The 57170-nt window shown below is 65.9% G+C and carries 46 protein-coding genes and 4 pseudogenes; 32 read left to right on the plus strand and 18 right to left on the minus strand.

Annotated features, from left to right (window positions below; translation table 11 throughout):
• Window positions 1–137 precede the first annotated feature (137 nt).
• The 10 genes from ASG43_RS07885 (at window position 138) to ASG43_RS07930 (ending at window position 9755) form a co-directional block, all read left to right on the plus strand.
• Window positions 138–2597 (plus strand): hypothetical protein, encoded by a 2460-nt coding sequence (locus ASG43_RS07885; protein ID WP_056502800.1) that lies wholly within the window; start codon window positions 138–140, stop codon window positions 2595–2597.
• Complete coding sequence (locus ASG43_RS07890; RefSeq protein WP_056502803.1) at window positions 2597–4138, plus strand: hypothetical protein; 1542 nt, start codon at window positions 2597–2599, stop codon at window positions 4136–4138. Before ASG43_RS07885 ends, ASG43_RS07890 begins: the two co-directional genes overlap by 1 nt.
• The gene (locus ASG43_RS07895) at window positions 4135–5010 is read left to right on the plus strand and encodes a hypothetical protein (RefSeq protein WP_056502806.1); all 876 of its coding nucleotides are present in this window, start codon (window positions 4135–4137) and stop codon (window positions 5008–5010) included. The genes ASG43_RS07890 and ASG43_RS07895 overlap by 4 nt, the downstream gene beginning before the upstream one ends.
• On the plus strand, window positions 5010–6458 hold the full coding sequence (locus tag ASG43_RS07900; protein ID WP_056502809.1) for a discoidin domain-containing protein: 1449 nt from the start codon (window positions 5010–5012) through the stop codon (window positions 6456–6458). Before ASG43_RS07895 ends, ASG43_RS07900 begins: the two co-directional genes overlap by 1 nt.
• Window positions 6458–6862 carry a DUF4376 domain-containing protein gene (locus ASG43_RS07905; RefSeq protein WP_056502813.1) on the plus strand — a complete coding sequence of 135 codons (405 nt, stop codon included), beginning with the start codon at window positions 6458–6460 and terminating at the stop codon, window positions 6860–6862. The genes ASG43_RS07900 and ASG43_RS07905 overlap by 1 nt, the downstream gene beginning before the upstream one ends.
• Window positions 6863–6870: 8 nt before the next feature.
• Window positions 6871–7374 (plus strand): hypothetical protein, encoded by a 504-nt coding sequence (locus ASG43_RS07910; protein ID WP_244488023.1) that lies wholly within the window; start codon window positions 6871–6873, stop codon window positions 7372–7374.
• The gene (locus ASG43_RS07915) at window positions 7371–7721 is read left to right on the plus strand and encodes a DUF1353 domain-containing protein (RefSeq protein ID WP_056502820.1); all 351 of its coding nucleotides are present in this window, start codon (window positions 7371–7373) and stop codon (window positions 7719–7721) included. The genes ASG43_RS07910 and ASG43_RS07915 overlap by 4 nt, the downstream gene beginning before the upstream one ends.
• Before the next feature lie 135 nt (window positions 7722–7856).
• The gene (locus ASG43_RS22095; protein WP_244488024.1) at window positions 7857–9002 is read left to right on the plus strand and encodes an N-acetylmuramidase family protein; all 1146 of its coding nucleotides are present in this window, start codon (window positions 7857–7859) and stop codon (window positions 9000–9002) included.
• Window positions 9002–9469 (plus strand): hypothetical protein, encoded by a 468-nt coding sequence (locus ASG43_RS07925; RefSeq protein ID WP_056502823.1) that lies wholly within the window; start codon window positions 9002–9004, stop codon window positions 9467–9469. The genes ASG43_RS22095 and ASG43_RS07925 overlap by 1 nt, the downstream gene beginning before the upstream one ends.
• Window positions 9447–9755: a hypothetical protein gene (locus tag ASG43_RS07930; RefSeq protein WP_156386577.1), complete on the plus strand. Its 309-nt coding sequence runs from the start codon at window positions 9447–9449 to the stop codon at window positions 9753–9755. The genes ASG43_RS07925 and ASG43_RS07930 overlap by 23 nt, the downstream gene beginning before the upstream one ends.
• 660 nt (window positions 9756–10415) lie before the next feature.
• Here the strand turns inward: ASG43_RS07930 and ASG43_RS07940 are convergent.
• Complete coding sequence (locus ASG43_RS07940; RefSeq protein ID WP_056502829.1) at window positions 10416–10763, minus strand: hypothetical protein; 348 nt, start codon at window positions 10761–10763, stop codon at window positions 10416–10418.
• Between the two features lie 118 nt (window positions 10764–10881).
• On the opposite strand from ASG43_RS07940, the gene ASG43_RS07945 reads away from it, so the two are divergent.
• Window positions 10882–11127, plus strand: coding sequence for a hypothetical protein (locus ASG43_RS07945; protein WP_156386578.1), 246 nt, complete (start codon window positions 10882–10884; stop codon window positions 11125–11127).
• Between the two features lie 308 nt (window positions 11128–11435).
• Here the strand turns inward: ASG43_RS07945 and ASG43_RS07950 are convergent, their stop codons facing one another.
• Window positions 11436–13859, minus strand: a complete 2424-nt coding sequence (locus tag ASG43_RS07950) for a hypothetical protein (RefSeq protein WP_156386579.1) — start codon at window positions 13857–13859, stop codon at window positions 11436–11438.
• Window positions 13860–14501: 642 nt separating this feature from the next.
• Window positions 14502–14906, minus strand: coding sequence for a helix-turn-helix domain-containing protein (locus ASG43_RS07955; protein ID WP_082490746.1), 405 nt, complete (start codon window positions 14904–14906; stop codon window positions 14502–14504).
• Window positions 14907–15835: 929 nt separating this feature from the next.
• On the opposite strand from ASG43_RS07955, the gene ASG43_RS07960 reads away from it, so the two are divergent.
• Window positions 15836–16072 (plus strand): DUF6719 family protein, encoded by a 237-nt coding sequence (locus tag ASG43_RS07960; RefSeq protein WP_156386580.1) that lies wholly within the window; start codon window positions 15836–15838, stop codon window positions 16070–16072.
• Window positions 16073–16380: 308 nt separating this feature from the next.
• Here ASG43_RS07960 and ASG43_RS07965 read toward each other — a convergent pair whose 3' ends face one another.
• On the minus strand, window positions 16381–18909 hold the full coding sequence (locus tag ASG43_RS07965; protein ID WP_056502841.1) for a calcium-binding protein: 2529 nt from the start codon (window positions 18907–18909) through the stop codon (window positions 16381–16383).
• A gap of 1199 nt (window positions 18910–20108) precedes the next feature.
• The gene (locus ASG43_RS07970) at window positions 20109–21602 is read right to left on the minus strand and encodes a cytochrome P450 (protein ID WP_156386581.1); all 1494 of its coding nucleotides are present in this window, start codon (window positions 21600–21602) and stop codon (window positions 20109–20111) included.
• Window positions 21603–21709: 107 nt separating this feature from the next.
• On the opposite strand from ASG43_RS07970, the gene ASG43_RS07975 reads away from it, so the two are divergent.
• From ASG43_RS07975 to ASG43_RS08010, 8 genes are all read left to right on the plus strand, one after another.
• The gene (locus ASG43_RS07975) at window positions 21710–22357 is read left to right on the plus strand and encodes a TetR/AcrR family transcriptional regulator (RefSeq protein WP_056502843.1); all 648 of its coding nucleotides are present in this window, start codon (window positions 21710–21712) and stop codon (window positions 22355–22357) included.
• 413 nt (window positions 22358–22770) lie between these two features.
• Entirely contained in the window at window positions 22771–23691 is a 921-nt protein-coding gene (locus tag ASG43_RS07980; protein ID WP_056502910.1) for a D-ribose ABC transporter substrate-binding protein, read from the plus strand.
• 244 nt (window positions 23692–23935) lie between these two features.
• On the plus strand, window positions 23936–24577 hold the full coding sequence (locus ASG43_RS07985) for a DUF2291 domain-containing protein (RefSeq protein ID WP_056502846.1): 642 nt from the start codon (window positions 23936–23938) through the stop codon (window positions 24575–24577).
• Window positions 24574–26148, plus strand: a complete 1575-nt coding sequence (locus ASG43_RS07990) for a sugar ABC transporter ATP-binding protein (RefSeq protein WP_056502848.1) — start codon at window positions 24574–24576, stop codon at window positions 26146–26148. Before ASG43_RS07985 ends, ASG43_RS07990 begins: the two co-directional genes overlap by 4 nt.
• Window positions 26145–27212, plus strand: coding sequence for an ABC transporter permease (locus ASG43_RS07995; RefSeq protein ID WP_056502851.1), 1068 nt, complete (start codon window positions 26145–26147; stop codon window positions 27210–27212). The genes ASG43_RS07990 and ASG43_RS07995 overlap by 4 nt, the downstream gene beginning before the upstream one ends.
• 47 nt (window positions 27213–27259) lie before the next feature.
• The gene (locus ASG43_RS08000) at window positions 27260–28087 is read left to right on the plus strand and encodes a phosphogluconate dehydrogenase C-terminal domain-containing protein (protein ID WP_056502854.1); all 828 of its coding nucleotides are present in this window, start codon (window positions 27260–27262) and stop codon (window positions 28085–28087) included.
• Window positions 28088–28317: 230 nt separating this feature from the next.
• On the plus strand, window positions 28318–29361 hold the full coding sequence (locus ASG43_RS08005) for a Gfo/Idh/MocA family oxidoreductase (protein ID WP_056502855.1): 1044 nt from the start codon (window positions 28318–28320) through the stop codon (window positions 29359–29361).
• A gap of 4 nt (window positions 29362–29365) precedes the next feature.
• A complete protein-coding gene (locus ASG43_RS08010; RefSeq protein WP_056502858.1) occupies window positions 29366–31417 on the plus strand; it encodes a hypothetical protein in 2052 nt (683 codons plus the stop codon).
• 128 nt (window positions 31418–31545) lie between these two features.
• Here ASG43_RS08010 and ASG43_RS08015 read toward each other — a convergent pair whose 3' ends face one another.
• A complete protein-coding gene (locus tag ASG43_RS08015) occupies window positions 31546–32259 on the minus strand; it encodes a transcriptional regulator NanR (protein ID WP_056502861.1) in 714 nt (237 codons plus the stop codon).
• 83 nt (window positions 32260–32342) lie between these two features.
• On the opposite strand from ASG43_RS08015, the gene oiaX reads away from it, so the two are divergent.
• Entirely contained in the window at window positions 32343–33650 is a 1308-nt protein-coding gene (gene oiaX, locus ASG43_RS08020) for a 3-oxo-isoapionate-4-phosphate decarboxylase OiaX (protein ID WP_056502863.1), read from the plus strand.
• Window positions 33651–33664: 14 nt separating this feature from the next.
• On the plus strand, window positions 33665–35002 hold the full coding sequence (locus tag ASG43_RS08025) for a four-carbon acid sugar kinase family protein (RefSeq protein WP_056502866.1): 1338 nt from the start codon (window positions 33665–33667) through the stop codon (window positions 35000–35002).
• Between the two features lie 118 nt (window positions 35003–35120).
• Here the strand turns inward: ASG43_RS08025 and fba are convergent, their stop codons facing one another.
• Window positions 35121–36161, minus strand: a complete 1041-nt coding sequence (gene fba, locus ASG43_RS08030) for a class II fructose-bisphosphate aldolase (protein WP_056502868.1) — start codon at window positions 36159–36161, stop codon at window positions 35121–35123.
• Window positions 36162–36382: 221 nt separating this feature from the next.
• Between fba and ASG43_RS08035 the strand changes: the two genes are divergently transcribed.
• The 4 genes from ASG43_RS08035 to ASG43_RS08050 all read left to right on the plus strand — a co-directional run bounded on the left by ASG43_RS08035 (window position 36383) and on the right by ASG43_RS08050 (window position 38879).
• Window positions 36383–37156: a DeoR/GlpR family DNA-binding transcription regulator gene (locus ASG43_RS08035; RefSeq protein ID WP_056502871.1), complete on the plus strand. Its 774-nt coding sequence runs from the start codon at window positions 36383–36385 to the stop codon at window positions 37154–37156.
• The gene (locus tag ASG43_RS08040) at window positions 37153–37917 is read left to right on the plus strand and encodes a triose-phosphate isomerase (RefSeq protein WP_056502874.1); all 765 of its coding nucleotides are present in this window, start codon (window positions 37153–37155) and stop codon (window positions 37915–37917) included. Before ASG43_RS08035 ends, ASG43_RS08040 begins: the two co-directional genes overlap by 4 nt.
• 66 nt (window positions 37918–37983) lie before the next feature.
• Window positions 37984–38445: an RpiB/LacA/LacB family sugar-phosphate isomerase gene (locus tag ASG43_RS08045; RefSeq protein ID WP_056502877.1), complete on the plus strand. Its 462-nt coding sequence runs from the start codon at window positions 37984–37986 to the stop codon at window positions 38443–38445.
• 191 nt (window positions 38446–38636) lie between these two features.
• On the plus strand, window positions 38637–38879 hold the full coding sequence (locus ASG43_RS08050; RefSeq protein WP_156386582.1) for a hypothetical protein: 243 nt from the start codon (window positions 38637–38639) through the stop codon (window positions 38877–38879).
• A 65-nt stretch (window positions 38880–38944) separates the two neighbouring features.
• On the opposite strand, the gene ASG43_RS08055 is transcribed toward ASG43_RS08050, so the two are convergent.
• From ASG43_RS08055 to ASG43_RS08085, 7 genes are all read right to left on the minus strand, one after another.
• Entirely contained in the window at window positions 38945–39895 is a 951-nt protein-coding gene (locus ASG43_RS08055) for a sugar kinase (RefSeq protein ID WP_056502883.1), read from the minus strand.
• Window positions 39896–39906: 11 nt separating this feature from the next.
• Window positions 39907–40974 carry an ABC transporter ATP-binding protein gene (locus tag ASG43_RS08060; protein ID WP_056502885.1) on the minus strand — a complete coding sequence of 356 codons (1068 nt, stop codon included), beginning with the start codon at window positions 40972–40974 and terminating at the stop codon, window positions 39907–39909.
• Complete coding sequence (locus tag ASG43_RS08065; protein WP_244488025.1) at window positions 40974–42098, minus strand: ABC transporter ATP-binding protein; 1125 nt, start codon at window positions 42096–42098, stop codon at window positions 40974–40976. Before ASG43_RS08065 ends, ASG43_RS08060 begins: the two co-directional genes overlap by 1 nt.
• Window positions 42095–42379, minus strand: a complete 285-nt coding sequence (locus ASG43_RS08070; protein WP_056502888.1) for a hypothetical protein — start codon at window positions 42377–42379, stop codon at window positions 42095–42097. Before ASG43_RS08070 ends, ASG43_RS08065 begins: the two co-directional genes overlap by 4 nt.
• A gap of 4 nt (window positions 42380–42383) precedes the next feature.
• Entirely contained in the window at window positions 42384–43211 is an 828-nt protein-coding gene (locus ASG43_RS08075; protein ID WP_056502890.1) for a carbohydrate ABC transporter permease, read from the minus strand.
• A 4-nt stretch (window positions 43212–43215) separates the two neighbouring features.
• Window positions 43216–44115 (minus strand): sugar ABC transporter permease, encoded by a 900-nt coding sequence (locus ASG43_RS08080; protein WP_244488026.1) that lies wholly within the window; start codon window positions 44113–44115, stop codon window positions 43216–43218.
• 204 nt (window positions 44116–44319) lie between these two features.
• A complete protein-coding gene (locus tag ASG43_RS08085; RefSeq protein ID WP_244488027.1) occupies window positions 44320–45804 on the minus strand; it encodes an extracellular solute-binding protein in 1485 nt (494 codons plus the stop codon).
• Between the two features lie 165 nt (window positions 45805–45969).
• Between ASG43_RS08085 and ASG43_RS22105 the strand changes: the two genes are divergently transcribed.
• Together ASG43_RS22105 and dhaL are read left to right on the plus strand one after the other, a co-directional pair.
• Window positions 45970–48135, plus strand: a complete 2166-nt coding sequence (locus ASG43_RS22105) for a bifunctional sugar-binding transcriptional regulator/dihydroxyacetone kinase subunit DhaK (RefSeq protein ID WP_082490747.1) — start codon at window positions 45970–45972, stop codon at window positions 48133–48135.
• Between the two features lie 23 nt (window positions 48136–48158).
• A complete protein-coding gene (gene dhaL, locus ASG43_RS08095) occupies window positions 48159–48812 on the plus strand; it encodes a dihydroxyacetone kinase subunit DhaL (RefSeq protein ID WP_056502925.1) in 654 nt (217 codons plus the stop codon).
• A 122-nt stretch (window positions 48813–48934) separates the two neighbouring features.
• Here dhaL and ASG43_RS08100 read toward each other — a convergent pair.
• Window positions 48935–49950, minus strand: a pseudogene (locus ASG43_RS08100) (UDP-glucuronic acid decarboxylase family protein).
• Window positions 49951–50803: 853 nt separating this feature from the next.
• Between ASG43_RS08100 and ASG43_RS22645 the strand changes: the two are divergent.
• Window positions 50804–50956, plus strand: coding sequence for a hypothetical protein (locus tag ASG43_RS22645; protein ID WP_156386584.1), 153 nt, complete (start codon window positions 50804–50806; stop codon window positions 50954–50956).
• A gap of 223 nt (window positions 50957–51179) precedes the next feature.
• Window positions 51180–51365, plus strand: a complete 186-nt coding sequence (locus ASG43_RS22650; protein WP_156386585.1) for a hypothetical protein — start codon at window positions 51180–51182, stop codon at window positions 51363–51365.
• 290 nt (window positions 51366–51655) lie between these two features.
• On the opposite strand, the pseudogene ASG43_RS22110 reads toward ASG43_RS22650, so the two are convergent.
• From ASG43_RS22110 to ASG43_RS23505, 3 genes and pseudogenes are all read right to left on the minus strand, one after another.
• A pseudogene (locus ASG43_RS22110) lies at window positions 51656–52217 on the minus strand (transposase); the annotation flags it as partial.
• 4 nt (window positions 52218–52221) lie between these two features.
• On the minus strand, window positions 52222–52473 hold a 252-nt coding region (locus tag ASG43_RS23500; RefSeq protein ID WP_280137200.1), incomplete at its 5' end, for a carbohydrate-binding domain-containing protein.
• 1 nt (window position 52474) lies between these two features.
• Window positions 52475–53302: pseudogene (locus ASG43_RS23505) on the minus strand (carbohydrate-binding domain-containing protein); the annotation flags it as partial.
• A gap of 1971 nt (window positions 53303–55273) precedes the next feature.
• Between ASG43_RS23505 and ASG43_RS08120 the strand changes: the two are divergent.
• Window positions 55274–56500: a glycoside hydrolase family 16 protein gene (locus ASG43_RS08120; RefSeq protein WP_162244692.1), complete on the plus strand. Its 1227-nt coding sequence runs from the start codon at window positions 55274–55276 to the stop codon at window positions 56498–56500.
• A 488-nt stretch (window positions 56501–56988) separates the two neighbouring features.
• Window positions 56989–57170: pseudogene (locus ASG43_RS08125) on the plus strand (1,3-beta-glucanase); the annotation flags it as partial.

A 57170-nucleotide genomic window follows, 5' to 3' on the forward strand; every position in this document is an offset into this window, starting at 1 on the left:
GTCCCCGCACCGATGGCGTGGAGACGAGTTCAAACATGGGTCAATTCTCGATGGAAAAACCGAAGCTGCCTGGGTCAGCTCTCAGTGGAAATCAACACGCAGAGAACCAGAAGGCGCTGGAGGCCAGCAAGGCTTGGGTGGCGAACCTCCCGCAGTTCGCGGATCTTATCGACACCGTGACGCGCAACCAGCGCGGCTCGATCGGGAGCACGATGAAGGATCTGAACGCCAGCATCGACCAGTTCGCGCAGCTGGCGGCCGAGACGAAGAATGCAACGGCCATGTCTCAGGTCGAAGGCGTGCGTAAGCAGATCGCGGACTATGGCGAGCTTCTGAAGTCGCTGTTCCGCGATACAATGGACCCTGTTCTGGCGGACGTCGCAGCGGGGTATGGCCTCGACACGGCCTTCACGAAGGCGCGCGACGGCGTCATCAAGACGGCCGACTCCTATCGCGGGCTGATCGCGGACGTTCGCGAGGCTTTCAGCTACGACACGACGAAGCTCGACACGCTGAAGGCCGATCACGACAAGGCCGTGGCCGAGATTGAGGCAACCAAGAACTCACAGTTGGCGGCAATGGATGCCGCGAACCGCGCCAAGATCAGCAACACCGGACTGAACAAGGCAGGAGACCGTCTCCCGATCATTGGCATCACTCGCGAGATGATGGATCTGCCACCTGCCCGGATCTCGGAAGATCAGGAGGCCGAATACGCCAAACAGATCGCTGAGGCAGGCACCAAGCGCGACGAGGCCGTGGCGGCCTATGAGGCGCAGATCGCCGAGGTGAAGGGCAAGTACGACCTTGCCGTTCACACCGCGATCATGGCCGCCCGTGAGGGCTTGCTGCGTCTCGTGTCCGGCGACGTGCGCGAACAGTCGGCTGTCGAGCAGGCGCTCGCCGAAGCGCGCGGCGCGGCGGCGGGTCTCGACCTGGCGCTGAAAGATCTCGGCATGTCGGCCGAGGAAGCTTCGGCCGCGATCGAGACGGCGATTGGCAAGCGCCGGGATCTGCTCGCTCGGGACTTCACCGAAGGCCTGCAGGACTCGATCGCCGATCTCGACGGCAAGGGCTATCTCGCGGATCTGCGCGAGCTGACCAAGTCCATCGAAACGATGATGGCGGACGCCAACCTTCTGAACGTCGACACCTCGCTTGTGGACACGTTCTTCACGAAGCAGGCGCAGGCGATCGTCGACGGCTCGGAACTGACCGGCGAGGCCTTTGACGAGCTGATCCGGCTGTTCCCGAACCTCACCGGCAAGGTGCATGCCTTCGCCGATGCGGTGGAGGAGGCGGGTCGCTCGGCCGCCGAGGTCGCCGCGCGGATGCAGTCGGCGAACGACCGCTATTTCACCGCGACGACGGACACCTCGACGCTGTCGGGCGCCATGTCGGCCTTCAACCGCCGGCGCATGGTGGAAGTTCAGGCCGAGTCCGCGCTTGGTGGCGGGGCGATGCTCCAGCTGGAAGCGGCGCTCGCGGCCGAGAAGGTGAACCTCATCCAGGGGCTTCTCCGCTCGGCATATGAAACGGAGCGGCAGGAGATCGAAGAAACGATCTCGCGGCTGCAAAGCCTGTCCGACGAGTGGGGAGATCTGCGCAAGAGCCTCCTGCTCGACGATAACCTGTCGCCTCTGTCGCAGAAGGACCAGTTCCTCGAAGCGCAGAAGCAGTTCCGCGAACTGTCCGCCAAGGCGGCGGCAGGCGACGAGGATGCGCAGGCCAAGCTCGCCGGCATCAGCTCCTCCTATCTGGAGGAGGCGAAGGCCTATTATGCCTCGTCCGAGGACTATTACGCGGCCTTCAACGAAGTGCAGGGCGTCCTCGCCAACAGCGAGAGCCTGGCGCAGCAACAGCTGAACGCGGCGAAGTCGCAGCTCGACATTGCCAAGGCGCAGCTGGACGCCATGACCGGCGTCAAGGAGAGCATCGCTTCGCTGCAGGCGGCGCTCGTTGAGGCCATGGCAGCGGCTGCGAAGTTCGTTCCCGCCATGGGCGGCGCACCCGCGGCGGGCACGGCTCCACCGGCGACGACCGGCGGTCTGCCGGGTGGCTCGTATAGCGTCAGCACGCAGTCCTCGGCTTACCTCGCCAACAATCCGGACGTGGCGGCTGCCATTGCGGCGGGCGAGACGTTCGGGTTGCCGGCGGGCACGAGCGCCAACGTCATCGCGGCGGCGCATTACGGCATCCACGGTCAGACGGAAGGCCGCGGCTGGCAGCGGGGCGGGCTTATCCCCGGCTTCGCCAAGGGTGGCATGATTGGCAACGGACAGTGGAACCGCGACTCCGTCGTGGCCCGCTATGCCGGCGGTGGTGAGATCGCGCTTGCTGGCGGCGAGATGGTGGTGTCCGCACCGCGCGTCACACCGCAGACCTATCCGGTGCTCGACCACATCAACCGGACGGGTCGGGTGCCGGCGAACGAGGGCATGCGCCTCGATCGCGTCGAGCAGCTGCTTCGCACGCTCATCGCCACGACCGGCGGCGGGCTCGAACGGGTCGCGGCAACAGGCGAGCAGGGCAACCGCTCGGCCGAGCAGATGGCGCTCGCATCGCGCCGGGCATCATCGAACAAACAGGCGGCTTGATGATCTATCTCTTGGAGATCGACCCGGTGGACCCTTCCACCGGGCAGGTCGTGACGTTGCGCTATGGCTCGGCCGGGTTCACCACTTGGCCGAGCGACACGCCCTCAAACACGTGGTTCGAGGAGCGGATCGTCGATCCCGGCAACTACGAGCGCTTCATGTTCGGGCGCTCGCGGACGCGGGGCGAGAGCGACGTCGGCGGCGGTGACATCCAACTCGCCAATGCCGACGGCGCGCTCGACTTCCTATTGAACCTCGCCTTCGATGGCCGGGCATTCCGCCTCTACGGCCTCGCTGACGAGACGGCGGCATGGGCGAGCCGGGACACCATCCTCGTCGGCACGATGGAGCAGGTGGAGTTCCCGTCGCGACGGGTGTCGATCCGCATCCGCGATCGATTGGCGCTCCTGCGGGACACGATCCAGACGCAGACCTATGCCGGCACGACCATCAGCGGCGTCGCAGGCGGCGTCGAGGGCAACAAGGATCTGAAGGACGTCCGCAAGCCGCTTCTGTTCGGCCGCGCCTTCAGCATTCCGCCGGTTCTCGTGGACCAGTTCAACAGCATCTATCAGGTAGCAGCGAACCCGCTCACCGGCATCTTCAACGTCTCGGCCGCTCGCGACAACGGCGTTCTGCTGACCGCGACGTCCGACTATCCAACCCTGGCCGCGCTGAAGGCCGCCACGCTCACCGGCGGTCAGTATGCGACGTGCCTCGCGCTCGGCCTCCTCCGCGTCCAGACGCGGCCCTCGACGCTGACAGTCGACGCCACCGAGGGCGCGACCCTCGCCGATCGCTCCGCGGCCCGGATCGTCCAGCGGATGATTGCCAGCGCCGGCGGAACGAGCGCGGCCGACTTCAACGCGCTGCACACGGCCAACCCGGCGGAATGCGGCATCTGGACCGGCACGCATGAGACGACGATCCTCTCGGCCGCTGTCGAGGTGCTGGCGTCGATCGGCGGCTATCTGACGGTCGACCGCCTCGGCGTCTACCGCGTCGGCCGTTTGGAGCTTCCGACAGGCCCCGGTGAGGTCGTGCTCGACGAGACGAACATCCTCGGCGGCGAGGCCATCAGCCGTCAGGCGACGAATGACGACGGCGACGGCGTGCCGGCGAGATCGGTGACGGTCCAGTGGGGCAGGGCGTACACGACCTTCTCGGAAGAGGATCTGAAGAACGTCAACGCCACGGACGCCTATCGCGCCTTCGCGGTGCAGGAATGGCGGCTCGCCAAGGTGACGAGCGCGGCGAACGTGACGCTTCATCCGAAGGGGCCGGAACTCGTCTTCGACAGCTGCCTCTGCAACGAGACCGACGCGATGGCCGAGGCGACGCGGCTTCTCGCGATCTACGCCGCGCGCCGCGACGTGTTCACGCTTCAGGTTGCGGCCGACGAGATCCCGACCGTCGATCTCGGGGACGTGGTGACGCTCGCACCGAACCGCTTCGGCATGGCCGCGGGCGTGCCGGCGCGCGTCATCGGCCTGACCCCGACCCTCTCCACCAACATCACCGAGATCGAGGTGTGGCGATGAGCCAGAACTGCATGATCCTCTTTCCGAACCGGGCCGATCCTGCGAAGGGGGCGCTGCCCGGCGCGGTGTTGTCGGGGCCAACATGGGCTCTGCCCCTCTCGAACCTCCAGACGCGCCGGCTGTCGCAGGTCGCGCGCTCGCTAAACACGCAGCCGGCGAACACGTTCTTCAACGTCGCCATGGGCGGCGAACGCCAGATCAAGGCGCTGGCGCTGATCCGGCACAATCTCACCGTCACGGCTTCCTGGCGCATCCGCGCCTGGTACACGGCGGACGGCATTGCGAACCCGGTCTATGACGTCACCGAAGACGTCTATCCGTCGCTCGGTTTCACCGAGGATCTGCCGTGGGAGTCCGAAGCGTGGTGGGACGGTAAGCCGCTCTCCGAAGAGTTGGAAGGCTACACGCAGCTCGGCATCCACATCATCCCTGATTACGTCTCGGCGCCGAACTGGCGGATCGAGATCTTCGACCAGAACAACCCCGCCGGCTTCGTCGAGGCAGGGCGCCTGTTCATGGCGGACGGCTGGCAGCCGAGCCAGAACTACGCTTACGGCGGCTCGCATGGCGTCGAGACGAAGACGTCCGTCGAGGAATCGCTGTCCGGCGCCGAGTTCTTCGACCGTCGCCAGCCCTACCGCGTCGCGCGCATCGGCTTCGAATACCTCGATCAGGACGAAGCGCTGCTGAAGGGACTGGATCTCCAGCGCCGCGCCGGGACGGACGCCGAAGTCCTCTGGATTGCCTCGCCGGGCAACCGCCGCACCCTGACGCAGACGAGCTTCATCGGGCGCTTCCGCCAGCTGTCCGCGTGGGAACAGGTCGTGTTCGAACGGGCCAACATCGCATTCGAGATCAAGGAGCTGCTCTGATGGCACTTTCCCCGGCTGACCAGGCGCTTCTGGACCGGCTCAACGGCTACAACGGCAACGCCTATAACGCGGTGTCGAACCCGCTTGGCTTCGCGCGTGGTGGCAACCAGCAGGGCGTCTTCATCGCGTCGGTGAAGGACATCGCGGCGGCTGGAGCGTTGACGACGGGTGCCGTCATCGCGACGGCCGCCGACGTAGCGCTGACCCATCAGGATGCGAGCAACACCGGCCTCGATCGGATTGCCACGTCACAGAGTGTTACGGCTGCGGCGGGACAGGTGACGCTGGCTGCGGCCGAAGTGACGAAGGCGGCGGGTAAGGTGACGCTCGCCGGGCAGGAAGCCGATCGCGCTTTCACGCAGGCCAATCGTGCAATGGGCTATGCGAACGGCCTGAACTTGCCGAGCGTCGGGCTTGCCGATGCCGGCAAGTTCTACCGTGTGAAGGCGGACGGCTCGGGTATCGAGACATCCACCATCTCGTTTGATCCCGTCTACGCGGCTATCGCAGTTCAGTCCGCCTATACGCTTCTCGTCGAGCGGCAAACGCGGCTCAACGCCCTGAACATCGCAGAGTTGCGCAGTGACCGGCTGAACATGGTCGACGGGATCGTTGACCCCTACGGCGACATCTCGGACATCAATGCCGGCGCATCGAGCAACTATGCCTTCGACAATACGGCAAAGCTGATCGGAGCTGTGACTGCTGCGTTTGCAACCGTCACGCCGTTTTCGCCGCCAGTCCAAAGCGGAAACGTGGCCGCGTACGCCTTCGATGGCAACACCGGCACGAAATGGGCAGCTCAGTCGGGTTCACCGGGACCCTTCTTGGGCATGGACTACGGAGTCGGCAACGCCCGCGAGGTTCGGCAGGTTGTCATGCAGAATGGAAATGAGCCATTCGAAGTGCCGCGAACAGTGGCGGTTCAATACTCCGATGATGACGTTACATACAACACTGCAACGTCTTTTACGCCGACGACAACTACTTATGGCGTTTCCATTGTTTCCATCCCTGCTGTTGGAGCGCACCGATACTGGCGTGTCCTTCAAACTCTTGCAAACGCCAATTCGGGGTACGCGTTCGGGATATCAGAGTTGACGTTCAGAGCCGCGCCGTCGCCAATGACGCTGCGGTCTGCCGCCTTCGCATCGGATGTGAGCAATCCCGCGCTGGCGCGGCTGGCCATTCAGATAGCGCCACCTCTCATTGCCGGCATCGTCGTGCCGAATACGGATCTCGTTTCCTCCGTGAGCCGTGACGGCGGCGCGACGTTCACGCCCGCAACGCTGTCGGCCGTCGAAACTCTCGCTGACGGAACGGTCCTTTACGAAGGCTTTGCCGACATTTCTGGTCAGCCTGCCGGGTCCAGCATGGCCTACCGGCACGTCACGGCGAACGGCAAAGACGTCCGCATCTCGGGCACAATCATGCAATGGAGGGCCTGATGGGCGCGACGCGTTTCAAGCCGGAGATCCCTGTCTCCTTGAACCCTACAGCCGCGGTCAACGCCGAGCGTGACCGCCGCATCCGCTCCGGCTTCACCTTCGTCGGCAAGCCCTACGACTACGACGACGCCTCGCAGAAGCGCATCACTGGCGCGGCCACGCTTGCTGGCTTTGCCGCAGCCGCCGGCGCGCAGCCGAACGACCTGCGCTGGCACGGAGGCACGAGCGACTTCGTCTGGATCGCGCAGGACAACACCCTCGTGCCGATGGACGCGCCGACGTGCTTCGCCTTCGGGCAGGCTGCAGCGGCGTGGGAGAGCGCCAACGTCTTCGCGGCCAAGGCGATCAAGGAAACCTCGCCGATCCCGGCGAACTTCGCGGATGACGCGCTATGGCCGGGCTGACCTCTGAGATGATGCGATCGGTGCAGCCGATCGGGATGATCCGGCACTTTCTCTTTTCGGACATCGGCCCGTCTTGGCTGAAGTTCGACGGGGTGACGGAATACGCTCGCGCCACCTATCCCGAGTTCGTGGCAAGGGCGAAGGGGCTGCCCTGGTTCCTCGCCGGCACGACGGCTTCGACGTTCAAGCTGATCAAGGTGCCGGCGGGCACGGCGACCGTTGCCAGCGGCTTCGATACGGACGCGGGCACGATCATCGGCTCGGACAAGGTGACGCTCGGCATCGGCAATCTGCCGGCGCACGACCACGCCTACACCGATGCGAGCGTGACGATGGCTGCGGGTAAGTCGGGGCTCCTGGCGGGCGTCCTGCCGATCGTAACGGGCTCGACGCCAAGCTCGGCTGACAAGACGACAGGCAAGGCCGGCAAGGCGACGCCAGACCCGGTGCCGATCCAGCCACCGGGCTTCACCGCCAACCTCTTCGTCTTCGCCGGACGGCCCCGCGCATGAGCCTTTACACCGCCAACGTCCAATGGTTCGAGCCGGCGGGCGGCATCAAGTTCCGCACGACGCTGCCAATCCAATGGGAGCGCGGCGAGAAAGGGTCGGGCTGGTGGTTCACCGTGCCCGCCGGGTTCGAGTTCGACGTCTCGATCCCATGGGCGCTGCGGTGGGCGTTCAGGCCGACCGATCCGCGCTTTCTCAAGGCGGCTGCGCTCCACGACGCCATGCTTGCTGCTGGCATCGATCGCCTGCGCGCGGCGGCCGAGTTCAGTTTTGCGCTGAAGGCCGATGGCGTCGGCGCGGCCGAGCGCCTGGTGATGTTCACCGCCGTCGCCGTGTGGCGCTGGTCGTAGCGCCTCAAGCGATGTCGAGCATCCACAAGACGGACCAAGCTATGCCGGATAGCCAGGCGAGCTGAAGGACAAAGGCCACTCCGAAGATCAATCTGACCACGTGGTCGGCGGGATCAGCCTTTGTGACGTCCGGCAGTGGCGCGCTCGACATGTGAAGTTCCTCGGTTCAGCGCGACAACGCCGGCTCGCGAGGAAAGCCCAGACCTATTCACCAACGTGCTTAACAGCCCGGCCGCCAAGCGAGCCGGGCTTTTTCGTGCCTTATCCCCGGAGTTCCCGATGAGCACCATGAACGACTTCCGCGGCGAGGCGCGGCCTCTCGACGACATCGACCTTCCGCGCATCGGCCATCGGATCGGCGTGGGCGAGGACGAGGTCCACGCCGTCATGGACGTGGAGGCCGCCGGCGGCGCGTGGGATGCGCGCGGTCGACCGAAGATGCTCTTCGAACCGCACCGCTTCTGGAAGAACCTCGGGCCTGGTCCGAAGCGAGACGCTGCAGTCTCCGCCGGCCTCGCCTATCCCTCGTGGGGCGAGAAGCCCTATCCGAAGGACAGCTACCCGCGCCTTCAGCAGGCGATGGCGATCGACGAGACGGCAGCGCTGAAGAGCGCTTCGTGGGGCCTTGGGCAGGTGCTCGGCGAGAACCACGTCATGGTCGGGCATGACACCGTGCAGAGCATGGTCCTCGCGCTGCTCGACGACTCCGAGGTCCATCTGGAACAGATGATCGCCTTCATCATGTCGGCGCGCCTCGACGGCAAGCTGCGGGCGCACGACTGGTCTGGCTTCGCCCGCGGCTACAACGGGCCGCAGTACGCGAAGCACGGCTATCACACGCGCCTCGCCGCCGCCTATGTGCGCTGGGCGAAGATCCGCGACACGGCCTGGTCGCCCGATACGATCCTCCTGCCGCCGCCACAGGCAGAGCCTCTGCCGCCAGCCGTCGTGAAGGAGGAGCCGCCGGCCATGGTGCCGAACGCGGGCACGGCCGACGCTCCCGCGCCGCCAGTCGTCGTGAACAAGGATCTCACGCCCGTTGAGGCGACGCACAAGGCGAACCAGGGCGCGCTCGGTGCGTCGCTTGGTTCGGGCGGTGTCGGCGGCGGGATCGTCTACCTCTGGTCTCTGACGTCGTACTTCCCGGCGGAGTGGGCGGCGGACCCTCAGGCGGTGATCGTCCTCACCAGCCTGTCGGGCTCGCTGTTCTCGGCGATCGGCGCGTGGGTGGCCGCATACCGTGCGCGGGACAAGCGGTTCCAAACGGCGGAGCCGGCCTGATGCAAACCCTTGTCGTCCATGTGCGGGACAACTTTGCCCGCGTCTTCGTTGGCCGCATGATCGAATGGGAGCACTCGATCGGACTGTTCCTCTTCGGCCTGTCGCTGATGCTCTACCCGCCGCTCTTCGACACCGCGGCGGGCTTTGCCAGCTTCCGGGCGATGCATCCGTCCGCCGACTTCTGGGGCCTCGTGTGCATGTCCGTCGGGACGGCGCGCTTCCTGGTCCTAACGATCAACGGCACGATCCGGCGCTCACCGCATCTGCGAGCCTTCTTCGCGGCCGTCACGGCCTTCTTCTGGTTCCAGGCCGCCTATGGCGCCGTAGTGGCCGATCGCCTTTCACCGGTCACGCTGCTCTACATGAGCTTCGTCGGCTGGGAGTTCGTGATCTTCCTCATCTGCATGCGTTACGCGAAGCTCGAAGACATAAAGGCCGTGGCTCGTGATCGACCAACTCACGCCTGAGCTCATTGCGAGCGCCATCACTGGACTCATGTTCGCGCTCGCGGGCATGGGCGTCTATTCGAAGACCAAGAACCCGAAGCTCGACGGCGCTTTCAAGGTGGAGAGCACCGAGAGCAGCGTCGCGCCGCAGCTCGAGCGGATCGCGCAGGCGCTGGAAGACCTCGTCGCCGCCAACAAGGACAGTTTCCAGCGCGACATGCGCGAGCGGTTCGAAAAGCTGGAGGAGATCATGGAGCACCAAGCGCTGGAGCGCGAGGCGAGGGGGGAGCCTGGGCGACGGCGTTGAACAGACTGCTACCCAATAGAAAGTGGCGCGAGGCGAGCAGGAAATCGGCCAGCGGGTGAGGGTAGACGTTGGCAGGATAGATGTGTGTGGGAATGATGGATGCTGCCGAATGAGTTTTGGTCTTGATCCCTGGCATAGCATCGGTTAGCCAACAGTCTCACTAAGCCTGAAATATCATGGAAGTTTGGATTTTGACTATTGGTGAGTGGGTAACATACGGCGCGTGCGGACTCTTCTTGTTCGTGATTATTTATATCAACATTCATGCGCGTAAACACAAATCAAACAAGCCAGAATGATGCATGGAAGCGGTTCGCAAGGATGCCGTGGCGCGAGTTTGATCCGAGTTTGACGCGACCTCCTCCCTTCCACATGATCAGCCTCCGGTGCCCTTTAAGGTGCCGGCGGCTTTTGTCGCTTCAGGGCATCAGAAGGAGCGCACTCATCATCCCACCGACTGCGATAGAGACGATCGCGACAACTATCAGCCAGTGACGATCTGACGGGGTCATGCCGCTGGATCTTTCGATGCTCGACGTTGCGGATCGGCCGTCCCAAAGCATCCTTAATCCATAGCTGATGACCGTCATCGGGTCATCCGCGACTTGAGTCGCATCTCCGGCATGAAGCTCGATCTGAAACCAACCGGCCCCCGCCATTTCAGTGGAGAAAGGGCAGGGGTGCCTCGGGATCAAAGCCCTGCAGCGCTGCCTGGATCTTATCCAGCTCGTGCTGCGTCGGCTGACGGCGCATCAGCATTGCATCAGGGTTCGTCGGGTGCGGGGCGCTCATCACCGGCATGACCGTGAACTCGTCGTGCGTTCGATACGGAAATTCGTTGCTGATGATGAAGGTGAGCTTCGGGAACGCCTTCGTCATGTGGGCGCGAAGCCGATCGAGCACCGCGAGCTTCTTGAACACAGGGTCGATCGGCGGGGCAACGAGGTATTCCTCGACGGGCTTGCCATAGTGTTCGACGGCTTCAGCAACGATCCTCATGACGCTCATGTCAGCTTCCTTGTTCCGCTTCTGTTCTCATTCGTAGAGTGAGTCGGAAACTCTGACAACAGGCAAGGCCCGAAAAATATGGGATTGATGTCCTGTCAATTTAGGACACCATCCCTGCATGAAGCGTCCGAAATATCCGTCCCTGTATCGTCCACCGATCGATGACGTGCCTTGTCGCTACATCATTAGCGAGTGGAATTTCGCTCGACAGACGACGGGCGAGATCATGGCGATGGCAGATAATGCGATTGTGGCAGCGGCGGCGTTCCAGGCCGCGAGCGAGCAAAGGCCGAACCGCACAATCGTTCTCTGCCAAGGGTCGAGAATCATCGACTGGCTTCCCGAGCGCCCGCCTGCCTACTGAGAATCACGACGCGCGTTTCCAGCCGAACCCGTGCGACTGAATGGGGATGACCAGGGGCACAAGAGGTTGGTGGTTAGCATTGATGCGCGCCCCTGCAACCAACCTTGAAGGCAAGGCCGCGCCTACGTTCGTACGCGAGCGTCAAAGACCGGTGAAAACTATAATCCGCTCTGAACCTGAGTGCAGCGCGCTGGGGAAGTCACAGTGGCGCATATACGAAAGCGCGAAAAAAACGGCAGAGGATCCGTGAAGATCCCCTGCCGCTCGTAGATGGTGGAACCGCCCCGTAGGGCAGAACCGGTATTAGATTAAGCGAAGTTGTCGGCAGTCAGAGTCGAAACTGTGACACCCGTCAACTGAACGAGCGTGTCGGCATTCACAAAGCCGCCAGCGGCGTCCGCGTTAGCTTCATAGAGGGCGTAAGTCTGGTTCTGGAACGAGAAAGCAGTCCAACCAGTTGCCGCATTGCCGTCAGCAGCCGCATTGGCAGCAGAGAGCAGCGTAGCGTTGGCACCAGACAGACCGTTGATCGCAGTCTGGGTAGCGGCTGCCAGCGCAGTGTAAGTCGCTGCCACACCAGCGATGTCGAGGCGGTCACCCGTCGCGCCAGCAGTGAAGCCGTTGATGACGTCAACGAAGACATTGCCGTTTGCCGTTGCAGCACCAGCGGTACCAACAGTCTGAATAATACCAGAGCTAGAGCCGTCGGCAAGGAACTGCACGACGTCACGGGCAGAGCCGAGCGAAATGGTGTCAACACCGGTTTGAGTAAGCGTCGTGACCGCACCACCGACTGCACCGGCAGTTCCTGTGAACGCCGAGCCTTCGACCACCAAGCTACCGGTCAGTGCCGAGGCATTGACGGTGATGTTGTTGGTGGAGCCTGCGATGTCGAGTGCTGCGTTACCGGTGACCGTAAGCGTCGAGCCGTTGGCGGCAGTGATGACACCCGTCGAGTTAAACGTACCAGCGGTAAGGCCAACTGCACCGCCGGCGTCAGCCAGCGTGCCCGCCGTGAAGTTGCCGAGCGAAGCAAGGTTGATCGCCGTGACGTTCGTTGCAGACGGTACACCGGCAGGCGTGATTGCCAGCGCGCCGACCTCAGCCGTCGAAGCAACGCCATTGACGCCAACTTCACGAACCGTACCAAGCAGAGCAAGGTTCAACGTCGTCGAACCAGCGGTCAGGTTGAACGCAGCATCGCCAGTGTTTGCAGCACCGAATTCGTACGTACGAGCAGAACCGGCACCGTTAATGGTGTCGTTACCAACAGTGTTCAGTTCGATGTTGGTGACGCCAGCGTTGGTGAAGGTTGCGCCGCTGAGCGTTACGCCAGTACCGTCAAAAGCAACACGCTCGATGGATGTCAGCGTGCTGAACGGTGCAGCAGCTGTCGCTGCCGACAGATCGCCAGCGGTGGTCACGCGAACAGTGTCGGTGCCCGTACCGCCGTTGACGACATCACCCAGAACCGCGCCAGCAGTAGCCGTGAGGCCCGCGCCGAAGTTGAAGGTGTCGTTGCCCGAACCGCCGGTTGCAGTAACGTTGCCGCCATCAGCAAACGTAGCGAAAACACCACCGGTGTTCGCGGAGGCATTGAAGGTCGTGGTCGTGTTAGCAAACGTGTTGCCGAGAACAACCGAACCCGTGCCGCTGACGTTGACCGTCGTGACCGTGGTGCTAGCAACCGCGTTGTCGTTGAACGTACGCGCACCGCTGGAGATGCCGTTGGTGCCGGTGACGGCGAGGTTGATGGTTTCAACGCCGTTGGTGCGAATGGTCGTACCGGTGGAGTTGTTGAGCGTAACAGCCTGAACGTCGGCAGTGCCGGCGACAGTCGCGGTGTTGTACGTGACAACCAGGTTGCCGTTGGTGGCATTCGAAGCGCCGACCCCGATCAGGGACGCAACGTTCGTGACGGTGAGGTTCGAAGTGCCGTTTACCAGCGCGACGTTCTGGACGCCCGTGGAGGTAGCAAGGTTCAGCGTGTTAGCAGCTGCACCAAAGCCCTGGTACTCGATGTTCTCAACGCTGGTCAGCGTGGGGATCACGGTCTGAGCAGTGGTGTTGGAAGCAACGATGCGCAGAGTGTCGGTGCCGCCGCCGCCGTTGACGACATCGCCCGACTGGAACGTGTTCGAAGTGGCGGTCTCGGACTGAGCAGCAACGATCGTGTCGTTGTTCGCGGTGCCCGAAACGTTGTCGACGTTGGTCGTCAGCGTCAGGGTCTGGCCAGCGTTCGGCGTGCTAGCACCGTTGCCGCCGTTAACGAACGGGCCGGTGACAGTGGTGCCATTGCTGAGCGTAGCGGTACGGCCTTCGAACTGACCGAACTGAACGAAGTGCTGGTAAGCCGTCGCGAAAGGACGACCAGCGCCCGTCTGAGCGGCGACGTCGGGGTACTGAGCGAGGTAAGCCGCGGCGTTAAAGTCGTCCGCGATGTCGTTGTTGTTGAGATCGATGACGCCGTCTTCGTTCGAGTTCGCGAAGCGGCCTTCAGCGGCGCCCGAACGGAGGAAGTGGTCAAGCGGGTTGACGCCAGCGCGAGCAACGTCCGGGTAACGGCCAAGGTACTCAGCGGTGTTGAAGAACTGGTTCGGGTTGCGGCCTTCGAAGCGACCGTTCGCATTGTAGTGAGCCTGGCCGCTGGCGAAGATGCCACGCGAAACAGCGGCGGCGACGTCAGGATACGTCGACAGGTAGAATGTCTCGTTGAACTGTAGGTTCGACATTGGGATCTCTCCGTGGGCTTCAATCAGGCACGGTGCGCACCGCACCTGCTGGCTTCGCGAATTCTCGGCCGCCATGAGGCAACATCCCGAGCCGACTGGCTTGAGAAGCGGTCACAAAGAGGTCGATTTAAGCTTACTCGGGAACGCGCATGCTACGCTTGTGAATCCTACCCATCCCACGTCGCCGGTCTAACCGGTGATTCCTCCGATGTCGAGAGCACTACAGCACTTACACTACGCCCACAAGAGCCTTTTCAGGAGCCGTCCGTTGGCTGGCTTCCGTAGAGAAGCATTTTTGCCACAACGGCTTCAATGAACTACAAGTCGGCTCTGGCGCTTTGACATCAATGATCAACGGTAGAGAAAAGAGCATCATAGAGGGTCGGCTCATAACTACGAAGAAGGTGTTTTGAGAATTCGCTTCGGTTAATCAGTAATGCGTCTGCCCAATCTGTACAGCGATCAAATGGAACGCGACCTCGTCCTAGCTCGATCTGTGAAATGAATGTCTTATTGTGAAGCTTTAGCGCTGCGGCTAGCTGGCTCTGAGAAAGGCCCGCTTCCATTCGGCGCTCCTTCAGCCATACGCCAAGGACCTTCTTGGCGTCCCGCTTCTCTTCCGCGTCTAATGCAACCTCGACGTTAGACATCGTTCGCCTGTTTGCTTGCTTCCGAGACCGTAGTGGCGAGATCTTTCTCGACAGCTTGTAGAAGAACTGCGACCTGCTGACCCGGCAGGATCCGTAGCTTTCGGATCAACTCGATCTCAGCCGGTGTCATCCAATCGCTGGGCAGTTGATCGGAGCCGTAGAAGTAGGAGATCGGAACCTGGAATGCGTCCGCGATCTGTTTGAGGCGCTCGGCTTTGATGCCCGTTCGTCCCGCTTCAAAAGACGAGATTTGGGTCGGAGTGACGCCGAGTTTGTCTGCAAGCCACCCTTGGCTCACGCCGGCAGCCAACCGTAGTTCCTGTAGGCGGTTCACAAGATGCAGTTCGAACGGCGTCCGAATGAGACGTTTGGCCGGCGTGAATGGATTTGGCGTCACAGCGGATCATATAGCTCGCTACGTTACGGTGTCGCCAAAAAGCACAGCCATGGTCGCAACGCCAGGGACCCTCTGGGTGGGTGGACGGGTGCGTTCTCAGTTTGCCATATCGGGGCGTGTGAAGCGGTGAAACCGATGGCTAACCGGCTTCGGTAGCCATCGGATCTCGTTGGGAAATGGCTCTCCCTCCGGGCCTACCAGCTGCCATGACCGACGAAGGCGGGCGGACGCGATGCCCGATCGGGTTAGCCCGTCCGGCCGGCCGCATCCCGACAGGCGCAGGGCCCCCGACCGACCCGAATGCCCCGCGCGGATCCACTGAGCGTCGCCGCCGCGAAGATCGGCGGGATCGGCTGGGATCGCGGCGGGGAACGTCCATGAGCCCGCATCGACGCCTCCCGGGCTGCCCGCCAGCGGCCGAGGGGCGGCGCGTGCCGGACGGGGATGCGGACCAGGGCCGGCGGCTCTGCTCGACGGAGCCTTGCAAACAGCGCGGACCGGGCGGGGACCGGCTGGCCGGGGGACGTGACGCCCCGCCGCGCTGTCCCAATGCCAGCGGCGGTTCCGCCTCAAGCATCTCATAGCGTTGAACACAAGGTCCCGGCGCGCTTTGCGCCGAGGGGCTCGGCCGCGACGGGCGCATCGCACGCCCATCCCGAAGCTGCGTCGGCGGTCGCCGCTGGTCGAACCGATGGGGCGGCGAAAGGGGGGCGGGATGGCGGCCGCGTCCGACGCGGGCGCGAAGCTCGACGCGGGTCGCGCGGCGCGGAGGGAGAGGCCGGGGCCGCGACGGCGGGGGCGCTGCCGGCCTCCGCAGGATCGGAGGCGGCGCGAACGCCCTTGCGCCTCATCCGTTTGCGTCCCTTGCCACGGACCGAACATCCGGGCGCAGTGGGGCGCGATATCCACGCGACCGGGAGGCGATTGTCATGACAGCGAAACGGCTGATGGGCCTGATACTGATGGCCGGATTGGGCGGCTGCAGCACGAGCGAAGGCTCGACCGGCATGACGGTCGCGACCCGCGTGCCGACGCTGAGCAGCCTGGCTCCCGGCGAGACCGCGCTCTTCGACGACGGCCGGTGCCCCGCCGGTCAGATCGCCCAATACCACCGACGCGCCGGCCAGGCCCGCATGACCCGCCTGTGCATCGATCGGCCGGCCTGACGAAGGGGGAGGATTGAGTAGGGAGGTTTTGGGGGAGGCCTGCGATGTGCGGCGCCGTGATGCGCGTAGAGGCCTGCGCGATGCCGTATCTTAAACCGCTTAACTTGAGCCGAGATCATGCGGCCGGAGGGGATCGATCGGCGGAAGCGGAAGCCGGTGGCCTGGATCAATGCGGGCAGGCGTCTCGGACCTTGCAGGATCATGTTCGACAGTATCGACAAATGAAGACGGCAGGGAGTCCGTAAAGACACCCTGCCGCTATGAGATGAAGGGTCTGCCCCGTGGGGCAGACCCAATAATGTCAGTGGTTAAGCCGTGAACGTGAAGTCCTGAGCGTTCAGAGCGCCAGTGATGCCCGTCAGAGACACAATCGTGTCAGTGGCGGCGACAGCGGCGGTGTCATCGTTAACGATCATGTAACGACCAGCCAGATTACCAGCAGTCACCGTCACGTCGTAGATCTGAGCGACAGTACCGCTGGAGGCTACACCGGCGCTAGCCGTCTGAACCGCAGCCGTGAGGGCAGTGAAGTCAGCAGCAGTGGCCACCGTAACGGCGGTAACCGTAGCTGTGGTCGTGGCCGAGAAATCCAGAACCGTGCCGAAGACGTCTGCAGTTCCGCTGAGCTGGAAAGAATCACCAGCAGCGGCACCGTTGCCGACGAAGTCGGTCACACGGTCGATATTAGCTGCAGTTGTATCGCCAGCAGCGAATCCAGCGCGTGTATCAGCACGCGATCCAATGATGAATTGGTCGTTTCCAGCACCGCCTGTCATCGCGTCAGCACCCGCGCCACCGGTGATGACGTCGTTGCCGGCGCCACCGTTGATGACGTCGTTCTGACCCGAGCCTGTGATCGTGTCGACACCAGTACCACCGGTGATGGACACGCCGTTCGTAGCGAATGTCGCTGCGCTCAGGGTGTTTGCGCCCGTGGAAGCAGATGCATTCAGGTTGAAGTTCGAGGTAGCAATGTTGCCAGTGGTGAAGCTGATGTTACCTGCACCGGAGAGGGTGACGCTCGAGAGAGAGGCAGAGGCAGCAGCTGACTGCGTGATGGTGGCCGCGTCGATGGCGTTCACCGTCAGGTTTTCGACACCCGTAAGCGCGAAGGTGGTGTTTGTGGCAGCTTCGTTCAGCGTCGTGTCACCGTCGTTGAAGGTGAGGCCAACCGTGTCGATCTGACCGACAGTTGCAGCGCCCTTGACGTTGATCGTAGCATCACCGGCAGCACCGAGGACGGTAATCGATCCGGCCTGTGCAGCCGAAAGGTTGTTCAGCACAGTTGTGCCAGCACCATCGTTCAGGAAGACGCCGGTGATCCCAGCAATGTTGTCAAGATCGACGGTCTGAGCATTCTGAACCTGCAGCTGCTCGAAGCCGGTGTACTTGGCGCCAAGTGCCGCTGTAGCAAGATCTGCGGAGGCTGCAACGACGAGACGGTCAGTGCCGGCTCCGGCGTTCACGGAACCGGTGGTGAGAACGCCGCCCGTGGTGATGATATCAGCTCCGGCACCACCCGTGACCGTAGCTGTCACCGAAGCGAGCGTCGCAGAGATGCCACCAGCGGTAAGGCCCGATGCGTTAACGGTGACAAAATCTCCGTCAAGAGTGCCAAGGTTCACCGCAGCGGCCGCGGCAGTCGTAGCGGTCGCTGCCGTGTTGCCGGCTGCACCAGAGATGGTCAAGGTCTGACCACCAGCGGCCAAAGTACCAACCGTCAAGCCCGTCGTCGTCAATCCGGTCGCGGCGGCAATCGTGACGCTTGCCGGAGTGCCAGAAGTCGAGATCGCGCCGGTCGTATCAGCCGCGCCGTTCGACACGATTGCTAGGCTGGTCAAGCCAGCGCCGTTCACTCCAACGCCGCCTGCTGTGACGCCGCCCGAAAGTACGAGATCACCGCTCGTCGCCGTAGCAACGTAGTTGGCAGTCAAATTGCCGTTGGTGGCCGATCCATTACCCGTGACAGTTACAACAGCAGGATCCTGCAGGTTGTTGACCGTTACGGCATCAGTTGAGAGTGCGCTGTTAAACGCAGTCAGACCAGCCACATTGTTTGCGTCAAGCGTAACACCACCGGTGCCAACAGCACGTAGGTTTACGACTTCGATGCCGGAAACCAGAGCGCCGTTGGTTGCGCTCGCAATAGCGGTGGTACCCTGAGTGGTAATGTTCAGAGCGTCAGCAGTACCACCTGCGCCGTCCACGCGGTCGGAAGCCGTAAGGGTCGAATTTGTCGCAGTCTGCAAGTCAACCGTTCCAAGGAACGTATCGTTGCCGGTGGTGCCCTGCGGCGCATCAGTGCCGGTCGTCAGCGTAAACGTCGAACCGGTGTTGGGCTGACCGCCTGTAGACCCACCGTTAACGAACGGACCCGAGATCGGTGTCGCACTACCGTTCGGGCCGATGAAGCCGGTGCGGCCTTCGAACTGGCCGAACTGAACGAAATGCTGGTAGGCAGACGCGAACGGACGGCCAGGGCCGGTCTGAGCGGCGACGTCTGTGTAGAGGTTGAGGTAAGCCTGCTCGTTGAACTCGTTCGCAACGTCATTGTTGTTGGCGTCGATCACGCCGTCGATGTTCGAGTTCGCGAAGCGGCCTTCAGCGGCGCCCGAACGGAGGAAGTGATCGAGCGGGTTGACGCCAGCACGGGCAACGTCGGGGTAACGGCCGAGATACTCGGAGGTGTTGAAGAACTGGTTCGGGTTGCGGCCTTCGAAGCGGCCGTTCGCGTTGTAGTGAGCTTGGCCGCTGGCAAAGATGCCACGCGAAACAGCAGCGGCGACGTCGGGATACGTCGACAGGTAGAATTGTTCGTTGAACGAGATGTTCGACATCTAGTGCTCTCCGTTGGCTTCAATCAGATGCGGTGCGCACCGCACCTGCTGGCTTCGCGAATTCTCGGCCGCCATGAAACGCCTTCCGCAGAGCCGCAAGGCGCTGCAAAGCCGTCACATCGGGGTCGCTTGAACTGAACGGGGATTACGCACGTCTACGCTTGTAAAACTCGATCCATCCCATCGTGCCGCAGCGCTGGCGCCTCTCTCTGGACAGGATGCATATAGTAGACGCTGTACTCTCGCAAGCGCGATTTGCTATGGGATCGTTAGCGATGCGTTAATGTGAGGCATGTCGGCCACACCGAGGGGAAGGTCGGCGGGGACGGCGGGAATTGCGGGGTTGGACAGTCCTCCCGCGTGCGGAGAAGCATCCGGTGCGGCGGTGGTAGGTAATTCCGTAGCATCGTCGCCGCGAAGACATTGGGTTTCCACTTCAGAATCGGTGACATCGGCTGGCAATCTTGAGATGGACAGCGTTCGCGCCGGTCATCGACCCAGGACATCTTGACGGCAGAGGCGATCCGGAACCGTTATGCTGTCGGTCTCCAGGCCGAAGGAGCGCCGTACCGCCGTGATTTTGGCCGGGCGACGCCCTCGTAACGGTCCTCGAAGGGGGCCGGAGCCGCGTCGGATGTCGCTTCTTTGAGCATGGTCGCGCGGACCATCCGGACGGGGAGCGGCGGATGTCGGGCGGGCGTCCGGGCCGTCGATCGGGGCCGATCCGTAGACGCGGCAGGGAACCAAAGAAGAGAGGGATGCCTTGGTGCGAATCACGTGGGAAAAGCGGGGGTCGTCGGCGTCGCCTTCTGAGATTCGCGGGGCGGCGCGGCGGATGACACGCCATGTCACCGCTTGGGATCTACTGTCGGGGACGTGCCGGATGCCGGAACGAAACGGCGGGATCGCCGGGTTCGTCTTCGTGGCGGTCGCTCTGCGGGGTGACGGATCGACGGAGAGCTTCGAGCTTGTGACGTGACGGGGTGCGCAAGCGCCGGGATCGGCCGGATTGCGTTCGGCGGCGTCTCGCCAAAGGGCCGGGGCGTCGCGCTCTGGGGCGTCGCGGACTCGGCGGGCCGGGCTGCGGTGTGACGGAGCTGGCCTCGGGAGTGCCGCGACGGTCGCCGCGCCGTGCCGGCAACGGTCGGGCGGGAACCGGGTGGGGCCGGGACGTGGTGGGACGGGGGCGGCGGATGCGTTCAGCCGGGCGCCGGACCCTGTTTCGACCGCGGCGGTGCGTCGGGTCGCTCGAGGTCGCGTCCGGCGGGCCGGCGCTCCGCGCCGTGGCGAAGGCTCGCGTCTGCGGCGGCGGTCCGGTCCGCGCCGCGGGGCTCGACGGTCATGGCAAGGCGTCGCCTCGGTCGAAGGGTGACCTTCATGATGGGCTCCGGGGTGGCACCGCCGCGATCGGCGAGGCGGAAGGCCGGCAGGAGCACCGCGAGCACGGCGACCGCCTCCATAAGGGCGAAGGCGTTGCCGATGCAGACGCGGGGGCCGGCGCCGAACGGCATATAGGCGTAGCGATGCCGGGCCTTCGCCGCCTCCGGGCCGAACCGGTCGGGATCGAACCGTTCGGGATCCGCCCAAAGGGCGGCGTGATGGTGGACCGCATGGATCGGAACGTAGAGCACCGTCCCCGCGGCGATCGCGCGACCGCCGAGGGTGAGGTCGCGAAGGGCCGTCCGGGTGATGATGGGCGCCGGCGGGTAGAGCCGCAGGGCCTCGGAGAACACCTGCCGCGTATAGGCCAGACGGGCGATATGGTCCGCCTCGACCGGCCGGCCTTGCGTCACCGCGGCGATCTCCGCCAGCACCTTCGCCTCGACGCCGGGATGCTTCGCCAGGAGGTGGAAGGTCCAGGCGAGGCCGAGCGCCGTCGTCTCGTGCCCGGCGGTGATGAAGGTCATGAGATTGTCGACGATCTCCTCGTCGTCCATCGTGCGGCCCGTCTCGGGATCGGCGGCTGCCAGCAGAAGGGCGAGGAGATCCTGCCGCGGATCGCCGCTCCGCCGCCGCCCGGCGATCACGGTCGAAAGGCTGGACCGCAGGAAGGCGACCGCCGCCGCGGCTTTTCCCCGCCCGGGATAGGGCATCCAGTCGGGCGCGCCAAGAATGCCGAAGGCGAACATCCAGCCGCTCGGCGCGAGATAGTCGCTGATGCCGCGTTCCACGCGTTCGACGTCGATCCCGGCGCCGCCCGACATCATGGTCTGGACGATGATGTCGAAGGTCGTGCGCATCATCTCGTGCCCGATATCGACCGTCCCGGTCCGCTCGGCGCGCAGCCGTTCGCCTGTCCGCCTCGCCGCGTCGATCATGGCCGGCTGAAGCGCCAGCAGCCGGTCGTGGCGGAACGCGCCGGCGACCGACTGGCGCTGCCACTTCCAGTGCGCGCCGTCGGCCGTCAGGAGGCCGCGCCCGAGCGCCGGACCAAGGGCGCGCCGGACCTCCTCGCCCTTGTCGAGCGCATCGGCGTTCTGAACCAGCGCCTCGTGGATGAGGACGGGGTCGGCGAGGTAGATCCGGGGCGTGCCGGCCAGACGCGAGACGACGAAGGGCTCGCGGTAGATCGCCGGGGGAAGGGCCGTCAGCGGGTTTCGCACGATGGCCGTCAGGGCGCGCAGCGTGGACGGCGCGGACCGCAGCGCGGCGAGGGAGGGGCGGGGGCGTCGAGGACGGGCGGTCGTTGACATGGATGTCCCTGTTGGCAGGCGATGGTCCGGCATGAGATATAAGGTGCCGACCTTATTCGGGCGGAATCAAGGTGCGGACCTTAAAAGGGAGAGATCCGATCGCGCGCATGACAGGAGATCGGGACCCGCGACGGGGACGCGGCGCAACCCGGGAGCGGATCCTCGACGCGACGCTCGACCTCTTCAACCGGCGGGGGCCGGACCGGGTCACGACGGCCGAGATCGCCCGGACCGTCGAGATCAACGAAGGCAATCTCTACTACCACTTCCGCACCAAGGAGAGCCTGGTCCTGGCCTTGTTCGAGCGGTTCGAAGCCGCAGCCGGCGCGCTGGTCGATCGAACGGGCGCAGCCCCGCGAGGCGAGGCGCGCGTCTACGGCGAGGCCCTGGCCGAATGGTTCTCGATCGTCTGGCGCTATCGCTTTCTGTTTCGCGACCTCCTCGCGCTCGCCGCGGCGACGCCGTGCCTGGTCGAGCCGATCCGCAGCCTCAGCGCCCGGATGCGCGTCGCCGTCGAAGCCCTGATCCACCGCATGATCGCGGAGGGCTTCATCGAGGTCTCGCAGGAGGACCTGTCGGCCGTCCTGGCGAATGTCTGGATCGTGTCGACCTATTGGGCGGTCTATCTCAGCCTTCAGGAAGGCATCGAAGACCTGGAGGACACCCATCTGGATTGGGGGCTCAACCAGGTTGCGAGCCTCTTCAAGCCCTATCTCACGCCATCGGCGGCGGACGCGGTTTTCTCCCCACGCTGACCGGCGAACGCTCCGCTTCGGCCGCGTCGCATTCCAGCCCGGCGATCGTCTGCCCGAGAGCAAGCGCCACGAGGCCGGCCAAGGTTGGCCGGACCGCGCTTGTCTGCCGCCTCGCGGGGGCAATCGGGCGGATCATTCGCCGTCGGCCTGGGAATGGACGCCGAGAGGCCCCGCATGCGGGCAGGAAAGGCACCATGCGGTCCGATGCCAGTCTTCACATGATAATGTCATCATACCAGTTGACGAGGTCGACACGTCTGGTGGATAGTCCGGGATGCGGGACACGGCGCTGGGAGGCGCACCGCCGCATCGAGAGCGAAGAAGACGCGGATGCGGCGCCAGTCCGGCGGCCGGCGGGTCGGCCTCGATGTCAACGCCTGGGAGGATTTACGACTGTGTTGAAGTCTCTGCTGATGTCCGCGGCCGCTGCCGCCGTCCTGACGCTCGCCGCGCCGCTCGGCGCCTCGGCCGCCGACCTGATGGCCATCATGACGCCGAGCCACGACAACCCCTTCTTCAAGGCGGAAGCCGAAGGCGCCGTCGCCAAGGCCAAGGAGCTCGGCTTCGAGACGCTGGTCCTTGTCCACGACGACGACGCCAACAAGCAGAGCCAGATGTTCGACACCGCCATCGCGCGCGGCGCCAAGGCGATCATCCTCGACAATGCCGGCGCCGCCGCGACGACCGCCGCCGTTCAGAAGGCCAAGGACGCCGGCATTCCGAGCTTCCTCATCGATCGCGAGATCAACGAGACCGGCATCGCCGTTTCCCAGATCGTCTCGAACAACTATCAGGGCGCGCAGCTCGGGGCCGAGGAGTTCGTCAAGCTGATGGGCGAGGCCGGCCCCTATGCCGAGCTCGTCGGTCGCGAGGCCGACACCAATGCCGGCATCCGGTCGGGCGGCTATCACGACGTGATCGACCAGTATCCCGACATGAAGATGGTGGCGCAGCAGTCGGCCAACTGGAGCCAGACCGAAGCCTTCGAGAAGATGCAGACGATCCTGCAGGCCAATCCCGAGATCAAGGGCGTGATCTCCGGCAACGATACGATGGCCATGGGCGCCTGGGCGGCGTTGGAGGCGGCAGGGCGCAAGGACGTGATCGTCGTCGGCTTCGACGGCTCCAACGACGTGCGCGACTCGATCAAGGCCGGCGGCATCAAGGCCACCGTCCTTCAGCCGGCCTATCGGCAGGCCCAGCTCGCGGTTGAGCAGGCCAAGATGTTTCTGGACACCGGCAAGACCGGCGCCGAGGAGAAGCAGCTGATGGACTGCATCCTGATCAATGCCGAGAATGCCGGCAAGCTCGAGACCTTCGCGCTGAAGGACTGATCGGGGAGGGCGGCTCCGGGGACCGCATGGACGGCTCGCTTGAGACGCCCTGCCTGCCGTGCCGGACATCTCCCCCTCGAAAGGGGAAGCTCTGGCGCGTCAGCGGCGACGGAAACGATCGGGTCGAGCCGCACGGCTCCCGATCCCTCCCTTCCCCGAAAGGGAGACCACCGACAGGGCAGAGGACAAAGGCGCCGCACGGCGCCGCCCTCTCGCATCCACCCTCAACCCGAGCGATCCGATCATGATCCCGATTTATCGCATCGCCCTCGGCCTCGGCCTTCTCGCGCTCCCCGCCTGCAAGTTCGTCGACACGGCCGAACTCGCCGCCAGGCGGCAGGCGGCCGCCGCACCGACGGCCGGTGCCAGCGCGACGGCGATCTACGGCACCAAGGTCGTGCCCTACATCGCCGAGAAGGCGGCGCCCTACGCGGAGATCCGCAAGGCTTTGGCGGCTGATTTCGCCGCCGGGGCGAAGACGTTCGGCTATCGCGAGGTGCAGGAGGGCGCGCCGTTCAATTTCCTCGCCCGCCTGTCCGGCACGATCGTCTCGGCCGACACCAAGTCGCGGGCGGCGACCGCGCTCGTCGACACCGACGGCGACGGCCAGGGCGACGTGACGCTGCAACTGGGCCCCGTCATCAAGGGCACGTCGCTGCGCGACGCTCTGCCCTTCGTCACCTTCACCCGCTATGCCAACCAGATCGAGTTCGCCGACGTCGCCAAGGCCTTCAACGTCCAGGCCTACGAGACGGCGTTGAAGGCGCTGCCCCGCGATGCGCTGGCCGGCCGGAGCGTCGAGGCGCTCGGCGCCTTCACGCTGAAGGCGGCGTCGGACAAGGTGCTGGTCACGCCCGTCGAGATCCGCCTCGGGGCCGGGGCATGAGCGAGACGTCGATCGGATCCCGCACGGACGATATCGTCCTCTCCGTTCGCGGCGCGACGAAGGTCTATCCGGGCACGCAGGCGCTGAAGGGCGTCGATTTCGACGTGCGGCGCGGCGCGGTCAACGTGCTCGTCGGCGAGAACGGCGCGGGCAAGTCGACGTTGATGAAGATCATCGCCGGCGTGGAGCAGCCGACCACCGGCGAAATCATCCTCGAGGGAAAGCCTATCCAGCTTCCGACGACCGCGGCGGCGCGCGCGGCGGGCATCGGCATCGTGTTCCAGGAATTGAACCTCTTCCCGAACATGACGATCGCCGAGAACATCTTCATCGGCCGCGAGAAGACCCGAGCCGGCATCGACATCGACATGCCGGCCCAGCGCGAGGTCGCGACGGCCCTTCTGAAGCGTCTCGAGCATGCCAATGCGCCCGATACGCTCGTCGGCGACCTCCGGATCGGCGAACAGCAGATCGTGGAGATCGCCAAGGCGCTGGCGCAGGACGCGCGCATCCTCATCATGGACGAGCCGACCTCGGCATTGTCGGCGGCCGAGGTCGACATCCTCTTCCGCGTCATCGGCGAGCTGACGTCGCAGGGCGTGGCCATCGTCTACATCTCGCATCGGCTCGAGGAGCTGGTGCGGATCGGCGACTTCATCACGGTTCTGCGCGACGGCCGGATCACCGGCTCGAGGGCCATGACCGATGTCGACGTGCCCTGGATCGTGCGGGCCATGATCGGCGCCTCCTCCAAGGACTTCGCCAAGACGATCCACCATGATTTCGGGGCCGAAGTCCTGCGCGTCGAGGAAATGACGCTTCCCCGGAAGGCGGGTGGTTTCGCGGTCGATCATGTATCCCTGTCCCTGCGGCGCGGCGAGATCGTCGGCATCTACGGGTTGATGGGCGCCGGGCGCACCGAACTCCTCAGCTGCATCATGGGCCGCGAGGAGGCCGCAACCGGCCGCGTCAGCCTCGACGGCCACCCGCTCACCGACCGCACGGTCCACGGACGCATCAAGCGCGGCATCGCGCTGATTCCGGAAGACCGCAAGGCCGAAGGGCTCGTTCAGATCCTCTCGGTCGCCGAGAACATGAGCCTCTCCTCGCTGAAGACCTTCACCAGGATCTTCCACCTCGACATCGCCGCGGAGCGCCGCAGCGTCGCGGATTTCGTGAAGCGGCTGGCGGTGAAGGTCGCGGGCCTCGACAGCCCCGTCTCGTCGCTGTCCGGCGGCAACCAGCAGAAGATCGTCATCGGCAAGGCGCTGATGACGGGACCGAAGGTGCTCCTCATGGACGAGCCGAGCCGCGGCATCGACATCGGCGCCAAGGCCGAAGTCTTCCGCGTGATGCGGACGCTCGCGGCCGAAGGGCTCGGCATTCTCTTCGTCACCTCCGACCTCGAGGAGGTGATGGAGCTGTCCGACCGCATTGTCGTCATGTCCAACGGCCGCGTCACCGGCGACCTGCCGCGTGGCGAGGCGAGCGAGGAGACGATCGTCGCCTTGTCGGCCGTCGGCCATGCTCCCCACAAGATCGGCCCTTCCGGCGCGGAGACCCATCCATGACGCTCGCCCCCGCAACGGCCCCGTCGGCGCGCCAGGACGTCTCGCCCGTGCTGCTTCTCCTGAAGGCGCGCACCTTCATCGCCCTGATCGCGGTGGTCGCCTTCTTCTCCTTCGCCGCGCCGAACTTCCTGTCCACGGCCAATGTCGTGATCATGGCCGAGCACGTCGCGCTGAACGCGTTCCTCGCCATCGGCATGACCTTCGTCATCATCACTGGCGGCATCGACCTCTCGGTCGGCTCGATCGTCGGTCTCTGCGGCATGGTGGCGGGCTACCTCGTGCTCAACGGCATCGAGATCGGCGTCCTCGGCCAGACCGTCTTCTTCAACACGATCGAGATCGTCGTCCTGACGCTCCTCGTCGGCATCGGGGTCGGCGTCGTCAACGGTCTCCTCATCACGCGGTTGAACGTCGCGCCCTTCATCGCGACGCTCGGCACGCTCTACGTCGCCCGCGGCATGGCGCTGCTGTCGTCCGACGGCGCGACCTTTCCCAATCTTCGCGGCTCGGCCGAGTGGGGCACCGACACGTTCCCGCTGATCGGGGCCGGCTCCGTCCTCGGGATTCCCGTTTCGATCGCGACGCTGATCGTCGTCGGCCTCGGCGCGGCCTATCTCGCGGCGCGCACCCCGCTCGGGCGCTACATCTACGCGGTGGGCGGCAACGAGAAGGCGGCGGCCTTGTCGGGCATCCGGGTCAACCGGACGAAGATGTTCGTCTACATGTTCTCCGGCTTCTGCGCGGCGATCGTCGGGCTGATCGTCGCCTCCCAGCTCGTCGCCTCGCATCCGGCGACCGGCGAGACCTTCGAACTCAACGCCATCGCGGCCGCCGTTCTCGGCGGCACCTCGATGTCGGGCGGGCGCGGCAGGATCGGCGGCACGATCATCGGCGCCTTCGTCATCGGCATCCTCTCGGACGGCCTCGTGATGATGGGCGTGTCGTCCTTCTGGCAGACGGTGATCAAGGGTCTCGTCATCATCGCCGCCGTGGTGGTCGATCAGTTCCAGCAACGGCTGCAGCAGCGCATCGCCCTGCAGCGCCAGGCCGCTCTCGGCCGCTAGCGCCTTCGAACGGCGCGAGCGCCTTCCAACAGAGAAAGACCAGACAGATGACAGCGATCGCCCTCTTCGGGGCCGGCGGCAAGATGGGCTACCGGCTTTCCTCCAACCTCAAGGGCTCCCGCTTCGAGGTCCGCCATGTCGAGCTCAATCCGGCCGGCCGGGAGCGCCTCAAGACGGGACTGGACTTCGACTGCGTGCCGCAGGCGGAGGCGCTGGACGGCGCCGAGGTCGTTGTGCTCGCCGTCCCGGACACCCATATCGGCAAGGTCGCGGCGAGCATCGAGGCGGCGCTGAAGCCCGGCACGATCCTCGTCGTGCTCGACGCCGCCGCGCCCTTCGCCGGCCACCTGCCGGAGCGGGCGGATCTCACCTATTTCGTCACCCATCCCTGCCATCCCCCGATCTTCAACGACGAGACCGATCCCGCCGCCAAGCGCGACTTCTTCGGCGGCATCGCGGCCAAGCAGCACATCGTCTCCTCGCTGATGCAGGGTCCTGAAGCGCATTACGCGCTGGGAGAGGAGGTGGCCAAGGTCATCTGGGCGCCGGTCATGCGCTCGCACCGCGTCACCGTCGAGCAGATGGCGCTTCTGGAGCCCGGCCTTTCCGAGACCGTCTGCGCCTCGCTGCTCGACGTCATGCGGGAGGCGATGGACGAGGTGGTGCGCCGCGGCGTGCCGCGGGAAGCCGCCCGCGACTTCCTGCTCGGCCACATGAACGTGCTCGGCTCGGTGATCTTCGAGGAAACGCCGGGCGTCTTCTCCGACGCCTGCAACAAGGCGATCGAGTTCGGCAAGCCGATGCTGATGCGCGACGACTGGAAGCGCGTGTTCGAGCCGCAGGAACTCGCCGACTCGATCCGCCGCATCACCTGAACACCGGTCGCCGCGCTGCGGTCGGGCGGGGGCCGTCACGTCACCGGGCCAGCGGTCGCGGCGGCACGATGAGGGCTCCGCCACCGGTCGAAGGCGGATCGTTCGACCGCCCGCAAACCGCTCAGACCTGCCGGCGCGGCGTTCGCGAGAGGACACGACGGTCGTTATGAACGGCGCGTTCTCTATGTTCCGGCGGGAATCACGGGGAACACCATGAAAGGCTTCATCCCATGTCATCCCTGAACGGCGGCCTCATCGGCTGCGGCTTCTTCGCCGACAATCACCTGAACGCCTGGCGCGATCTCGCGCAAGAGCCCGGGGGCGCTGGCATCGTCGCGCTCTGCGACCGGGACGAGGAGCGGTTGGCCAAGGTCGCCGCGCGCTTCGGGATCGAGCGCACCTACACGGACGCGAAGGCCATGTTCGAGGCGGAATCGCTGGACTTCGTCGACATCGCGACGACCGCGCCGACCCATCGGGCGCTGGTGGAACTGGCCGCCGCCCACAAGGTGCCGGTGATCTGCCAGAAGCCGATGGCGCCGACCATCGCCGACGGGCGCGCCATGGTCGCGGCCTGCGAAGCCGCGGGCGTGCCGATGATGGTGCACGAGAACTTCCGCTGGCAGAAGCCGATCATGGCCGTGAAGGACGTGATCGCCTCCGGGGCGATCGGCAAGCCGTTCTGGGGACGCGTCTCGTTCCGCTCGGGTTACGACGTCATTTCCGGCCAGCCCTATCTGGCGGAAGGCGAGCGCTTCATCATCGAGGACCTCGGCGTCCACGTTCTCGACACCGCGCGCTACCTCTTCGGCGAGGTGTCCCGGCTCACCGCCTCCACCGCGCAGGTGAACCCCGCCATCAAGGGCGAGGACGTCGCGACCATGCTCCTCGTCCACGCGAACGGCGTCACCTCCGTCGCCGACTGCTCCTATTCGAGCCGGCGGGCGCGCGAGCTCTTCCCCGAAGTCCTGATCGACGTCGAAGGCAGCGAGGGTTCGGTGCAGCTGGAGGCGGGCTATGCGATGACGATCCAGTCGCGGGGCCGCGTCGAGACGCGCGACGTTTCGCCGACCCTTCTCGCCTGGGCTTCGCGCCCCTGGCACGGGGTGCAGGAAAGCGTCCTCAACATCGAGCGGCACTTCGTGGAGACCTTGCGGGCCGGCACGCCGCCGGCGACCTCGGGCGCGGACAATCTCAAGACCTTCGCGCTCGTCGAGGCGGCCTATCTCAGCGCCGCCAAGGGAGAGACCGTCGATCCCGCGGCGAGCGTCTGACGCGATGCCGCGATCCGCGTCCGATCTTCGAAAGCTCTACGGCACGGCCGAGCCGCCGCCGGTTTCCTGCCGCCTCGCGGCGGGCGCGCTGGAAGCGGATGTCGTGGAGGGCGCGCTTCGCGCCGTCCGCTGGCGCGGCGTCGAGGTTCTGCGCGCCGTCGCCTACGTGGTGCGCGGCCGCGACTGGGGAACATACGCGCCCGAGATCGAGGATCTCGTCGTGGAGGTGCGGGGACCGGACACCGCTGGCGGGCCCGGTGCCGGTGCCGGTGCCGGTGCCGGGGAAGCGAGCTTCGCCCTTTCCTATCGCGCGACGTGCCGCGCGGCGTCGGGCGCCGCCTTGCGCTTTTCCGCTCAGATCTCGGGCCACGCGACGGGCCGGCTCGTCTTCGCGGTGGAGGCCGTGCCGGACGGCGATTTCGAGACCAATCGCTGCGGCTTCTGCGTGCTGCATCCGATCGAGAGCCTGGCCGGTCGCGCCGCCACGGTGACGCACACGGACGGCTCGGTCGAATTCTCGCGCTTTCCCGATCTCGTCGAGCCCTGGCAGCCGTTCAAGGACATCCGCGCCATCGCCCACGAGATCGCGCCGGGCGCGCTCGCGACCTGCCGGATGGAGGGCGACGCCTTCGAGATGGAGGACCAGCGCAACTGGTCCGACGCGTCCTACAAGACCTATGTCCGCCCGCTGGCGCTGCCATGGCCCTATGAGCTGCCCGCCGGCCGGACGCTGCGCCAGAGCGTGACGCTCACCGTCGCGGACGCGCGCGGGGATGTCGACCGCGCCCCGCGGGAGGGCGGGAGGGGCACGCCTCGCGCCCCGGCGGGCGACGCGCCGGCCGGGGCGATCCGCGTGACGGTCGCGAGCGCCCGGGGGCCGTCTCCTGCGATGTCCGTGTCCACGTCCGTCGCCGAGGCGATGCCGCGCTTCGGCGTGGCCGTCGCGCCGGAGGAGGTGCCGGCGGCTCTGGAGGCGATCGACCGCTTGCGCGATCTGGAGCCGCGCCATCTCCTTCTCCATTTCGATCCGGTGGCCGGACATGGCGCGAAGGCCCTTTCCGCGCTCGCGCGCCTGGCCGAAGCGCTGCCGGACGCATCGGTGACGCTGGAATGCGTCGTGCCGGGCGAAGCCTCGCCGGCGGCCGAACTCGGCGGGATCGCCGCGCTCGTCGCGGCATCGGGCCTGCGTCCGGCCGCGGTCGTCGTCGGCCCGTCCGTCGACCGCCGGTCGACGCCGCCCGGCAGCGCCTGGCCGGACGCACCGCCGCTGGACGAGGTCTATGCCGCCGCTCGCGCCGCCTTTCCCGGCGTCTCGCTGGGCGGGGGAATGTTCAGCTACTTCACCGAGCTAAACCGCAAGCGGGTCCCCATCGAGCGTCTCGACTTCGCCACGCACGCGACCTGTCCGATCGTTCACGCGGCCGACGACAGCAGCGTCATGCAGACGCTGGAAGCGCTGCCCTTCATCACGCGGACGGCGAACGCGATCCTCGGCCCGACGCTCTACCATCTCGGCCCCACCACGATCGGCATGCGCCAGAACCCCTACGGGTCGCGCACCGTGCCGAACCCGGACGGGCGGCGCATCGCCATGGCCGACGACGATCCCCGCCAGCGCGGCCTCTTCGCCGCAGCCTGGCTCGTCGGATATGCCGCCCGGCTCGCCGGCAGCGGCGTCGTGCAATGGACCGGCGCGTCCTTCGCCGGTGTGCGCGGGCTCCTCGCCGGCGACGGCGCGGTCGTGCCGGCCTTCCACGTGGCGCGGGCTCTCGCGCGCCTGTCCGGCCGGGAGCGCCTGCCACTGCATTCGGCGGACCGCAGCCGCCTCCACGGCGTCGCCGCCCGTCGTCGGGACGGGACCTCCGAGATCTGGCTCGCCAACCTGACGGATGAGGACCAGGCGGTCGATCTCGCGGCCCTGGAGCCGGCTGAGGTCTCGCTGCTCGACCTCGACGGATTCGATGACGCCGCCACGGGAGCGCTGCCGACGCGCGGCGCGATCCCGGAGAGACTCGGCGCCTATGCCGTCCTGCGCATCGTCGCGCCGACGGCATGACGGCTCCCGGACCGCCCTCGGCCTCGGCGCCGCCGATCCCGGTCCCCGACAGGGGTTTCACCGTCCTCGCGGACGGCGCGGCCGGGACGGTCGCGGACCTTGCGGGGGATTCGTTCGTCGGTCTGCGCTCAGCCCGTCTGGTGAACGTAGAGCGCGCGCGAGCGTTCGAGATGGCGCACCATCGCCGCTTCCGCCGCGACGGGGTCTCGGGCGGCGAGGGCCGCGACGATCTCCTCGTGCTCGACCAGCGTCAGGTTCTCCTTGCCGGTCCAGATCAACATGTCCGTGTGATACTGCTTCAGCCAGCCGAGCATGGCTTCCGCCACGGCGCCGAAGATCGGATTGCCCGGGATTTCCGCGATGCGGCGATGGAAGCGCATGTCGGCGGCGATGAAGGTCTCGGCATCGCCGAGCGCGTCGCGCTGCGCACGCAAAAGCGCCTCCAGCGCCGCGATGTCGTCGGCGCTCGCCCTCGCGGCGGCCTGGACCACGATCCCGCGCTCGAAGAAGATGCGCGCCTCCTTGAGATGGCCGAGCGCGTCCGGCGAGGTCTGCAGCATGATCTCGGCCGCCGCGTCCACCGTACCGAACAGCGATCGCGGCGTCATGCGCAGGACCCGCGCGCGCTCGCCGTGAGAGATCGCGAGCAGTCCGATCTGGCTGAGCGATTGCATGGCCTCCCGGATCGCGGGGCGGCCGACGCCGAAGCGCTCCATGAGTTCGCGCTCGGACGGCATGGCGTCCCCCGGCTGCAGCTCACCGCCGGTGATCATCGCCTTCAGCCGCGCGAAGACTTCCGCGGACAGCTTGCGGCGAACGATCGGCTCGGAGGGAACGGCCATGCGGGGATACCTTCGCTCAGCCCGCCGAATGCCGGAGGCCATTGCTGGTATACTGATCATACCGAAGGAAGCGAGCATTGGAAATGAGCGGGAAGAACCGGGATGGGCATCGGGACCGCGACGGCGAGATCGTCGTCACCTACCGGATCGAGACGGCCGGCGAGGTCGCGGACCTCGCCGCGAAGATCGCCAGCGACCAGTCCACCGGCACCTTCGTCGCCCTGCCCGGCGAAACGCCGGAGCTGAAGGCCCGCGTCGGCGCGCAGGTCCTCGCCGTCCGCGATCTCGGCACGACCGACGAACCCGGCTTCGGCGCCGACGCCGCCGGCGGCCCGGGACCTTACCGCCGCGGCGAGGCCGACATCGCCTATCCGCTGGAAGCGGTCGGAACCGATCTCGCCGCGCTCATGACGATCTGCATCGCCGGCGTCTACGCGATCAAGGGCTTCACGGGCATCCGCGTCACCGGGCTCCGGCTCCCCGCCGCCTTCGCCGAGCGCTATCCGGGGCCCCAGTTCGGCATCGAGGGATCCTTCGCGCTGACCGGCGTTCCCCGAACGCGCCCGATCATCGGCACGATCGTGAAACCGGCCCTCGGCCTGCGGCCCGCGGAGTCCGCCGCGATGATCGGCGAACTGGCGCAGGCCGGCGTCGATTTCGTCAAGGACGACGAAAAGCTGATGAGCCCGGCCTATTCGAGCCTCGAGGAGCGGGTGAGGGCGGTCATGCCGGTGATCCTCGACCATGAACAGAAGACCGGCAAGAAGGTCATGATGGCCTTCGGCATCACCGCCGCCGATCCCGACGAGATGATGCGCAACCACGACGTGGTTCTCGCCGCCGGCGGCAACGCGGCCGTCGTCAACATCAATTCCATCGGCATGGGCGCCATGCTGTTCCTGCGCAAGCGCTGCGGCCTCGTGCTCCACGCCCATCGCAACGGTTGGGACATTCTCACGCGGCATCCCTCGCTCGGTCTCGACTTTTCCGTCTACGAGACGATCTGGCGGCTCCTCGGTGTCGACCAGTTCCAGATCAACGGCATCGGCGCGAAATACTGGGAGCCCGACGCCTCCTTCGTGCGCTCCTACGTGGCGCTGCAGAGACCACTCGCCTCGCCCGCGGACCGGCCGCTCCCGGTCGTCTGCTCCGGCCAGTGGGGCGGCCAGGCGCCCGAGACGTTCCGCGTCACCGGCGGCTCGACCGATCTCCTCTATCTCTGCGGCGGCGGCGTCGTCAGCCATCCCATGGGCCCGGCGGCGGGCGTGCGCGCGGTCACGCAGGCCTGGGAGGCGGCGAAAGCCGGCATCCCGCTCCGCACCTATGGCGCCGAACATCCCGAACTCGAGGCCTCGCTGGCGATGTTCGGCGCGGCGTCCTCGGCCGCCTGAAGGAACCACCCGCCATGCCGACCCAGCCGCTTCTCCTCTCCTTCTACGGCGACGACCTCACCGGCTCCACCGACGTGATGGAGGCGCTGGCGCTTCGCGGCGTCGAGACCGTGCTCTTCCTCGACACGCCGACGGCGGCGCAGCGCCAAGCCTTCGCCCATGTGCGGGCCGTTGGCCTTGCCGGCACCAGCCGGTCGCAGACGCCGGACTGGATGAACGAGAACCTCGCTCCCGCCTTCGCCTGGCTGTTGGCCGAGGACGCCGAGATCTGCCACTACAAGGTCTGCTCGACCTTCGATTCCTCGCCCGCCCTCGGCAATATCGGCCGGGCCCTGGAGCTCGGCCGCGACGTCTTCGGCGACCGGCCCGTTCCGCTCGTCGTCGGCGCACCGCAGCTGAAGCGCTACACGGCCTTCGGCGAGCTCTTCGCCGCCTTCCGGGGCGAGGTCTTCCGCATCGATCGCCATCCCGTGATGAGCCGCCATCCCGTGACGCCGATGCACGAGGCGGATCTTCGCCGCCACCTCGCCGCCCAGACCGACCTTTCCGTCGCGCTCGTGGACCACCTCGCGCTGGCCGAGGGCGATGCGGACGCAGCGGTGGACGCCGCGCTGGCCTCACGGCCCGGCGCGATCCTTCTCGACGTCCTCAACGCCGCGACGCAGGCCGCCGCCGGTCGCCAGCTCCAGCGCCTCGCCCGCGCCGGCTGTCGCTTCGTGGCCGGCTCGTCCGGCGTCGAATATGCGCTGGCCGAAGCCTGGAAGGAGGAGGGGCGCATTGCCGGCTCCGCCGCCTTCGCCGCCTTGCCGCCGGTGGCGCGGCTCGCCGTCGTGTCGGGAAGCTGCTCTCCAACGACGGAGAAGCAGATTCGCCATGCCGAGGCGAACGGCTTCGCCACGATCGCCTTCGATCCCCGCGCCTTCGTCGCGGGCGACGCGGCGGCGGTGGAGACCCTGACGGCGACGGCGCTTGCCTGCCTCGACGAAGGCCGATCCGTGCTCGTCCACACCGCGCTCGGACCCGAGAGCGATCTCGGCGCGGAGATCGCGTCGCAGGACGGAGCCCGGCATGCCATCGGCCGCGGCCTCGGCCATCTCCAGGCGCGGCTGGTGCGGGAGGCTCGACTGACCCGGGCGGTGATCGCGGGCGGCGACACGTCGAGCCATGCGCTGCGCCAGCTCGGCATCCATGCGCTGACGCCCCGGTTTCCGCTCGCGCAGACGCCGGGCTCGCCCGTCTCGACCGCCCATAGCGAGGACCCCGCCTTCGATGGGCTGGAGATCGCCCTGAAGGGCGGGCAGGTCGGGAACGACGACTATTTCGTCAAGCTGCGCGACGGTGCGACGACGTGATCGATCGTCGCCGAGGCCCGGCCGATCCCGGAAACCGAATGCGCCCCTGGCGCTCGCGTAACGAAGCGGGCCGGATCGCTCCGGCCTTGCGACGCCGCTCGATCGCTCCGTGCCGGACCTACTTCGCGTAGGACTTGGCCATGACCGGGAGCGGCTTCACGCGGATCTTGTCGGCCTGTCCCGCCGTTCCGAAGGCCTCGAACCGGTCGACGCAGACGGCGGACGCCGCCGCCATCGCGGGCTTGAGGTACTTGCGCGGATCGAACTCGCCGGGATCCTCGGCGAAGACCGTGCGGATCGCGCCGGTGATGGCGAGGCGAAGGTCCGTGTCGATGTTGATCTTGCGCACGCCGTGGCGGATGCCGCGCTGGATCTCCTCCACCGGAACGCCCCAGGTCGGCTTGATGTCGCCGCCATGCGCATTGATGATCTGGCAGAGCTCCTGCGGCACCGAGGAGGAGCCGTGCATCACGAGATGGGTGTTCGGCAGCTTCTGGTGGATCGCCTCGATGACGCCCATCGCGAGCACGTCGCCGTCCGGCTTGCGCGTGAACTTGTAGGCGCCGTGGCTGGTGCCCATGGCGACCGCGAGCGCGTCGACCCCGGTTTCGGCGACGAAGCGCACGGCTTCCTCCGGATCGGTCAGGAGCTGGTGCTCCTCGAGCTTCTCGGTCGCGCCGTGACCGTCCTCCTGATCGCCCATGCCGCTTTCCAGCGAGCCGAGAACGCCGAGTTCACCCTCGACGGAAACGCCGGCCGCATGCGCGACCTCCACCACCTTGCGCGTGATGGCGGCATTGTAGGCGTAGTCGGCCGGCGTCGTGCCGTCCGCCTTCAGCGAGCCGTCCATCATCACGGAGGTGAAGCCGTTCTGGATGGCCGTGACGCAGGTCCCGAGGCCATTGCCGTGATCGAGATGCATGACGACGGGGATGTGCGGATAGAGCTCCACGAGGCCGTCGATCAGGCGGGCGAGCACGATGTCGTTGGCATAGGCGCGGGCGCCGCGGCTCGCCTGGATGATCACCGGCGATCCCGTCTTGTCCGCCGCGGCCATGACCGCGAGGCCCTGCTCCATGTTGTTGATGTTGAAGGCGGGAACGCCGTAGCCGTTCTCGGCGGCATGGTCGAGCAGCTGTCGGAGCGTGATGCGGGCCATGGTGTCGTGTCCTCCCAGGGGATCGTCGGAGTGTCGTTTCGATGGGCGTGAAGGGCTCGGTTCCCCGAGAACGCCGCCCGGTCGCGTTGAAGTTGGGATAGCTTGCGATCGGGACGCCGACAATCCGAATTCCCCAAAATCACATTTCATCTGTTGTAAAAATCGATTGAAATGTTAAGTCAGGCAGAAATTGGCCGTCCCCTTTGCGTGGAGACACCGTCGTGAAGCGCGAACATCGCAGGCGAGACATCATCGACCTTCTCGCCGAAGGTGGTTCGGCCTCGCTCGACATGCTCGCTCATCATTTCGCCGTCTCGAAGATGACGATCCACCGGGATCTCGACGAGCTGGAGGCCGAGGGCCTGCTGCGGCGCACGCGGGGCGGCGCGACGATCGAGGCGAGCACGCAGTTTGAAAGCGACTTCCGTCATCGAACCCAGATGGCGGTGGACGAGAAGCGCGCCGTCGCGCGGCGCGGCGCCGACTTCATCGAGCCCGGCATGAGCGTCATGGTCGACGACGGCTCGACCTCGCAGACCATCCTCCCGTTTCTCGTCGAGAAGCGTCCGTTGACGGTCATCACCAACAACATGGCGCTGATCACCGAACTGGCGGGCGAGGCGGGCATCAACCTGATCGCGCTCGGCGGCACCTTCTCGCGCAAGTTCAACGGCTTCTTCGGAGCGGTGACGGAAAACGCGCTCGCCTCGCTGCGCGCCGATATCTCCTTCATCTCCAGTTCCGCCATCCAGGGCCGCACCGCCTTCCACCAGGACCAGGAGGCGCTCGAGGTGAAGCGCCGCATGATCGCATCCTCCGCGCGGCGCTATCTCCTCGTCGACCACGGCAAATTCGGCCGAACCGCCCTCCATCTCCTGACCGATCTCAAGGTCTTCGACGGCATCGTCACCTCGAGCGCCCTTTCGGCCGAGACGGCCGCAAGCCTTCGGCAGGACGGACTGACATTGCATTTCGCGGAGGATCTCCCGGCATGACGGAAAACCCGAGCGTCTTCATCGGCACGAGCTGGAAGATGAACAAGACGCTGGCCGAGGCGCAGCTTTTTGCCGCCCGCCTCGCGGAGGCCGAGGGCGATCCGCGCATCCAGCGGTTCATCATTCCGCCCTTCACCGCTTTGCGCGAGGTGAAGGCCATCCTGGCCGGTACCGATGTGCTGGTCGGCGCTCAGAACATGCACTGGGTGGACGAGGGCGCCTGGACCGGCGAGATTTCGCCGCCGATGTTGAAGGACTGCGCCGCCGACATCGTCGAACTCGGTCATTCCGAGCGTCGCGCCCATTTCGGCGAGACCGACGAAACGGTGGGGCTGAAGACCGAGGCGGCGGTCCGCCACGGGCTGATCCCGCTGATCTGCATCGGCGAAAGCGCCGAGGACAAGGCGACGGGGCGGGCGGACGAGGTTCTGGCGCGCGAGGTCGAAGGCGCGCTCGGGCGCTTGTCGGGCGACCAGACGCGCGCGCCGATCCTTCTCGCCTACGAGCCGGTCTGGGCGATCGGCGAGCATGGGGTGCCGGCCTCCCCGGACTATGCCGACGAGCGACAGGCGCGCATCCTCGATGCCGCCGAGCGTGTTCTCGGGCGTCGCGTTCCCTGCCTCTACGGCGGCAGCGTGAACCCCGGCAATGCCGCCGAACTGATCGCCCGCCCGAACATCGACGGGCTCTTCATCGGGCGCTCCGCCTGGAACGTCGAGAACTATCTCGACATCCTCGCGCGCTGCGCAACGGTGCTCTGAAAGAAGCAAGACGGCGATCGCCACCTTCGCAGGGAAGCGGCGGCGCCTGGAACGAAGGACAGGTCCATGAAGATCGCCATTGCCGGTGACAGCGCGGGCGCTCCGCTCGCCAAGGCTCTCGCCGCCTATCTTGAAACCCGCGACGGCCTCACCGTCTCCGAGGTCTCCACCGCACCGTCCGGCTCGGACGAATATTACGCCAATCTCTCCGAACGCGTGGCGGGCGGCATTCTCGACGGCACCTACGACCGGGCCATCCTGTGCTGCGGCACGGGCATCGGTGTCGCGCTCTCGGCCAACAAGGTGCCGGGCATCCGTGCCGCGCAGACGCACGACACCTATTCGGCCGAACGCGCGGCTTTGTCCAACAACGCCCAGATCATCACCATGGGCGCCCGCGTCATCGGGACCGAGCTCGCCAAGAGCATCGCCGACGCCTTCCTCGCCGCCGAATTCGACCCGAACGGCAAGTCGGCCGGCAACGTCCAGGCAATCGACGATCTCGACCGGAAGTATCACGGCGCCTGACGGCCGCGTCGGGAGACGGTCTGGCGATATGCGCTTGCCGGGGCTGCGGTCGGCTCCGGCGTCTCCGATCGTTGCACCAGGCGGTCACGGCGTCTGGCCACGACAGCTTCGAAGCCGGTCGGCGGGCCCTCGGCTTGCGCGTCGCGAGCCTCTTTCGAAATCGGGACGGGAGCGCCGACGAGACGCCCCCGTTGACGGCCGAGGCCGTCGGCGCGGCCGGCTCGATGGACGGGCTCGGCCGGCATGTCGGGGCGCGGCTCTACGAGAACGAAGTCCGCTACCTCGTCGCCGAGGAGTGGGCGCGGCGGCCGAACGACGTCCTGCGCCTTCGCACCCAGCAGGGCCTCCACATGAGCGAGGCCGAACAGGCGGCCGTCACCCCAGGGTTCGCGCCGAAGGGCGCGGCGGCGGCTGATGACGCCGTATCGCCCTGACTTTCGACAGGTCGAAGGTCAGGGCCGCTGGTATGAGCCGGCCCCCGCGACGCCGCGCTCGCGCTTCAGCCGGTCACGCGCCCGAGCCAGCTCGAAACGCTCTCCTGCGTATGCTCGAAGGACCGCACCCCGGCATCCGAGCCAAGGCCGCCCGCCACGAGGGCGGCGACCCCTTGGGCGAAACGGACGGCGTCTTCCGGGTTCATCCGATGGTGGAGCGCGGTGATGAAGCCGGCGTCGAAGGCGTCGCCGCAGCCGGTCGTGTCGACGACGTCGATCGCATAGGCGGGAACCTGGAGGCGCGTGCCGTCCGCATCCGCATAATAGGCGCCTTCGCCGCCGAGCGTGAAGACGCAGGTCCTGGCGCCCTTGTCGAGGTAGAAGGCCGCGCACTCCTCCGGTCCGGTCCTTCCCGACATGTCCTGCGCCTCCTCGATCGAGGGCATGAAATAGTCGATATAAGGCAGCAGCGGCAGGACGAGGCCGGCGGTCTCGGTGGAGGCGGCGATGAGGTCGAAGGTGACCGTGCGTCCCCGCCGCTTGGCCTCCTTCAGGAGCGTCACGCTGCGCTCCCCGTCGAGCCGGCGCAGGAGGCCCGTCCCGCCGAGATGAACGATCGGGGCATCGAAGACCTGGTCGTACAACCGTTCGGGAAGGTCGAAATGGTCGGACGCGCCGCGTTGGTGAAGCGCCGGGCGCTCGCCGTTCGGCCTGATGTTGAGGATCGTGGCGGAGGTCGGCACGCCGGGAAGGCTCTGCATGGCGGAGGTGTCGATGCCGAGCCGGGTCATCGCGCCGATGACGAAGTCCGCCTTCTCGTCCTGTCCGACCGCTCCGACGGCGAGGCTCTTCAGGCCGAGCTTGGCCGTGTTCACCACGACGCCGCCGGCGGTGCCCGCGACCGTCAGCTTGATCTCGTCGATGAACTCGACCTGGCCCCGATCGGGGATCTTCGTGACGGGACGGCCGAGAATGTCGAGGATGTAGAGTCCGATGACGGAGACGTCGTAGCGCATGGCGAAAACCTTCAGGCGGTGAATCTCGTGCCGTCGGCAAAGAGCATCAGCCGCTCGCGCGGCACGCTGAGATGGACCGTGCCGCCGAGCGGAGCGGGGGGGCGACGCTCGGTGTTGACCTTGATCTCGGTCTCCCCGATGCGCGCCCGCGTCAGGTAGCGGCCGGCGATGCCGATCGCCTGGTCGACGAGGATGGCCGGAACGCTGCCCGCGACCGGCTCGCCCGTCATGCGGACGCGCTCCGGGCGGATGCCGATCGTGATCGCCGCGCCTCTGGGAAGCGTCGCGGGGGCCGGCAGGGGATCTGCGAGGATCGCCGATCGCACGAGCCCCTCCTCGACGCGCGCCGATACGAAGTTCATGCCGGGATTGCCGAGGAACCAGCCGCCGAACTCGGAGGTCGGTTCATTGTAGAGCACCTGCGGCTTGTCGTACTGGAGGATGCGACCGCTCTTCATAAGCGCGATGCGATCGGCCAGCGTCATCGCTTCGGTCTGGTCGTGCGTGACGTAGACGATGGTCTGCCGGAGGCGCTGCGTCACCAGCTTGAAGGCGCGGATCAGCTGCAGCTTGGCGTTGACCTCGACATTGGTCGTCGGCTCGTCGAAGAGCACGATCTCGGACTGGCGCGCGACCGCGCGCCCGACCGCCACCTTCTGGCGCGTGCCGGAATCGAGGTCCTCGATGAAGGCGCCGGCGAGCGGGCGAATGTCGAGAACGTCGAGCACCTCGTCGACCCGGCGCCGGCGCTCGGTCGCGGAAACGGCGCGGTCGTGGACCATCGGGAGGGCGATGTTCTCGGCGACCGACAGCGTCGGATACATGACGGGATATTGGAAGACCATGCCGACATTGCGCTTCCTCGGGGGAAGGGCGGTGACGTCCCGGCCGCCGAAGAGGACGCGTCCGCTCGTCGGTCGCTCGAGCCCGGCCAGAATGCGCATCAGCGTCGTTTTCCCGCAGCCGGACGGACCGAGGAGGCAGGCCACCTCGCCATCGGCGAAGCGCATGTCGATGTCGTCCACCGCCGTGAAGCTGCCGAACCGCTTGGTGACGTGATCGATGACGATTTCAGCCATCAGACGGGTCCTTGCGTGTCGCGGCCGTCGAGCCGTGCGCCGGTCTGCCGGTCGAAGACGAGGATGTCGGCGGGATCGACGGAAAGGCGGAGCATCGCGCCGAGATCGGGCGGCACCGCGCCCGAGAGCGGCAGCGTCGCGGTGAGGTTGTGGCCGCCGGCCACGAGGTAGACGACGGCCTCGCCCCCGAGATTTTCAACGAGCGTCACCTCGGCGGGAATGTCGAGACGGGCGCGGTTCGCCGGAACATCGCCTGCGGGAACGTCGTCCGCGAAGCCGAGGCGCACGGCTTCCGGCCGGAGGCCCGCCACGATGTCGCCGTCGCGGATGCCGGAAAAGCCGGTCGCCGCGATGGGGCCGGCCTGGAGTTGGCCGCCCTTGACGGTTCCGGGAACGAGATTGGCGTGGGGAAAGCCGATGAGGTCGAGCGAGCGGACGTGGCGCGGGTCGTCGTAGACGGCGATCGCCGCGTCGTGCTGCACCACGCGGCCCTTGTCGAGCACGGCGAGGCGCTGCGCCATGGTCAAAGCTTCCAGCGAGTCCGAGGTCGCGTAGAGGAAGGTCGCCTTCAACTCCTCGCGCAGGCTCTTCAGCTCGTCCATCAGCCGCTCGCGCAGCTTGTAGTCGAGGCCGACGAGCGGATCGTCGAGAACGAAGATCTCCGCGTTCTTGAGGAGGCCGCGCGCCACCGCGACGCGCTGCTTCTCGCCGCCGGACAGCTGATCGGGCGTCTTCTTCAGGAGATGCGTGATTGCCAGGATGCCGGCCGTGCGGTCGACGCGCCGGGCGATCTCGTCCTTCGGCGCTTTGGCGAGCGTCAGCGGATAGGCCATGTTCTCGGCCACCGTTTGATGCGGATAGAGCGCGAAGCTCTGCGGCACGTAGCCGATCGGGCGATCGGCCGGCGGCGTCGTCGTGATGTCGCGACCCGACAGGAGGATGCGCCCCGCATCCGGCTTTTCGAGACCGACCAAAAGGCGGAAGAGCACCGACTTGCCCGACGCGGGCGGCCCGCAGATCACCGTGAAGCTCTGCGGCTCGACCTGAAGGTCGAGGCCGTCGAGGGCCCGCTTCGAACCGTAGGTCCGGACGATCGACTGGAACTCGACGGACACGACGCTCACCGACCCAGCTGCGAGAAATAGGGCACGAGGAGGATGCCGACGCAGAAGACGATGGCGATGATGCCGAGCACCATGGCGACGAAGGCGATGCTGCGGCCGACGGATGCGTCCTTGCGCAGGTTGCCGACGGCGATCTGCAGGAGCGTGGAGAGAACGAGGATGGTGAGGCCGGCCTTGTAGAGCGTGAGGTTGTAGCGCTGCGCGATGAGAAGGATGCCGGCGACGAGGCCGACGATCAGCGTCGTCTCCAGCCGCTCCGGGAACGAACGAGCCTGTTTCATGGTCTCAGACCTCGCCGCGGACCGTGCCGAAGGTCATGCCGACGAGCAGGTATTTCTGGAAGATGTAAATGAAGGCGATCGGCGGGATGATGTAGATCGACGTCATCGAGGCGATGAACGTCCAGTTCACGCCGCCATCCGCGTAGGTTCCCACTGCCAGGGCATAGGGAATGTTCTGCGTGGTCACGCCGCCGATGATGAAGTTGAACAGGAACTCGTTCCAGACGAAAATCAGGTTGAAGATGAAGGCGGCGATGAGGCCGGGCCGGACCTGCGGCAGCACGACCTTGAAGATGACATGGAACCAGGAGCCGCCGTTGACGATGCCCGTCTCGTCGAAACGCGTGGAGACTCCGTCGAGAAAGCCCTTGAGGATCCAGACCGAGAACGGGATCGAGAACATCGCGTAGAAGAGCATCAGCCAGAGATGCGAGTCCTTCCAGCCGAAGGCGACATACATGAGGAAGACCGGCAGGATGACGGCCGGTCCCGGCAGCATGCGGATCGACAGGAGCAGGAACATCAGGAAGTCCGTGCCCTTCGGTTTGAAGCGCGAGAAGCAGAAGGCCGCCAGGAACGACACGAAGACCGCGATGACGACGGCGCCGAGCGAGAGCAGGATCGAATTGCCGATCTGGAGGAAGAGCGAGTCGCGGCCGAACAGGGCGACGTAGTTCTCCAGCGTCGGCGTGAAGACGAGCTTCGGCGGCACGGCGAGGATGTCGGTGCGCGTCTTGAAGGAGGCCAGCACGATCCAGGCGATCGGCGCGAAGAAGAAGAGCGAGATGGCCCAGAGGCCGGCATAGTAGAGGCCGTTGCGCAGGCGGCTCATGGCTTCAGCCCTCCCGCCGGCGGCGAAGGTTGAGAACGAAGATGAACACCGAGGTCATCGCGATCGAGATGAGGAGGAGCAGCACCGAATAGGCCGAGGACCAGCCCATGTTGAAGCTCTCGAAGGCCTGTTTGTTCAGCTCGATCGCCACGAGCCGCGTCTGCTGCCCGGGCCCTCCCTTGGTCATCGGGATGATGAGGTCCAGCGTCTTGAAGCTGTCGATGGTCCGGAGGAGGATGCCGAGCATCAGGATGAACTTGCCGTGGTGCCAGATGACGAGCGACAGGCGGCGGTGGAACGGCACGCGGTCGATCTCGGCGGCCTCGAGCTCGGCCTTCGGGACGGACCCGAGCGCGGCCAGCGTCATCAGCGTCATGAAGGGCGTCCACATCCAGCAGTCGACGGCCAGCACCGCCCAGAAGGCGATGGACGGATTGCCGAGGAAGTCGATGGGGCCGGTATCGAAGAGACCGTTCGCCATGGCGTTGAGGACGCCGAAGGTCGGATCGTAGATGAAGCGGAAGAAGGTGCCGGTCGCCACGGGCGTCAGGACCATCGGGGCGAAGAGGAGCGTCAGCGCGAGCCGTCGGCCCGGCATGTCCTTGGAGCCCCAGAACAGGAAGCCGAGCGCCGCGCCGAGCACGGTCTGGATGCCGACGCCGAAGAGGACGAAGGTGAAGGTCCGCGACAGGTCGTACCAGATCGCGTTCTTGGAGTTGAAGATCTGGATGAAGTTCCGGAAGCCGACGAAATCGGGCGGCATGCCGCCCGTCAGCGAGAAATTGTAGAAGGACAGGCCGAGCAGCCACAGCGTCGGGATCGTGTTGAAGACGACGAAGAACAGGATGACCGGCGCCAGCAGCACCGCCACGAGCGTCTTGCGGTCGTCGAGAAGACGGGACAAACCGCGCCTTCTGGGGGATGACGTCGTCATGATGTGTCTTCCGATACGGGGTGTCCGGACGGCGTCTTCTCCCGAAGGAGAGACGGTCCCGGCAGGGGACGAGGAGACGTGGCCGGTCTTCCCCTCGTCCGGCCGCTTCGCGTCCGTCTTCTCCCCCGAGGGGAGAAGACGGATCTTCGTTCGGTCAGGTCTTGGTCCCGGCCTTCAGAGCGAGGTCATCGCGCACATGTCGGACGGCGGCGTCTTCGCCGTGCCGCTGTCGCTGAGGATCTGCTGCTGGGCGCAGGCGATGTAGTCGAGCACGGCCTTCGGGTCCGTCGACTGGCCGGTGACGAAGGAGGAGTAGCCCTCCTGCTGGATCGCCAGCATCTCCGAATATTTCGGGTCGTGCCAGAAGTCGCGCGAGCGGCCGTCCTCCAGCATGAACTTGTAGGTGCGGTTCCAGGGATTGATGTCGTTGAAATCGTCCCGCGAAAGCGTCGCCTTGTCGGCGGGATTGCCGCCCCGCTTGGCGAATTCCAGCGCCGTGTCCGGCTGGTACCACCAGTTCATGAAGTCGAGGGCGACGCGCATCTTCGTCTCGTCGTTGAAGGCGTTGATCACCCAGGGCTGGCCGCCCATGGAGTAGATGCGCTTGGCCTCGGCGCCGGTGCCGTGCTTGGGCGGCGGCACGACCAGCACCTTGCCCTTCAGCTCCTCGGTGATCATCGCGGGGCCGACGGCGGCCCACTGGATGGTCGCGAAGACCTTGCCCTGCGTGAAGACGTCGATGCCTTCGGCGATGCCGATATTGGTCGCGCCGGGCGGGCAGTACTTCAGCCAGTCCTTGTAGGCCTGGAGCGAGGCGGCGTTCTGATCGGTGTTGAGAATGCCTTCGATTTGGCCGGTCTTGGGATCCCAGGTCTCGCCGCCGCGGCTCCAGAGGAAGTTGTTGAAGGCGCAGGTGGCGAAGTCGTAGACGCGGCTGTACTGCTGGGCGAAGCCCCAGCGCTGCTCGTCGGGCCGGGTGAAGAACTCCGCGACCTTCTCGAACTCGTCCATGGTCAGGGCCTCGAAGTCCTCGAAGGTCTTCGGAAGCGGCTTGCCGTACTTGGCGGTGAAGGCCTCGTTTTCCTTCGGGTCCTCCAGCCAGTCCTTGCGCACGAAGAGCGCCTCGACGTCGCCCTCCTGCGGCAGGCCCCAGATGTCCTGGCTGCCGTCGGGATAGGTCATGTAGGTGTCGACGACGGTCTTGGAGTACCAGTCGACCTGCAGGCCCTTGTTGGCCGCGATCACGTCGTTGAGCTTCAGGATCCAGCCGGGCTGGGCGAGCGCGCCGAGCCACTGGCTGTCCGAAATGATGATGTTGAACTCCTGGCTCTTGGTGACGAGCGAGGTCGCCGCCTTCTGGAAGAGGTCGGAGAAGGGCGCCTCCTGGAAGGCGAAGGAGACGTTGTAGCCGTACTTCTCCTTCACGAAGTCGGCGAAGAGCGGCGACATCTTCACGCCGAGCGAGGAGGGCACCCAGCCGGCGATGCCGAGGATGTTCATCTCGATCGACTGGCCCTTGAGCGGATGCGCTTCCTGCGCCGCGAGTCGGTTGATGAAGGGCGCGCTCAAAGCACTCGACAAGCCGAATGCTGCAGCGCCCTTCAAAAGTGTGCGCCGCGGCATGATGATGCCCTGCCCGGACCGTGGGGTCTGTTTCATTGGATCCTCCCGATACAGCTTTGCGCTGCCGCCTGTTGCAACCGACTTCTTGACGAAGCTCTGGCTTCACGGCCTCCCCCCGATACCAGGCGAATTTTTGCTGGAAATCGGGACCGCGAATATTGGTTGGCGACATTATTCAAATCGGATACAACAAAAGTCAAGATGGCTCGTAGCGTTCGTTCAACCCCCCGATTCGGCGCCGAAGGCGGCTCCGCCTTCACGCGGACCCGCACCGCCAGGACCAAGGCGGCGAAGGCGCTCGACCCGGATTCCCCGGCGCCCTCGGAGCCGTCCTCCGAGCGCGCGAGCGAGCAGATTCCGTTGCACTTCCGGGACGATCCGCTTCTCTGGGCCGGCTGGCTCTATGCCGAGGACGGCATGACCCAGAACGACATCGCCTCGGTGATGGGCGTGTCCCGCGCCACGGTGAACAACTATCTCGCGGAAGCGCGCAGCCGAGGCATCGTGTCCTTGACGATGGAGCCGGCCCGGCTGGCGGAATTCGCGATCGCGCAGGCGCTGAAGCAGCACTTCCGGTTGGACGAGTGCATCATCGTGCCGGCGGCCGAATCCGGCCCCCCGGTTGTCGAGCGGCTCGGTGTCGCGGGCGCGCGCGTGCTGCGCGGCCTGGTCAAGCCGGGCGATTCGATCGGCGTCGCCTGGGGGCGCACGGTGATGGCGGTCGCCCGCGCGATGGCGCCCGCGCGCATCCGGGACGTTTCGGTCGTCCAGATGACGGGCGGGCTGACCGCGACCTTCGACTTCTCGCCCGAACTCTGCGTCTCGCGTCTCGCCCAGGCCTTCGGCGCGCGCTCCATCAACATCACCGCGCCCGCCGTCGTGTCCAGCCGCGCCGTCCGGGACATCCTGATCGCGGAGGACATCGTCGCCGATCAGTTCGCGCTCGCGCGGGGTGTCGACAAGGTGCTCTTCGGCATCTGTTCGACGCGGCCGGACAGCCTGATCTACGAGAGTGCCCTCGTCACGCGCGAGGATATCGCGGGGCCGGCCGCGGGCCGCGCGACGGCGGTCGTCGCGGGCCGGCTGATCGACGATCGGGGCCGGCCGATCGACGGCCCGCTCGACGAGCGCACGATCGGCCTGACCCTTGCCGAACTTCGCAAGATCCCCATGCGCATCGCGGTCGCCGGCGGGTCGGACAAGGTGCCGGCCATCCTGTCCGTGCTGCGGGGGCGCTATGCCAGTATTCTCATCACGGATGCCGCGACAGGGCACGGCATCCTCGCAGCGGAGGGCGTCGCGGAGGCCCTCGTCCCTTTGCGGGGCAACCGCAAGCTACAAGTCCAGGGAGGGGCTTACGTGAAGACCAAGAAGCTGATCAACGATCCGAAGACGATCATCGAGGAGATGCTGGAGGGCATCGTCAAGGCGCATCCGAACCATGTGCGCCAGCTCGACGCGAGCCCGCGCTCGCTGATCGCGGTGAATGGGCCGCGCGCGGGCAAGGTCGGCATCGTGATCGGCGGCGGCTCGGGGCACGAGCCCTCCTTCCTCGGCTTCGTCGGCAGGGGCATCGCGGATGCCTGCGCGGTCGGCAACGTCTTCGCCTCGCCGCCGCCGGACCCGATCCTGGAATGCACCAAGGCCGTCGACGGCGGGGCGGGCGTCCTCTATCTCTACGGAAACTACGCCGGCGACGTCATGAACTTCGACATGGCGGCCGAGATGGCGGGCATGGAGGACATCGAGGTCCGAACCGTCGTGACGACCGACGACGTCGCCTCCGCCCCGCGCGACCAGCAGGATCGGCGACGGGGCGTCGCCGGCAATTTCTTCGTCTTCAAGATGGCGGGCGCGGCCGCCGACCGGATGATGTCGATCGACGAGGTCGAGCGCATCGCCCGCAAGGCGAACGGCCGGACCTTCACCGTGGGCGTCGCCCTCTCGCCCTGCTCGCTGCCGCAGACCCTCAAGCACAATTTCGAGATCGGCGAGAACGAGATGGAGATCGGCATGGGCATCCATGGCGAGCCCGGCATCTCGCGCGAGCCGCTCGGAACCGCGGACGAGGTGACGGACGCCATGCTCGACCGCATCTTCGACGAGCTGGCAGTGGAGAAGGGCGGCAAGGTCGCCGTGCTCGTCAATTCGCTCGGATCGACGCCGCTGATGGAGCTTTACGTGGTCAACCGCCGCGTCCGGCAGCGGCTGGAAAAGCGCGGCATCGAGGTGCATGCGACCTGGGTCGGCGCCTATTGCACCTCGCTCGAAATGGCGGGCATGTCGGTGACGCTCGTGCATCTCGATCCGGAGCTGACCGAGCTTCTCGACCACCCCTGCGACTGCGCCATGTTCCGCGCCGGCTGAGGACGACCGATATGAGCACGGGCATGAGCGACGTCACCACGAAGGATCTGATCGCGATGTTCGACGCGATCGGGGCGATGATCGAGGCGAACAAGGGCCATCTCAGCGAACTCGACGGTGTGATCGGCGATGCCGATCACGGCGTGACGATGAACATCGGCTTCTCCGCCGTGACGGAGGCGCTGGCCGCGCTCGACACGTCCGCGACGGAGCCGACCGCGGTCTTCAACATCGCGGCCAAATCCTTCCTCAACGCCGTCGGCGCTTCCTCCGGGCCGCTTTACGCGACCGCCTTCATGCGCGCCGGCGCGGCGGTGAAGGGAAAGGCGAGCCTCGATCGAGAGGCCGTGGTCGAGACGATCGGGGCGATGGCGAAGGGCATCCAGGACCGGGGCAAGGCGACGCGCGGCGAGAAGACGATGGTCGATGCCTGGCTGCCCGGTGCCGAAGCCGCGGAGGCCGCGCGCGACGCCGGCCAGCCGCTGGAGGCCTGCCTCGCCGCCGCGGCGGCGGCCGCGGCGGCAGGCGCGGAGTCGACGAAGGCGATGCTGGCCACGAAGGGCCGCGCCTCGCGGCTCGGCGAACGGGCCATTGGGCATGTCGATCCCGGCGCCGCCTCCGCGGCGCTGATCCTCGCGACGATCGCCCGGACCCTCGCGCCGGAGGGTCCTCTTTGACGTCGCGATCGACGCTCTGTTCCGCTCACGGCTCGAGATGGCCGCCCGCGGCTTCGCGTCGGCCGTTCAAGGTTTCCGCAGCCGCCACCCGGGAGGCGCGCAAGCACCGCGTCGTTCCGCCGTCAGACGTCGGCCAAGGCGAGTTCCGGCATGGGGGCGCTGCCCTGCGACAGGGGCGCGTCCGCATCGGCGAACCATGCGATCGTTCGAGCGAGACCCGTTTCGAGCGGGATCAGCGGACGCCAGCCGAGAACCTCCCGCGCCTTGGTGATGTCGGGCCTGCGGCGGCGGGGATCGTCGGTCGGAAGCGGATGATGCGTGATGGCAGACCGTGATCCGGTCATCGCCACGATGTCGGCCGCCAGCCGGGAGACGGAAAGCTCGGTCGGGTTGCCGAGATTGATCGGGCCGGGCTGAGGTCCCTCGTGCTCCATCAGCGCGACGAGACCGGCGACGAGGTCGTCGACATAGCAGAAGGACCGCGTCTGCGTGCCGTCGCCGAAGATCGTGATGTCGCGGCCGGACAAGGCCTGGCTGATCAGGTTGGACACGACGCGTCCGTCCGCCGCCGACAGCCGCGGCCCGTAGGTGTTGAAGATGCGCGCGACGCGGACCTCGCCGCGCCCGCAGCGCTCGAAGTCGAAGGACAGCGTTTCCGCCGCGCGTTTTCCCTCGTCGTAGCAGGCGCGCGGTCCGATCGGATTGACGTTGCCCCGATAGGTCTCGGGCTGTGGGTGCACTTCGGGATCCCCGTAGATCTCGCTGGTCGAGGTGAGGAGGAACCGGGCACCCCAGCGTTCCGCGAGCTTCAGGAGATGGGAGACACCGAGGACGTTCGTCATCATCGTGTGCTCGGGATGGACCTGGTACTGCGGGGGGAGGCCGCACAGGCGAGGTTGTAGATGCGGTCGAACCTCTGCTCGGCGATCTCGGGCGGCACCGGCTCCACGATGTCGTGCCGTGCGAAGCGAAAGCGGGGAGAGGCGAGGGCGCCGGCGATGTTCGTCAGATCGCCGGTCTGCAGATTGTCGAGGCAGACGACGTCGTGGCCATCCTCGAGCAGGCGGTCGCAGAGATGCGAGCCGAGAAATCCGGCACCGCCGGCGACGAGGATCGACAGGCTGGCTTTAGATGGCATCAAGGCTCACTCCCTCGAAACACCGCGAGGCGAAACGGACGGTGCGGGCGCAGCGAAGCGTCGGCGTCTGGATGTCGCGTCTCGAGTCGGTTTCACCGGCGACAGTCCTGCGCGGATCTCTCCACGAAGGGCTATTCCATCCCGCGATGTGCCGCTCCGCATCGATCATGCCGTCCCCATCCGATGGCCGCGTGAATGGATCACGCCACTCGGAGCTAGTCCCGAAGGAAAGATGAACAAGAAGAAGCTTTACAAGGCAGCTAAAGTTAGCTGGCATTGCTTGCCATGCCAATCAAGCTCACAAGCATTACAGATTCGCGACTTGCAGGGGAAATCCAGGGAGCCGCGCCGTCGCGCAACGAAGATCGTGATGGGCCGTATCGAGCATCAGGTGCGTGAACGACGGCGGACGTTGCGCTGTTGATCAATCTGCGCCGAAATTAGGCGCGTCCTGACGTCTCAAGTCGTCGCGTCGCCATCTCGGAGCCGTCCTGCTCCCTCGTCATCGCGGCCAAGCGGCACCATGCCAGAACCGGCGACAACGCGGATAGACGAATGCAAGCGCCGCCCGACCGGCAGGATGTTGCGCCGTTTCCATCTGGCGATGTCGCTTCTTGAGTTGTCAGTCGGCTGACAGCGTCAGATCACGTGCGGAGATGGGCATTCTCGTGCTCCCGCCTAAGGCTTTCCACGACCTCGTCATCTTCACACATTCTGGATCGGCGCAAGACAGCGGTCGCCCGCTCGCCAGACTAACAATCTCTACGCCCGTCATGGGTTTCCCGAGACCGAAAAGTAAGATTGCGGCAATGTAAGTAGGTCATCGTGATTCGAGGTCGGGAGGAGCTTGAGAATGACGCCGAGAGAACATCATGCGTCGGCAGCTTTGCAGCTGATTGCCGACCGTCAGCGCTACACGGAACGACAGGCTTCGCTGAAGGAACTGGCAGTGGGAGCTGTGGTTGGAGCCACATCCGTTCTTCTGATGTGGAGCGTTTTTGGCTGAAAGGCGGATGGATGATCCACGCGCGACGATCGCGGAGCCCGAATGGTCGCTCGCGTTCGGCCATGAACTAAGGCGGACCTGTGGCGGCGTACAGCCGTGGTTTCGTTGACGTCGAGCCGGCTGTTAGAGTCCGATCAGCGAATGAACATACCTGACGCCGATCATTAACGCTGATCCAAGGACAAAGCCCCAGACGTAAGTGGGGGGCGATGGAATGCGGGTCATGGGGTACGTCTCCCTTATGGTGCACCTCAACCCTGTGAGAACCATTTCGTTGCGCCGCAGCAAGGGCGATTGGATCCGTTGGTTAACGCCTCCGCCTAGAGGCTTGTTTTTCTTCAAAGCAGAGCTTGCGGCGAGCGATCAAAAATCGGTGACGATCCTGCCCACATCGAATCTCATCGGCTGAACCAGACCTGCGACGGCTCCGAAGCCGGAAGGCCCGACCCCCGCATGCCCGTTGGGACAGGTCAGGTGGAGCATCGCGCGGGAAGGGGCTCTCACCCTGACGTCTGCTGCTCAGTAAGGGCTGTGCTTTTGGCGGACGCAGCAAAGGGCAATTCTATCGGGCTGCCTTGATGCCGGGGCCCCGTCTCAGGATCTTCCAAACCTCGTTTCGTGCGTGGCTCCGCCGCGCCGTCCCTGATCTGTTCGGGCCGACCGTCGGTTCGGGCGGCCTGATGAACATGCTGCAGCAGGCGCGAGGAACTCTTGTGCCGGAGATCCGGCATCGAAGGCCTCCAGCGCGGCCATTCCCGCTTCGGCGTCTTTGGCCTGTCGATGGTCCGCAATGCCGGACGACGGGCTTGCGGTCCTTCCTGGACGCGAACTCCAGCGAATGGCGGATCAGGTGAACGATGCGGGTCTGCACGACCGTCTCGGGGAAGACGGCGTCGATCGCTTCGGGGAAGCCCGTCGACGACGGCGATCGGGATATTGGCCAACCCCTGCTTTGCAGTTCGTTCATGGCGCGCAGCCAGAACGCGGCGCCGTCCCTTCGCTCGATCCAGATCCCCCGGATTTCCTTGTCCTCGTTCGGCAGGATGCCAAGCGCGATGTAGGCCGCCTTGTTGCGCACGAACCCTTGTGGCGGATCTTCACGCGGATGGCGTCACCGGCGCTGGTCCTTGCCGACGAGTTGCGGATCGAGCTCGGTGTTTAGAATGCGCTCCTAACGCGCCTTCTTCAAATCGTCGATCCGTCCGTCACGAGCAAAATGCTTCCGCCGGTCGCGTCCCGCCAGACGCTGGTCCAGAAGCAACGGGTCAGATGAGTCCGACGTCTTGGAGCGTGAAGGTGTAGATGCCGGTGTTGTGCATCGAAAGGTCGCCGCCCGCGACGACCGCGCCGTTGTAGGTGGCGCCATCGACATAGAGATTGCGGTCGGTGCTCGCGGTGCCGCCGTAGATGTCGTTGAGGAAATGGACGCTGACCTTGTGGTCGCCCTGCGACCAGTCGCCCTTCACCGTGATCGTGTCCGATTTCCCCGCCGCATGGGAGGCGCGGGCGGTCTGGACNGAAATGGACGCTGACCTTGTGGTCGCCCTGCGACCAGTCGCCCTTCACCGTGATCGTGTCCGATTTCCCCGCCGCATGGGAGGCGCGGGCGGTCTGGACATCGCCGATCCGCTGTCCGTCGACGGCGATGTAGAACTGGGCGTCGCCTCTGTAGGCGTCCTCGCTGACCTTGAGGACGAGCGTGTCGGATCCCGTGCCGATCGTCGTGCCGGCCGGCGCGGCCGGCGCGTCCGCTTCAGCCGCCGGGCCGAGGTCGCGGAGCGTGAAGCCCTGGGCGCCCGCGCTCTTCAGCGCCAGCTGGCTGCCCGCGACGGCCACGCCGTTGTAGGTGGCGCCGTCGACATAGAGATTGCGGTCGGTGCTCGCGGTGCCGCCGTAGACGTCGTTGAGGAAATGGACGCTGACCTTGTGGTCGCCCTGCGACCAGTCGCCCTTCACCGTGATCGTGTCCGACTTTCCCGCGGCGTGGGAGGCGCGGGCGGTCTGGACGTCGCCGATCCGCTGTCCGTCGACGGCGATGTAGAACTGGGCGTCGCCCTTGTAGGCGTCCTCGCTGACCTTGAGGACGAGCGTGTCGGATCCCGTGCCGATCGTCGTGCCGGCCGGCGCGGCCGGCGCGTTCGCTTCAGCCGCCGGGCCGAGGTCGCGGAGCGTGAAGCCCTGGGCGCCCGCGCTCTTCAGCGCCAGCTGGCTGCCCGCGATGGCCACGCCGTTGTAGGTGGCGCCGTCGACATAGAGATTGCGGTCGGTGCTCGCGGTTCCGCCGTAGATGTCGTTGAGGAAATGGACGCTGACCTTGTGGTCGCCCTGCGACCAGTCGCCCTTCACCGTGATCGTGTCCGATTTCCCCGCCGCATGNCCGCCGTAGACGTCGTTGAGAAATGGACGCTGACCTTGTGGTCGCCCTGCGACCAGTCGCCCTTCACCGTGATCGTGTCCGATTTCCCCGCCGCATGGGAGGCGCGGGCGGTCTGGACGTCGCCGATCCGCTGTCCGTCGACGGCGATGTAGAACTGGGCGTCGCCTCTGTAGGCATCTCCGCTGATCTTGAGAACGAGCGTGTCGGATCCCGTGCCGATCGTCGCGGATGGCGGCGGCGTCTCTCCGTCCGTCGGGCCGGGTTTCGGAACGACTGGAACGGTCGGTGGCGGCTCGACGGGCGCGGCGCCCGAGACCTCGACGATCAGCGGATGGTCCGTGAGACCGAGGGCGACGCTGGAGACGTCGTGCAGCGTGCGGATGGCCGCCGTGCCCTGCAGCGGGTCGAAGATCCGGACAGTTCCGAAGCTGCGGCCGAGCTCGATGGTGACCGGGCTCGCCGCGACGGCGATGGGTCGATTGGCGGCCTGATCCCAGATGTCGGGCTCGTTCCAGGCGATGATCTGGAAGGAGGAGTCCGACTTCTCGGTCAGATAGGTGTGACCGGAGCTCGGGAGCCCCCTGACGACATAGTCCAGCGTTCCCGTCTCGAACCCGCTCGCGGTCCCGCCGGTATCGCCGAGGATTGTGGTGAAGTTGTGGATCGCGGTCGCGACGGGCTTTGCGGAACCGTCGAGGCGGAACATGCCGAAATGGCTTTCCTGATCGCCACCGCCCTTTCGGTCCTGGTAGGCGTCGAGAAGCTGGTAGAGATTGGTCATCTCCGAACCCTGCTCCGCCGCGTCCATGTACATGTTCAGCGTCAGCTTGGCCTGCGTCGCCTCGTCGACACCCTCCCAGCCGCCGTTCCGGTCGGCCTTCAGCGAGGTGTGGTAGCCGCCCTCGGTGATCGCGAAGCCTTTGCCGGGGTCGATGGACGCCTGGGTCCGGGCTTCCGCGACGATCGTGTCGCGGGGCTGGTCGCCGTTCTTGGGATAGGGGTGGAGATTGTTCCAGTCCGACTGCGACGCATGGAATGGGTGGTCGGTGAAGCCGAGGACCGGTATCGCCTTTAGGAGCGGATCGGCGTTGACGGCAGCGAAGAGGGCGGCCTGATAGGCCTGGGCGCCCGCCGTGCCCGACAGTCCGTGGTAGGAGACAGGCCAGTTGTTGACCTCGTTCGGTCCCTCGATGGCGAAGATCGAGCCGGGATGCGCGGCGGCGAAATCATGCAGCCGGGCGACGACGGTGTTCGGATCGACATTGCCCTGGACGACGAACGTGAACTTGATCCCAGCCTTTGCGGCGTCGACGAGATGGCGCTGTCCGAACGGATCGAAGGACGGGTTCGGCGCGGCGTCGCGAACATGGTCGATGCCGAGATAGCGCAAGGCGGCGATGTCGGCGCCGATGTTCCGATACTGGCTGTCGGTGTAGTTGATGTGGGTCGCCACCCCCATCGTGTCGACCAGGTCAGACGCCCGAACTGCATTTTGCGGAGGCATTTGCGCTTGGGACTCCGTGAGACAACAGTTGAGGACACGACGTTCCCTCATCGATCGCAAGGAAAGCCCGACGCGAAAAATGGGATGTCAGAATAGTCAGGGATCAATACATCCCGCCGCTTGCCCGAAGCTGCCGGGGTGGGGCGAATACAGTCGGCGCGAGGGCTCGCGGACCAGCGGCCTCCGACTTCGCGCTCCAAGGCCAGCCGCGTCGGACGTCCTCGATTTCGCGGCTTCGAGAAGCGCGCCGCGCAACTTCGGCAGATCCGCACCGTTTGCCCCGGCAGGGCGACGGTCCCGCGCTGCACCGCGGAGGTCACATTTTCGTCTGCCGCTCCTGCCATCACACGCGCTGAAACCGACGCGTCGGCATCGCCGCGAGGCCCGCCGGATGGCCGATGCCGTCCCGTCGCCGTCGAACCACATGGAGAACTGCGTGCAGATTGACAGACGATCGCTGCTGGGTGCCGGCGTTGCCGCGGCTGCAACGAACATCCTTTCCACAAGGACCGCCGGTGCCGGATCCGATCGGAGCATCGCGCTCGCATCTCCGGTCGTGACGGGCGCGGCGACGGTGGATGCGCAAGGCTGCGTCGCCTATCCGGACACCATCGTCCGGGCCGGACCAGCCTTCGTCTTCGCCGGCACGTCCAGCGGCGAGTTCAAGAACATCATGATCTCCGTGCCCGGCGTGTCGCCTTGGGGAACGTGCGTCCAGGACGGCAAGGGCGGCTGGACCTGCACCATGGATCTCAGCAGCGTGCGCTCGGGTCCGCTGAACTGCCGGGTGATGGCCTGGTACGACGACTGGATTGAGAAGTCGGTCGACCTCGATTTCACGCTGCTGATTGACAATCCCGGCGTCACCCGGGCCGACCCGCCGGTACCCGCACCGGCTGCGGGAATGACGCCGATCCTCATCGACGATTTCGATGCGATGCCGGACGACAGCCGGTGGGCCTTCGGCGAGCGGCCGGACGGATCGCAATGGGGATCGGACGCGCATTTCACGACAAAGGACGGCGACCTCGCGGAGGTGTTCCAGACACCGATGCCGTCCGTCCTGCGCATCCGGGCCGTCTACGATCCGAACTTCAAGGACCCGCAGGGATGGGGACGGAAGTGGCGCTCCGGAATGCTCTGCACCGCTCATGCCGATGGGCGCCCGCCCGTGGCGGCGTTTCGCCGGGGCTATGTCGAGATGCGGGCCATCCTGCCGCTCGGCAAGGGCATGTGGCCCTCGATGTGGGCCTTTCAGCTGGGTCCGAACGAGAGAGGCATGAAGTCGAACCCGGGCACCGAGATCGACCCGCTGGAAGGTTATTGCCAGACGCCCGATCCCGGGAAATACGCGCTCAGCAGCGGCGCGATCGAGTGGACCTCGGCCGGCAAGACGGGCGAGGTCGACGGCCCGCGCTTCAAGAAGAACTTCGACGCGACGTCAGACTGGCACGTCTACGGAGCGGCCGTCGACGAGACCAGCATGGTCGTCTATGTCGATGGCGTCGTCACGCAGACGATCCGGCTCCCGAAATCGACGTCCGCTGACAAGTTCTTCTGGATGTTCGACAACACGCTGGGCGGAGGCTGGCCGGTGACGGTGCCGCCGGCCCGCTACACCGATATGTGGATCGACTACATCCGCATCTATTCGGCCGACTGATCGAGGTCCTGGAGGCCGTTCCGCCGCCGGGCGAAGCCGGGGCGGAGTGGACCTTCGACGTCACCGGGACATTCCCGAACATCCCCGCGCGGTTCTGAAGGCCGAGAGTCTCTCCGCTTGGCCGACGGCCCTTGCCGTGTCCGATCGGCGCGTCCCGGCACCGTTGCCGCGCTGGCCGTTCGAGGTCGCCCCTGCCGGGGTCCGGCCGGCGGCCGGCAGCGCCGTTCCGAAACAATGCGATGCGCGAAAATTGTAAGACGACCGGTAAGTCGTTGGAAACACGATCGATGCTAGACCTTCTCATGGAAACCGGAGGCCCAGTCCACCTCGCGCTTTCGGCACAGTTCCCTCGGCGCTCGCCTGCGGCCGTAGCTCCGCTACGACCGTAACGGCTCCCGGGGCCTTGGTCCGAACGTTCGATGGCATCCCCTGCGTCCCGGTTCCGCACGATGCTCCAGGCCGGCACGCGGCCATCGAGAACTGGCGACATGATTGACCTCACCGGCTACAAGCTGACCTTCGACGAAGAATTCAACACGCGGAGCATCTCGAAGACGGGCGCCGGCACGCGCTGGGCCGACATCCGCTCGGAATGGAAGTACGACGCGCATTCGGACATCGGCTTCGGCAAGTCGTCCTTTGTGGATGCCTCGTCGGGCTACGACCCGTT

The organism is Aureimonas sp. Leaf454 (assembly GCF_001424685.1).
Lineage (GTDB): Bacteria > Pseudomonadota > Alphaproteobacteria > Rhizobiales > Rhizobiaceae > Plantimonas.

What these genes read in the sequence shown, in the direction of transcription:
- ASG43_RS07890 (WP_056502803.1), top strand. Translation starts at nt 2,597, where the DNA reads ATGATCTATCTCTTGGAGATCGACCCGGTGGACCCTTCCACCGGGCAG.
- ASG43_RS07895 (WP_056502806.1), top strand. Translation starts at nt 4,135, where the DNA reads ATGAGCCAGAACTGCATGATCCTCTTTCCGAACCGGGCCGATCCTGCG.
- ASG43_RS07900 (WP_056502809.1), top strand. Translation starts at nt 5,010, where the DNA reads ATGGCACTTTCCCCGGCTGACCAGGCGCTTCTGGACCGGCTCAACGGC.
- ASG43_RS07905 (WP_056502813.1), top strand. Translation starts at nt 6,458, where the DNA reads ATGGGCGCGACGCGTTTCAAGCCGGAGATCCCTGTCTCCTTGAACCCT.
- ASG43_RS07910 (WP_244488023.1), top strand. Translation starts at nt 6,871, where the DNA reads ATGATGCGATCGGTGCAGCCGATCGGGATGATCCGGCACTTTCTCTTT.
- ASG43_RS07915 (WP_056502820.1), top strand. Translation starts at nt 7,371, where the DNA reads ATGAGCCTTTACACCGCCAACGTCCAATGGTTCGAGCCGGCGGGCGGC.
- ASG43_RS07925 (WP_056502823.1), top strand. Translation starts at nt 9,002, where the DNA reads ATGCAAACCCTTGTCGTCCATGTGCGGGACAACTTTGCCCGCGTCTTC.
- ASG43_RS07940 (WP_056502829.1), bottom strand. Translation starts at nt 10,763, where the DNA reads ATGAGCGTCATGAGGATCGTTGCTGAAGCCGTCGAACACTATGGCAAG.
- ASG43_RS07945 (WP_156386578.1), top strand. Translation starts at nt 10,882, where the DNA reads ATGAAGCGTCCGAAATATCCGTCCCTGTATCGTCCACCGATCGATGAC.
- ASG43_RS07950 (WP_156386579.1), bottom strand. Translation starts at nt 13,859, where the DNA reads ATGTCGAACCTACAGTTCAACGAGACATTCTACCTGTCGACGTATCCT.
- ASG43_RS07960 (WP_156386580.1), top strand. Translation starts at nt 15,836, where the DNA reads ATGACAGCGAAACGGCTGATGGGCCTGATACTGATGGCCGGATTGGGC.
- ASG43_RS07965 (WP_056502841.1), bottom strand. Translation starts at nt 18,909, where the DNA reads ATGTCGAACATCTCGTTCAACGAACAATTCTACCTGTCGACGTATCCC.
- ASG43_RS07970 (WP_156386581.1), bottom strand. Translation starts at nt 21,602, where the DNA reads ATGTCAACGACCGCCCGTCCTCGACGCCCCCGCCCCTCCCTCGCCGCG.
- ASG43_RS07975 (WP_056502843.1), top strand. Translation starts at nt 21,710, where the DNA reads ATGACAGGAGATCGGGACCCGCGACGGGGACGCGGCGCAACCCGGGAG.
- ASG43_RS07980 (WP_056502910.1), top strand. Translation starts at nt 22,771, where the DNA reads ATGTCCGCGGCCGCTGCCGCCGTCCTGACGCTCGCCGCGCCGCTCGGC.
- ASG43_RS07985 (WP_056502846.1), top strand. Translation starts at nt 23,936, where the DNA reads ATGATCCCGATTTATCGCATCGCCCTCGGCCTCGGCCTTCTCGCGCTC.
- ASG43_RS07990 (WP_056502848.1), top strand. Translation starts at nt 24,574, where the DNA reads ATGAGCGAGACGTCGATCGGATCCCGCACGGACGATATCGTCCTCTCC.
- ASG43_RS07995 (WP_056502851.1), top strand. Translation starts at nt 26,145, where the DNA reads ATGACGCTCGCCCCCGCAACGGCCCCGTCGGCGCGCCAGGACGTCTCG.
- ASG43_RS08000 (WP_056502854.1), top strand. Translation starts at nt 27,260, where the DNA reads ATGACAGCGATCGCCCTCTTCGGGGCCGGCGGCAAGATGGGCTACCGG.
- ASG43_RS08005 (WP_056502855.1), top strand. Translation starts at nt 28,318, where the DNA reads ATGTCATCCCTGAACGGCGGCCTCATCGGCTGCGGCTTCTTCGCCGAC.
- ASG43_RS08010 (WP_056502858.1), top strand. Translation starts at nt 29,366, where the DNA reads ATGCCGCGATCCGCGTCCGATCTTCGAAAGCTCTACGGCACGGCCGAG.
- ASG43_RS08015 (WP_056502861.1), bottom strand. Translation starts at nt 32,259, where the DNA reads ATGGCCGTTCCCTCCGAGCCGATCGTTCGCCGCAAGCTGTCCGCGGAA.
- oiaX (WP_056502863.1), top strand. Translation starts at nt 32,343, where the DNA reads ATGAGCGGGAAGAACCGGGATGGGCATCGGGACCGCGACGGCGAGATC.
- ASG43_RS08025 (WP_056502866.1), top strand. Translation starts at nt 33,665, where the DNA reads ATGCCGACCCAGCCGCTTCTCCTCTCCTTCTACGGCGACGACCTCACC.
- fba (WP_056502868.1), bottom strand. Translation starts at nt 36,161, where the DNA reads ATGGCCCGCATCACGCTCCGACAGCTGCTCGACCATGCCGCCGAGAAC.
- ASG43_RS08040 (WP_056502874.1), top strand. Translation starts at nt 37,153, where the DNA reads ATGACGGAAAACCCGAGCGTCTTCATCGGCACGAGCTGGAAGATGAAC.
- ASG43_RS08045 (WP_056502877.1), top strand. Translation starts at nt 37,984, where the DNA reads ATGAAGATCGCCATTGCCGGTGACAGCGCGGGCGCTCCGCTCGCCAAG.
- ASG43_RS08055 (WP_056502883.1), bottom strand. Translation starts at nt 39,895, where the DNA reads ATGCGCTACGACGTCTCCGTCATCGGACTCTACATCCTCGACATTCTC.
- ASG43_RS08060 (WP_056502885.1), bottom strand. Translation starts at nt 40,974, where the DNA reads ATGGCTGAAATCGTCATCGATCACGTCACCAAGCGGTTCGGCAGCTTC.
- ASG43_RS08070 (WP_056502888.1), bottom strand. Translation starts at nt 42,379, where the DNA reads ATGAAACAGGCTCGTTCGTTCCCGGAGCGGCTGGAGACGACGCTGATC.
- ASG43_RS08075 (WP_056502890.1), bottom strand. Translation starts at nt 43,211, where the DNA reads ATGAGCCGCCTGCGCAACGGCCTCTACTATGCCGGCCTCTGGGCCATC.
- ASG43_RS08085 (WP_244488027.1), bottom strand. Translation starts at nt 45,804, where the DNA reads ATGAAACAGACCCCACGGTCCGGGCAGGGCATCATCATGCCGCGGCGC.
- ASG43_RS22105 (WP_082490747.1), top strand. Translation starts at nt 45,970, where the DNA reads ATGGCTCGTAGCGTTCGTTCAACCCCCCGATTCGGCGCCGAAGGCGGC.
- dhaL (WP_056502925.1), top strand. Translation starts at nt 48,159, where the DNA reads ATGAGCGACGTCACCACGAAGGATCTGATCGCGATGTTCGACGCGATC.
- ASG43_RS22645 (WP_156386584.1), top strand. Translation starts at nt 50,804, where the DNA reads ATGACGCCGAGAGAACATCATGCGTCGGCAGCTTTGCAGCTGATTGCC.
- ASG43_RS22650 (WP_156386585.1), top strand. Translation starts at nt 51,180, where the DNA reads ATGGGGTACGTCTCCCTTATGGTGCACCTCAACCCTGTGAGAACCATT.